The 56299-nt window shown below is 65.5% G+C and carries 53 protein-coding genes and 1 tRNA gene (2 of these 54 running past the window's edge); 25 read left to right on the top strand and 29 right to left on the bottom strand.

What is annotated here, in order from left to right:
• The 3 genes from ACSU04_RS11455 to ACSU04_RS11445 all read right to left on the bottom strand — a co-directional run.
• Positions 1-1158: the 5' portion of a purine-cytosine permease family protein gene (locus ACSU04_RS11455; protein ID WP_439289590.1), read on the bottom strand. Its footprint begins 294 nt before the window's first position; only the first 1158 of its 1452 coding nucleotides appear in the window; it begins with the start codon at positions 1156-1158; the stop codon falls past the left edge of the window.
• Positions 1159-1271: 113 nt separating this feature from the next.
• Positions 1272-2552 (bottom strand): M18 family aminopeptidase, encoded by a 1281-nt coding sequence (locus ACSU04_RS11450; RefSeq protein WP_439289589.1) that lies wholly within the window; start codon positions 2550-2552, stop codon positions 1272-1274.
• Between the two features lie 63 nt (positions 2553-2615).
• Positions 2616-3275: a response regulator gene (locus ACSU04_RS11445; protein ID WP_439289588.1), complete on the bottom strand. Its 660-nt coding sequence runs from the start codon at positions 3273-3275 to the stop codon at positions 2616-2618.
• 228 nt (positions 3276-3503) lie between these two features.
• On the opposite strand from ACSU04_RS11445, the gene ACSU04_RS11440 reads away from it, so the two are divergent.
• From ACSU04_RS11440 to ACSU04_RS11420, 5 genes are all read left to right on the top strand, one after another.
• Positions 3504-4646: a sensor histidine kinase gene (locus tag ACSU04_RS11440; RefSeq protein ID WP_439284953.1), complete on the top strand. Its 1143-nt coding sequence runs from the start codon at positions 3504-3506 to the stop codon at positions 4644-4646.
• A 419-nt stretch (positions 4647-5065) separates the two neighbouring features.
• Entirely contained in the window at positions 5066-6220 is a 1155-nt protein-coding gene (locus tag ACSU04_RS11435; RefSeq protein ID WP_439284951.1) for a TIGR03364 family FAD-dependent oxidoreductase, read from the top strand.
• The gene (locus ACSU04_RS11430; protein WP_439289587.1) at positions 6217-6942 is read left to right on the top strand and encodes a phosphonatase-like hydrolase; all 726 of its coding nucleotides are present in this window, start codon (positions 6217-6219) and stop codon (positions 6940-6942) included. The genes ACSU04_RS11435 and ACSU04_RS11430 overlap by 4 nt, the downstream gene beginning before the upstream one ends.
• A gap of 1 nt (position 6943) precedes the next feature.
• Positions 6944-8032, top strand: a complete 1089-nt coding sequence (locus ACSU04_RS11425; RefSeq protein ID WP_439284947.1) for an alcohol dehydrogenase catalytic domain-containing protein — start codon at positions 6944-6946, stop codon at positions 8030-8032.
• 53 nt (positions 8033-8085) lie between these two features.
• Positions 8086-8988: an EamA family transporter gene (locus ACSU04_RS11420; protein WP_439289586.1), complete on the top strand. Its 903-nt coding sequence runs from the start codon at positions 8086-8088 to the stop codon at positions 8986-8988.
• Here ACSU04_RS11420 and ACSU04_RS11415 read toward each other — a convergent pair.
• Positions 8966-9730: a YidC/Oxa1 family membrane protein insertase gene (locus ACSU04_RS11415; protein ID WP_439289585.1), complete on the bottom strand. Its 765-nt coding sequence runs from the start codon at positions 9728-9730 to the stop codon at positions 8966-8968. The two genes, ACSU04_RS11420 and ACSU04_RS11415, sit on opposite strands and share 23 nt — an antisense overlap.
• Positions 9731-9791: 61 nt before the next feature.
• Positions 9792-10079 carry a DUF6412 domain-containing protein gene (locus tag ACSU04_RS11410; RefSeq protein ID WP_439289584.1) on the bottom strand — a complete coding sequence of 96 codons (288 nt, stop codon included), beginning with the start codon at positions 10077-10079 and terminating at the stop codon, positions 9792-9794.
• A gap of 45 nt (positions 10080-10124) precedes the next feature.
• Between ACSU04_RS11410 and ACSU04_RS11405 the strand changes: the two genes are divergently transcribed.
• The 3 genes from ACSU04_RS11405 (at position 10125) to ACSU04_RS11395 (ending at position 11959) form a co-directional block, all read left to right on the top strand.
• Positions 10125-11159, top strand: a complete 1035-nt coding sequence (locus ACSU04_RS11405; protein WP_439289583.1) for an NAD(P)H-dependent flavin oxidoreductase — start codon at positions 10125-10127, stop codon at positions 11157-11159.
• Positions 11160-11315: 156 nt separating this feature from the next.
• Complete coding sequence (locus ACSU04_RS11400) at positions 11316-11573, top strand: type II toxin-antitoxin system Phd/YefM family antitoxin (protein ID WP_439289582.1); 258 nt, start codon at positions 11316-11318, stop codon at positions 11571-11573.
• Positions 11564-11959: a type II toxin-antitoxin system VapC family toxin gene (locus ACSU04_RS11395; RefSeq protein WP_439289581.1), complete on the top strand. Its 396-nt coding sequence runs from the start codon at positions 11564-11566 to the stop codon at positions 11957-11959. The genes ACSU04_RS11400 and ACSU04_RS11395 overlap by 10 nt, the downstream gene beginning before the upstream one ends.
• Before the next feature lie 123 nt (positions 11960-12082).
• Here the strand turns inward: ACSU04_RS11395 and purU are convergent, their stop codons facing one another.
• On the bottom strand, positions 12083-12934 hold the full coding sequence (gene purU / locus ACSU04_RS11390) for a formyltetrahydrofolate deformylase (protein ID WP_439284934.1): 852 nt from the start codon (positions 12932-12934) through the stop codon (positions 12083-12085).
• 96 nt (positions 12935-13030) lie between these two features.
• Between purU and ACSU04_RS11385 the strand changes: the two genes are divergently transcribed.
• The 3 genes from ACSU04_RS11385 to ACSU04_RS11375 all read left to right on the top strand — a co-directional run bounded on the left by ACSU04_RS11385 (position 13031) and on the right by ACSU04_RS11375 (position 17323).
• Positions 13031-14239: a cation:proton antiporter gene (locus tag ACSU04_RS11385; RefSeq protein WP_439289580.1), complete on the top strand. Its 1209-nt coding sequence runs from the start codon at positions 13031-13033 to the stop codon at positions 14237-14239.
• Positions 14236-14694, top strand: a complete 459-nt coding sequence (locus ACSU04_RS11380; protein WP_439289579.1) for a glutaminase — start codon at positions 14236-14238, stop codon at positions 14692-14694. The genes ACSU04_RS11385 and ACSU04_RS11380 overlap by 4 nt, the downstream gene beginning before the upstream one ends.
• 73 nt (positions 14695-14767) lie before the next feature.
• Positions 14768-17323, top strand: coding sequence for an ATP-dependent Clp protease ATP-binding subunit (locus ACSU04_RS11375; protein WP_439289578.1), 2556 nt, complete (start codon positions 14768-14770; stop codon positions 17321-17323).
• Positions 17324-17340: 17 nt separating this feature from the next.
• On the opposite strand, the gene ACSU04_RS11370 is transcribed toward ACSU04_RS11375, so the two are convergent.
• Genes ACSU04_RS11370 through ACSU04_RS11360 form a run of 3 tightly spaced genes read right to left on the bottom strand, consistent with a single transcriptional unit; the run spans position 17341 to position 20553 of the window.
• Positions 17341-18057 (bottom strand): glutamine amidotransferase-related protein, encoded by a 717-nt coding sequence (locus ACSU04_RS11370; protein WP_439289577.1) that lies wholly within the window; start codon positions 18055-18057, stop codon positions 17341-17343.
• Positions 18057-19805, bottom strand: coding sequence for an alkaline phosphatase family protein (locus ACSU04_RS11365; RefSeq protein ID WP_439289576.1), 1749 nt, complete (start codon positions 19803-19805; stop codon positions 18057-18059). The genes ACSU04_RS11370 and ACSU04_RS11365 overlap by 1 nt, the downstream gene beginning before the upstream one ends.
• 19 nt (positions 19806-19824) lie before the next feature.
• Positions 19825-20553, bottom strand: a complete 729-nt coding sequence (locus ACSU04_RS11360) for a LysR substrate-binding domain-containing protein (RefSeq protein ID WP_439284922.1) — start codon at positions 20551-20553, stop codon at positions 19825-19827.
• Between the two features lie 153 nt (positions 20554-20706).
• Here ACSU04_RS11360 and phnD point away from each other — a divergent pair, with 153 nt between their 5' ends.
• The 3 genes from phnD to ACSU04_RS11345 are packed head-to-tail and all read left to right on the top strand — an operon-like array spanning position 20707 to position 24424.
• Positions 20707-21663, top strand: a complete 957-nt coding sequence (gene phnD, locus ACSU04_RS11355) for a phosphate/phosphite/phosphonate ABC transporter substrate-binding protein (RefSeq protein ID WP_439289575.1) — start codon at positions 20707-20709, stop codon at positions 21661-21663.
• A 41-nt stretch (positions 21664-21704) separates the two neighbouring features.
• Positions 21705-22589, top strand: a complete 885-nt coding sequence (phnC, locus tag ACSU04_RS11350; RefSeq protein ID WP_439289574.1) for a phosphonate ABC transporter ATP-binding protein — start codon at positions 21705-21707, stop codon at positions 22587-22589.
• On the top strand, positions 22586-24424 hold the full coding sequence (locus ACSU04_RS11345) for a PhnE/PtxC family ABC transporter permease (RefSeq protein WP_439289573.1): 1839 nt from the start codon (positions 22586-22588) through the stop codon (positions 24422-24424). Before phnC ends, ACSU04_RS11345 begins: the two co-directional genes overlap by 4 nt.
• Before the next feature lie 96 nt (positions 24425-24520).
• Here ACSU04_RS11345 and ACSU04_RS11340 read toward each other — a convergent pair whose 3' ends face one another.
• The 6 genes from ACSU04_RS11340 to ACSU04_RS11315 form a co-directional block, all read right to left on the bottom strand.
• Positions 24521-24928, bottom strand: a complete 408-nt coding sequence (locus tag ACSU04_RS11340) for a DapH/DapD/GlmU-related protein (protein ID WP_439284915.1) — start codon at positions 24926-24928, stop codon at positions 24521-24523.
• Between the two features lie 80 nt (positions 24929-25008).
• Entirely contained in the window at positions 25009-25782 is a 774-nt protein-coding gene (locus ACSU04_RS11335; protein WP_439289572.1) for a DNA-formamidopyrimidine glycosylase family protein, read from the bottom strand.
• Entirely contained in the window at positions 25775-26542 is a 768-nt protein-coding gene (locus ACSU04_RS11330; RefSeq protein WP_439289571.1) for an EI24 domain-containing protein, read from the bottom strand. The genes ACSU04_RS11335 and ACSU04_RS11330 overlap by 8 nt, the downstream gene beginning before the upstream one ends.
• Positions 26539-26805: a Txe/YoeB family addiction module toxin gene (locus ACSU04_RS11325; protein WP_439289570.1), complete on the bottom strand. Its 267-nt coding sequence runs from the start codon at positions 26803-26805 to the stop codon at positions 26539-26541. The genes ACSU04_RS11330 and ACSU04_RS11325 overlap by 4 nt, the downstream gene beginning before the upstream one ends.
• Entirely contained in the window at positions 26802-27050 is a 249-nt protein-coding gene (locus ACSU04_RS11320; RefSeq protein WP_439284908.1) for a type II toxin-antitoxin system Phd/YefM family antitoxin, read from the bottom strand. Before ACSU04_RS11320 ends, ACSU04_RS11325 begins: the two co-directional genes overlap by 4 nt.
• Before the next feature lie 32 nt (positions 27051-27082).
• On the bottom strand, positions 27083-31783 hold the full coding sequence (locus ACSU04_RS11315; RefSeq protein ID WP_439289569.1) for an Lhr family ATP-dependent helicase: 4701 nt from the start codon (positions 31781-31783) through the stop codon (positions 27083-27085).
• A 145-nt stretch (positions 31784-31928) separates the two neighbouring features.
• On the opposite strand from ACSU04_RS11315, the gene ACSU04_RS11310 reads away from it, so the two are divergent.
• Together ACSU04_RS11310 and ACSU04_RS11305 are read left to right on the top strand one after the other, a co-directional pair.
• Positions 31929-33260, top strand: a complete 1332-nt coding sequence (locus tag ACSU04_RS11310) for a DUF222 domain-containing protein (RefSeq protein ID WP_439289568.1) — start codon at positions 31929-31931, stop codon at positions 33258-33260.
• Between the two features lie 163 nt (positions 33261-33423).
• Positions 33424-36012, top strand: a complete 2589-nt coding sequence (locus ACSU04_RS11305) for a hypothetical protein (RefSeq protein ID WP_439289567.1) — start codon at positions 33424-33426, stop codon at positions 36010-36012.
• Positions 36013-36236: 224 nt separating this feature from the next.
• Here the strand turns inward: ACSU04_RS11305 and ACSU04_RS11300 are convergent, their stop codons facing one another.
• The 3 genes from ACSU04_RS11300 to ACSU04_RS11290 all read right to left on the bottom strand — a co-directional run bounded on the left by ACSU04_RS11300 (position 36237) and on the right by ACSU04_RS11290 (position 40145).
• Positions 36237-38084 carry a hypothetical protein gene (locus tag ACSU04_RS11300; protein WP_439289566.1) on the bottom strand — a complete coding sequence of 616 codons (1848 nt, stop codon included), beginning with the start codon at positions 38082-38084 and terminating at the stop codon, positions 36237-36239.
• Positions 38085-38355: 271 nt separating this feature from the next.
• A complete protein-coding gene (locus ACSU04_RS11295; RefSeq protein ID WP_439284899.1) occupies positions 38356-38538 on the bottom strand; it encodes a PspC domain-containing protein in 183 nt (60 codons plus the stop codon).
• Positions 38535-40145 carry an ABC-F family ATP-binding cassette domain-containing protein gene (locus ACSU04_RS11290; RefSeq protein WP_439289565.1) on the bottom strand — a complete coding sequence of 537 codons (1611 nt, stop codon included), beginning with the start codon at positions 40143-40145 and terminating at the stop codon, positions 38535-38537. Before ACSU04_RS11290 ends, ACSU04_RS11295 begins: the two co-directional genes overlap by 4 nt.
• A gap of 251 nt (positions 40146-40396) precedes the next feature.
• Here ACSU04_RS11290 and ACSU04_RS11285 point away from each other — a divergent pair, with 251 nt between their 5' ends.
• On the top strand, positions 40397-40651 hold the full coding sequence (locus ACSU04_RS11285) for a hypothetical protein (RefSeq protein WP_439284895.1): 255 nt from the start codon (positions 40397-40399) through the stop codon (positions 40649-40651).
• On the opposite strand, the gene ACSU04_RS11280 is transcribed toward ACSU04_RS11285, so the two are convergent.
• Positions 40640-41317, bottom strand: a complete 678-nt coding sequence (locus ACSU04_RS11280; RefSeq protein ID WP_439289564.1) for an alpha/beta hydrolase — start codon at positions 41315-41317, stop codon at positions 40640-40642. The genes ACSU04_RS11285 and ACSU04_RS11280 overlap by 12 nt on opposite strands.
• A 45-nt stretch (positions 41318-41362) precedes the next feature.
• Here ACSU04_RS11280 and ACSU04_RS11275 point away from each other — a divergent pair, with 45 nt between their 5' ends.
• Positions 41363-41962 (top strand): DUF4916 domain-containing protein, encoded by a 600-nt coding sequence (locus ACSU04_RS11275; protein WP_439284891.1) that lies wholly within the window; start codon positions 41363-41365, stop codon positions 41960-41962.
• 59 nt (positions 41963-42021) lie between these two features.
• Here the strand turns inward: ACSU04_RS11275 and ACSU04_RS11270 are convergent, their stop codons facing one another.
• Positions 42022-42759: an SDR family NAD(P)-dependent oxidoreductase gene (locus tag ACSU04_RS11270; RefSeq protein WP_439289563.1), complete on the bottom strand. Its 738-nt coding sequence runs from the start codon at positions 42757-42759 to the stop codon at positions 42022-42024.
• Between the two features lie 98 nt (positions 42760-42857).
• Positions 42858-43925: a threonine aldolase family protein gene (locus tag ACSU04_RS11265; protein WP_439289562.1), complete on the bottom strand. Its 1068-nt coding sequence runs from the start codon at positions 43923-43925 to the stop codon at positions 42858-42860.
• A gap of 94 nt (positions 43926-44019) precedes the next feature.
• On the opposite strand from ACSU04_RS11265, the gene ACSU04_RS11260 reads away from it, so the two are divergent.
• Entirely contained in the window at positions 44020-45525 is a 1506-nt protein-coding gene (locus ACSU04_RS11260; protein WP_439289561.1) for an MFS transporter, read from the top strand.
• 15 nt (positions 45526-45540) lie between these two features.
• Here the strand turns inward: ACSU04_RS11260 and ACSU04_RS11255 are convergent, their stop codons facing one another.
• Together ACSU04_RS11255 and ACSU04_RS11250 are read right to left on the bottom strand one after the other, a co-directional pair.
• Complete coding sequence (locus ACSU04_RS11255) at positions 45541-46287, bottom strand: SDR family NAD(P)-dependent oxidoreductase (RefSeq protein ID WP_439289560.1); 747 nt, start codon at positions 46285-46287, stop codon at positions 45541-45543.
• Positions 46288-47700, bottom strand: a complete 1413-nt coding sequence (locus ACSU04_RS11250) for a DUF6421 family protein (RefSeq protein WP_439289559.1) — start codon at positions 47698-47700, stop codon at positions 46288-46290.
• A gap of 71 nt (positions 47701-47771) precedes the next feature.
• Between ACSU04_RS11250 and ACSU04_RS11245 the strand changes: the two genes are divergently transcribed.
• On the top strand, positions 47772-48221 hold the full coding sequence (locus ACSU04_RS11245; RefSeq protein WP_439284880.1) for an Lrp/AsnC family transcriptional regulator: 450 nt from the start codon (positions 47772-47774) through the stop codon (positions 48219-48221).
• Between the two features lie 27 nt (positions 48222-48248).
• Entirely contained in the window at positions 48249-49475 is a 1227-nt protein-coding gene (locus tag ACSU04_RS11240; RefSeq protein WP_439289558.1) for an MFS transporter, read from the top strand.
• On the opposite strand, the gene ACSU04_RS11235 is transcribed toward ACSU04_RS11240, so the two are convergent.
• On the bottom strand, positions 49476-50465 hold the full coding sequence (locus ACSU04_RS11235; protein WP_439289557.1) for a DUF5937 family protein: 990 nt from the start codon (positions 50463-50465) through the stop codon (positions 49476-49478).
• An 80-nt stretch (positions 50466-50545) separates the two neighbouring features.
• Between ACSU04_RS11235 and ACSU04_RS11230 the strand changes: the two genes are divergently transcribed.
• Together ACSU04_RS11230 and ACSU04_RS11225 are read left to right on the top strand one after the other, a co-directional pair.
• A complete protein-coding gene (locus ACSU04_RS11230) occupies positions 50546-50833 on the top strand; it encodes a DUF4287 domain-containing protein (protein WP_439284874.1) in 288 nt (95 codons plus the stop codon).
• 42 nt (positions 50834-50875) lie between these two features.
• A complete protein-coding gene (locus ACSU04_RS11225; protein ID WP_439289555.1) occupies positions 50876-51844 on the top strand; it encodes a 1,4-dihydroxy-2-naphthoate polyprenyltransferase in 969 nt (322 codons plus the stop codon).
• Between the two features lie 9 nt (positions 51845-51853).
• Here ACSU04_RS11225 and ACSU04_RS11220 read toward each other — a convergent pair whose 3' ends face one another.
• Complete coding sequence (locus ACSU04_RS11220) at positions 51854-52183, bottom strand: DUF4229 domain-containing protein (RefSeq protein WP_439289554.1); 330 nt, start codon at positions 52181-52183, stop codon at positions 51854-51856.
• A gap of 110 nt (positions 52184-52293) precedes the next feature.
• Here ACSU04_RS11220 and ACSU04_RS11215 point away from each other — a divergent pair.
• Positions 52294-52366: transfer RNA gene (locus ACSU04_RS11215), tRNA-Met, on the top strand.
• A 183-nt stretch (positions 52367-52549) separates the two neighbouring features.
• On the opposite strand, the gene ACSU04_RS11210 is transcribed toward ACSU04_RS11215, so the two are convergent.
• From ACSU04_RS11210 to ACSU04_RS11195, 4 genes are all read right to left on the bottom strand, one after another.
• Positions 52550-52978, bottom strand: coding sequence for a hypothetical protein (locus tag ACSU04_RS11210; protein ID WP_439289553.1), 429 nt, complete (start codon positions 52976-52978; stop codon positions 52550-52552).
• A gap of 5 nt (positions 52979-52983) precedes the next feature.
• The gene (locus tag ACSU04_RS11205; RefSeq protein ID WP_439289552.1) at positions 52984-53286 is read right to left on the bottom strand and encodes a hypothetical protein; all 303 of its coding nucleotides are present in this window, start codon (positions 53284-53286) and stop codon (positions 52984-52986) included.
• A gap of 259 nt (positions 53287-53545) precedes the next feature.
• A complete protein-coding gene (locus ACSU04_RS11200; RefSeq protein ID WP_439289551.1) occupies positions 53546-54721 on the bottom strand; it encodes an MFS transporter in 1176 nt (391 codons plus the stop codon).
• A complete protein-coding gene (locus ACSU04_RS11195) occupies positions 54718-55059 on the bottom strand; it encodes an ArsR/SmtB family transcription factor (RefSeq protein ID WP_439289550.1) in 342 nt (113 codons plus the stop codon). Before ACSU04_RS11195 ends, ACSU04_RS11200 begins: the two co-directional genes overlap by 4 nt.
• Positions 55060-55139: 80 nt before the next feature.
• Here ACSU04_RS11195 and ACSU04_RS11190 point away from each other — a divergent pair, with 80 nt between their 5' ends.
• A protein-coding gene (locus ACSU04_RS11190; protein WP_439289549.1) for an FAD-dependent oxidoreductase crosses the window boundary here: on the top strand, positions 55140-56299 show its 5' portion. It continues 166 nt past the right edge of the window; the window shows 1160 of its 1326 coding nt (coding positions 1-1160); the start codon lies at positions 55140-55142; the stop codon falls past the right edge of the window.

Below are 56299 nucleotides of genomic sequence, written 5' to 3'. Positions count from 1 at the left end.
CTTGCGGCGAAGAATGTCGGCGATCAGGATGCCGGCCCACGAGGCGAGCGGCACACCGAGCGTGATGAGGAAGCTCTGGAACGGCCCGAGGAAGTCGGTTGCGAAGAACACCACGAAGATCGTGCCGATGGTGAGGATGACGCCGTCGATCGCGGCCGCCGACGGGCGAGGAATGCGGATGCCGAGGCTGAGCAGCGTGAGACCGGAGGAATAGATGCCGAGCACCGCACCGGAAACGAGCGCGAGCACGGCTGTCAGGAGGAACGGGATGAGCACCCAGATCGGAAGGATCGTAGCGAGCGCACCGACCGGGTCTCCGGCGATCGCGTTCAGCAGGTCCTCGTCGGATGCGCCCAGCAGCAGCCCGAAGATGACGAGGATGATCGGTGCGATGGAGCCGCCGATCGTGTTCCACGCGACGATCGCACCATCAGAGGCTGTGCGCTTCTGGTAGCGCGACCAGTCGGCGGCGATGTTGATCCAGCCAAGCCCGAAACCGGTCATCACCATCACGAGCGCGCCGATGGTGTGCGCGAGGCTGCCGTTGGGCAGAGCCATGACGGCAGTGAAGTCGATGTGCGAGAAGGCGAGGATCACGTAGAGGATCGTGACGGCACCCGTGATCCAGGTGAGCACCGACTGCATCTTCATGATCGTGTGATATCCGAGAACGGATGCCGCGACGATGAGTGTCGCGACGATGATCGTGGCGGTGATTTTCAGTGCGATGCTCTCGCCGTCGCCGCCCAGCTGTGTGATGACGGTCGCGGTGGCGAGCACCGCCAAGATCGCCAGGAACGTCTCCCAGCCGATCGAGGTCAGCCACGACACGATGCCAGGCACCTTTTGTCCGTGCACGCCGAACGCCGCGCGGGAGAGCACCATCGTCGGCGCTGAGCCGCGCTTGCCGGCGATCGCGATGAGCCCGCAGAGCAGGAACGAGACGACGATGCCGATGATCGACACGATCGTCGCCTGCCAGAACGAGATGCCGAAGCCCAACACGAACGAGCCGTAGGACATACCGAACACCGACACGTTTGCCGCGAACCACGGCCAGAACAGGTCGCGGGGCTTGGCCGTGCGCTCAGATTCCGGAATGACTTCGATGCCCGCACGCTCGATCAGGCCGGGCCCCGCTGCGATCTTCTCTGACATGCCCCCATACTGGCACCAGTACGGTGTCGATGGGCTTCAGATGCGGTGACCCGCTCGGCATCGGATGCGTGCCGTACAGGTGTCGCGGGACCGCGCCGCGCCGGTACCAGGGCTCAGGCGGTGAAGAACGCCTCGGCGACCTGGGTCAGCGCATACAGGTCAGAGACACCGGCGAGCTCACGCGCGGAGTGCATCGAGAGGATCGGGATGCCGACATCCACCGTTCGGATGCCGAGGCGGGTCGCGGTGATCGGGCCGATCGTCGATCCGCACGGCACCGCGTTGTTCGAGACGAACTCCTGCGAGGCCACCCCTGCCGTCTCACACCACTGTGCCCAGGCTGCGGCGCCGGTGGCATCGGTGGCGTAGCGCTGGTTGGCGTTGACCTTCAGGATCGGTCCCGACCCCAGCAGAGGCTGGACGACCGGGTCGTGCTTGTGCGCGTAGTTGGGATGCACGGAGTGTCCGACATCGCTGGAGAGGTGCCAGGATGCCGCGAATGCTCGACGCTGCTCGGTGGCATCCGCCCCGAGGCCTGCGTAGACACGGGCCAGGATATCTTCGAGGAAAGGGCCCGCCGCGCCGGAGCGCGAGTTGGAGCCCAGCTCCTCATGGTCGAATGCCGCGAGGATGGCGATCCCAGGGGTATCAGCGGCGAGACCTGCGAGTGCGACAACTCCCGCGTGCACGGATGCCAGGTCATCGAGGCGTCCACTGGCGAAGAAGGCACTGTCCTTGCCGAAGACCGCACCGCGCGCGGAGTCGGCAACGACCGCGTCGAAGCCGCGGATGTCGGCGGCGTTGACTCCGGCCGAGGCCGCAAGCTCGCCGAGCAGGTCCTCTTCGGTCGGGTCGCCGAGGCCCCACACCGGCTGAGTGTGCAGCTGCTTGTCGAGCGCCAGCCCGCTGTTCGCCTCGCGGTCTAAATGTACGGCCAGCTGCGGCAGGCGCAGCAGAGGGCCGGTATCGGCGAGCACGACGCGCCCATCGGCCAGAGCGAGGCGTCCGGCGAGGCGGAGCTCACGGTCGAGCCACGAATTCAGCAGCGGCCCGCCATAGACCTCGACGCCGGCCTGCAGCCAGCCGCGTGAGCCGGTGGTCGGCTTCGGCTTGAGCTTGAAACCTGGGGAGTCCGTGTGCGCACCGAAGATCTGTGCGGGAGTTGTCACCGCGGCATCCGCCGGCACCGTCCATGCGATTGCGGCTCCGTCACGTACGACGACGAACCGGCCGCCGGCCTGTGTCGGCCAGGCTGCGGTTTCCTCGAGACGGGTGAAGCCCACCGATTCCAAGCGCCGCGCGACCTCTTCGGCGGCGTGGTAGCTGGAGGGGGAAGCCGCGACGAAATCGGCAAGATCCTCGGCGTGAGACAGGGCGTGCGAAGTGACGGGCATGCTTCGATCGTAATCGGCGGCCCGGTTTCCGCTGGCACGCGAGGCCGAGCCCCAGCGCGGAGATCAGCGGAACGTGACGAGTCCCGCGTGCGCGGCCGCCACGAGGATCTGCACTCGGTCGCGCACCTGCCATTTCGACATGATGTGACCGAGATGGGCCTTCACTGTGCCCTCGGACACGATGAGTGCAAGCGCGATTTCGGCATTGGACATGCCGTCGGCGAGACGATGCAGCACCTCCGTCTCGCGTTCGGTGAGGGGCTCGAGGCCACCGGCAGGAGTGCCGCCCGCAGGTTCGGTGGCGCGCACATGTTTGATGAGCAGGGACGCGATCCGGGGTGAGAGGGAGCTCGCGCCCTCGTGGACTTCCCTTATCCCGGTGACGATGTCCTCGGCGCTGGAGTCTTTGAGCAGATATCCGGATGCGCCGGCGCTCAGCATCGGAAGGACCGTGTCTCGACCAGCGAGTGTGGTCACAGCGAGGATGCGCACATCCGGCCAGCGTCCGGCGATCGCGGCGGTTGCCTCGATGCCGTTCATCACCGGCATCTGTACGTCCATCATGACGACGTCAGGGCGCTCCTGCTCCACGGAGGCGATCGCCTCGATGCCGTTCTCGGCTTCGCCGAGGACGCGGATGCCCGCGGCGCGGGACACGAAGTGCGAGAGCGCCGCGCGGACCAGGGGATCGTCATCGACGATGAGAACGCGAATTTCCGGCATGAGGGAAGCCTAATGGCGCTGGCGATACAGGCAGCTTGATATAGACCTTTAGCCAGTGAAGTGTGACTGCTAGTCAGATGTGCCCAGTCTGGCTTACCGAGAGGATGAATTCAGTACCCCAACAAAAGATCACCAGCGGAGGTGAACCACTATGTCTTTCTGGCAGCAGATTTGCAACCTTCTGGGTCTCTCTCGCTAGAGTATCTGGCGAATAGGAGATACTGAACCATGGCGTTCGACCGGTCGGCCACGGGTGACTCCCGCATTCTCCGACTAGCTCGGGAGAGACTTAGTGCTCTCGAGCGGATTGCCTTGCTGGTGATCGTCGTCGGCATCATCGTGCTTGACGTCTTCGGTCTGGTATTCGGACCTGTGCTCGATCTCGGTGGATCTGTGTTCAGCATCGCGTCCACCGCCGTATTCGCCCTCTATCTTTGGTCGCCACTCATCGGCACGTGCTCACTCGGGCTCGTGTTCGCACTCTCGTTCCTCGTCGGCAGCGAAGGCCAAGTGCTGGCAGCTGCCGCCGTCGCCGCAGGTCTCGTGCTCCGGCTGGGATGGACCGCGCTGATCCTCTCGTACACCGGGGCGTTCCTCCTCGCGACCGCGATCACCGCGTATACCGATGACCGGCTTCCTGCGGACGTGGGCATCTACCTCATTCTCGCCACCGTCGCCGGGGCAATCGGCTTCGCGCTGCGGATGGCATCGGCCCGTGGTCAACGACTGGAACTGCAGCTCGCGATCCAGGCAGAGCAGGAGCATGAAGCAGTGCTCGCTGAACGGCGATGGATCGCCGGTGAATTGCACGACAGCATTGCGCACCATCTCACGGTGGTGGCACTGCACGTTCAGATGCTCGACGATGCAGAAGCGAGCAAGAACTCACAAGAAGCGATCCGGCAGGCCGCGGCAAAGGCGATGACCGATCTGCGTTTCGTGATCGAACTCGCCGATGATGGGCCGCGTTCGCCCGGCATGCAGACCGAAGGGCTCGCCGTCGCAATCAACGAAGCGCGCCATGAGTTCGAGTCCGCGGGGTATTCAGTGGTCTGCGAAGGAGACCCGCGTGACGAGCGCATCTCTCGGGCGGGCGATCTCATTCTCGCCCGGATAATGCGCGAGTCTGCGACGAACATCCTCAAGTACGCCGGCGGTGGCGAAGTGCGGATCGGACTGGACATCGACTCCGAGTCGGCGCTACTCACGATCTGCAGTCCACTTCCCGCGACGCCCCGACAAGACCTGTCCTCCAGCCGCACTGGATTGAACAGGATGGCTGAGCGGGTGCTCGGCGCCAGCGGCGAGTTCAGCGCCGGCGCAGTCGATGACAGTTGGTGCGTGTCGGCTCGCCTGCCGACGTGTGAGTGACGTCCCCGCACGCGCACGGCATGGACGAAAGTCCAATACATTGTCGACCTTCGTCCCTTCTCGGCGCGGTCGGGCATCGGTACCGTGAAGAACACCCCAGAATAAAAGCGTCCCCAGCGCTTCGATCGCGGGCGCGGCATTTCAGCATTTGAGTGCCAAGTGCGCTCGCGGTCGACTTCTGGCCTGGTTTGAGTCACGTAGATTCGCCACGGATTCGCCGTTGCCCCGCCACATCGTGGCGGCAGTCGAACGGGCATCCCGTTCCTGCATAAATCGCCGTCAGCCTGGCAAGTTTCACTTGTGTTCACCCGAGCGAAGGTCGGGTTAACGGCGGGCAAACTCTTCCCAGATCGGCGCAGTGGCCGCTCCGCCGGGTGTCACAGTGGTCTCGGAACAGTTCGTCTGCAGGAGAGGCCGTCGTGAAGATCCACCCCATCGCGGCAGACACCGCAGACCTGGTCGTCGTCGGCTCTGGCATCGTCGGGCTCGGCGCAGCCTATGCGGGCATCCGCCGTGGACTCAGCGTCATCGTCGTCGATCGCACCGAGACGCCGATCGGCGCCACGATCCGCAACTTCGGTCACATCTGCATCGGCGCGCAGAGCGGACTTGCCCGCGAGTTCGCCGACACGTCGCGTGACGTGTGGTTGAGGCTCGCGAAGGATGCCGGCTTCTGGCTGCGCGAGTCCGGGACCCTCATCGCCGCGCGAGCGGACGACGAACTCGCCGTGCTCGAGCGGGCATCAGCCGACGGCGACGTGCGGATGCTCTCGCAGAGTGAGCTGCTGAACCGTGCGCCGTTGCGTCGCGACGCGGTGCGCGGTGGCGCTCTGGTCGAACCCGACCTGCAGGCCAACCCGCGCGAAGCGGCGGGCGCGATCGTGAGGCATCTCACATCCCTCGGTGTGGATTTCCGGTTCCGCACAGCGGTAACCTCCGTGAGCGCAGGACGCGTCGCGACTACCCGCGGTTCCATTACTGCCGGTCTCGTCGTCGTGGCAGTGAACCACGACATCGACCAGTTGCTGCCGGAGCTGGCCGAACGGGCCGGTGTCATCCGCTGCACGCTCGACATGATGCGCGTCACCGCAGACGCGCCGCGCGCACTGGATGCTCCGTTGTTGACCGCATGGTCGCTGCTGCGCTACGGACGCTTCACCGCATTCGCGGAAACCACCGCGCTCCGCGAGCGACTGCACGCAGAGCGCCCTGATCTTGCCGCGCTCGACCTGAATCAGATGTACACCCAGCTGCCGGACGGTTCGTTCATCATCGGCGACTCGCATGCCAGGGCGATTCAGCCGGCACCGTTCCAGCCGGAGGCAGCGTTCACCGCATTCCTCGATGAGGCTCAGCTGCTCTTCGACGTCGACCGATTCCGCGTGCTCGAGCGGTGGCAGGGTGTGTACGCATCCGGGCCGAACGAGTTCCTCATCGAGGAGCCGGAACAGGGCCTGCACGTGATCGCCGCGACGACGGGGATCGGCATGACAACGGGTCTGGGGCTCGCCGAGCGCACGCTTCAGACCGCATACGACCGGGCATTGCAGCCCGTACAGGGAGGAACCCCATGACCGCCATCGAACTCATCGTGTTAGACATGGCAGGAACGACGGTCCGTGATGACGGCGTCGTCGAGCAGGCTTTCCAGCGTGCCGCCGAGCGTACCGGCGTCGCCGATCGGATGCCGTGGGACGAGGCCCTGGGCTACGTTCGCGACACCATGGGGATGTCGAAGATCGACGTCTTCACGCACCTTTCCGGTGGCGATATCGCCGCGGCGACTGCGGCTACTGCTGCGTTCGAGGGGGCGTACTCCGAGATCGTCGCCGAGCAGGGCGTGGCAGAGATCGCCGGCGCGGCCGACGCCATCTCGAACCTGCGTGACGCCGGCCTCAAGGTTGCGCTCACGACGGGCTTCGCGCCGGTGACTCGCGACGCGCTTCTCGACGGCCTCGGTTGGCGTGATCTGGTCGATCTCGCGCTGTCGCCGGTGGATGCCGGTCGTGGCCGCCCCGCGCCCGACCTCGTACTCACCGCGCTGCTGCGCACCGGCACCTCTTCGGTCGAGGCCGTGGCTGTCGCCGGCGACACGAGCAGTGATGTGCAGTCCGGTCTCAGGGCTGGCGCGGGTTTCGTCGCCGGGGTGCTCAGCGGTGCACATGATCGCGCGACGCTGATGGAAGCCGGTGCGGATGCCGTGCTCGATGACGTCACCAGCCTGCAGGCGACCTTGATCGAGCGGGACCTGCTGGGTACCGTCCTCGCTCGGACCGCTCTCTCGCCGGCATCCTGACATGCGTGTTCTCCTGCCGCACGATGAGCGGCAAGACGTCGCGTTGAGACCCGCGGCGACTGCCATGGTCTGGATCGGCGTGGGTCAGGAGCATGAGACCGTCGCCGTCCCAGGCGTCGCTCTCGGCCGCGGCGACGTGCTGGTCGCGATCGAGCTTTCGACGGTGTGCGGTTCTGACGTGCACACGGTCCAGGGGCACCGCTCCGCTCCGGCGCCGCTGGTGCTGGGACATGAGAGCGTCGGTCGGGTGATCGCGCTCGGAGAAGACGGCGCGATCGCGGCAGATGACAGCGCACTGCGCATCGGTGATCGTGTGGTGTGGTCGGTGACCGTGTCGTGCGGCACCTGTGATCGCTGCGCGGGCGGCTTCACTCAGAAATGCCGGACCCTGGCGAAGTACGGGCACGAGCGCATCGGGCCGCGCTGGGAGCTGACCGGAGGATTCGCCAGTCACGCTCATCTGCGTGCAGGCACCACGATCGTTCGCGTTCCGGAAGCCTTGCCGGCGTCGATCCTCGCACCCGCATCCTGCGCTACCGCCACAGCCTGGGCTGCGGTCGCGCGCGGCGCAGCCGGACGCAGTCTGGAGGGCACGCGCGTACTCATCTATGGCGCGGGTCTCGTCGGACTGTCCGCGGTGGCGATCGCCGCGGATGCCGGCGCAGAGGTCACTGTCGTTGATCCGTCTGCCTCTCGGCGGACCTTCGCCGAACGATTCGGGGGAGTGGGCGCGGCAGCGGCAACCGGCCCGGCGGACATCGTCATCGAGGCATCCGGTCACGCCGTCTCTGACGCGATCGCCGCTGCTGATATCGGTGGCACCGTCGTGCTCGTGGGCAGTGTGTTTCCGGCCGATCCGGTTCCTCTCGATGCCGAAAGCATCGTGCGGCGGCTGGTGAGCGTGACGGGAGTGCACAACTACACGGCGTCCGATCTGGCCGCAGCGGTCGGCTTCCTCGGCGGCCGGGGGCGCGCCTACCCATTCAGCGAGGTGGTCGGCGCGGTGCATACGCTCGATGATGTGGATGCCGCGCTCGCCGCGGCATCCGCGCCAGGAGCGCCGTTGCGTGTGGCGCTGAACCCGCGCTGAACCCGCGCGTCATTCCGGTACTGGCGCGACCGAACATCGGGCAGGCTGTAGTGGTGAACGCGCGCATTTCTCAACACCCGACCTTCGGTGCTGCGCTCGTGTTCGGGTCCTGCGTTTCGCTGTCTTTCGGGGCAGCGATCGCCGCTCAGCTGTTCCCCGCCCTCGGCGCGTGGGGTGTGACGGCGCTGCGGCTGGGGATCTCCGCGATCGTCATGCTCGCTTTCGTGCGCCCGGCCGTGCGCCGATGGAGCAGGAAGCAGTGGCGCGCGGCGATCCTGTTCGGTATGAGCCTCGCCGCGATGAACGGCGCCTTCTATGCCGCGATCGAGCGCATTCCGCTCGGCCCTGCCGTGGCGATCGAGTTTCTCGGACCCCTCGTGCTCGCAGCTCTGCTCACCCGACGCCGCAGTGATGCCGGCTGGCTGGCGCTCGCCGTGGTCGGCATCGGTCTGCTGGGGCTGGAGGGGGTGCTCGGGCAGAGCCCACTCGACCCGATCGGTGTGATGTTCGCGTTGATCGCGGCGTTCTTCTGGGCGCTCTACATTCGGGCGAGTGCGCACGCAGGGTCGCTGATCCCCGGGAACAGCGGGCTTGCGGTCGCCCTCGTGGTGGCGGCCGTGCTGCTCACCCCATTCGGGGTTCCCGCCGCGATCACGATCTCCACTGCTCCGACTCTGCTGCTTCTGGCGGTACTCACCGCGCTGCTCGGCTCGATCATCCCGTACACGCTCGAGCTTGCCGCACTCCGGCGGGTGCCGCAGCGGGTATTCGGAATCCTGGTGAGCCTGGAACCCGCCACGGCGACCCTCGCCGGATGGCTGGTGCTCGGCCAGCACGCCGGCCCCTTGCGCCTGCTCGCGATCGTGTTCGTCGTCGCCGCCAGCGTCGGCGTCAGCCTGGTGGGTGTGCGCAAGCGACGCGGTGACCCACCGCTCAGTGAGCCTGCGACACCGTGACCACCAGCGGGTAGCGCCGCCGCAGAATCACACGCTGAACCAGCGTCCACACCACGGTGACTGTGAGATAAAGCCCCGCAGCCAGCGGCACGAACACGGCGAACACCGCGGTCAGATAGTGCAGCCCGCTCATCATGCGCAGCATCCCCGGTGACGACATCGGCGAGTCATCGACCGGTATCGGGCGGAACACCCGCCGCGTGACCTCGGCGACGGCGATCATGATCGCGATGAGCGCACCGTAGACGAGGAGCGTTGGCAGCGAGAACGGGCCTGAGGACAGCATGCTCACCAGGCTCGTGCCCAAGGTGGCGCCGAACAGGTCGTGCGTGAGCAGCTCGTTCGCGTGGCCCGCGATATCGGTGCGCAGGAACAGTGTGTAAAGGATGCCGATGACCGGCGCCTGCAGCAGCACGGGGAGGCAGCCCGCGAAGGGCGAGGTGTTCTCGTCTTTGTAGAGTTGCATCGTCTCGCGCTGCAGGCGCTCTGGGTTCTTCTTGTGGCGCTTCTGCAGTGCGCGCAGTTTCGGTGCCAGGCGCGCCCTGGTCTGTTCGGCCTTGGCTTGTGAGATGCCGACCGGGATCAGTAGAGCGCGTACGAGCAGGGTGACGAGGATGACGGCGGCCGCGGCCGCGGCGGAGGCGGTGCCGGTGAAGGGCTCGAGGAGGTGGGAGAGGGCGGTGAGAGCGCCATAGGCGGCGTCGAGGATCGCCGCGATGGGCCCGAAGGCATAGATGTCCAAAAGAGTGTCCGTTCGAAGTGTCGGGAGGGTCGGCCTGATGCCGTGTTCCCGACTCGATCGGTTACACGGCGAAGGCGACTCCCGGTGCTCGCGGACGCGGGTGGCCCGCAGCATCCGGATCACTCTGAGACAGCAGGACAGACAGATCTATGGCGCGCAGCGGATGCGGGGACGAACCCTGACCCGGCTGCACCAGCCCGAATGCGTAGGCGACGATGAGAGCCGTGACGGCCAGCAGGGCGACGGCGAGGCTCAGCGCGGCAAGATCGAGCGTGGCGAGATCGGGCATGTTGAACAGCCCGAGCGCAGACAGCATGAGCTGCATGAGCTGCTCGAATGTGTCCGCCATGTCATAGACGATATCAGCGGCCGGCTGAGGCGTAGCCTCGAGAGCATGAGCGATCTGCGTGAGCTTCTTGGCATCCGGCATCCGATTCTTCTCGGCGCTTTTGGCGGGCTTTCTTCCGTCGCGCTGACGGCTGCGGTGAGTGAGGCGGGCGGTCTCGGCGCGTATGGACTGTATGGCTACGACGGTGAGCGGATCCGCTCGACGGTCACCGCGCTGCGCGAAGCGACGTCTCGGCCCTTCGCACTGAACATCTGGCTGCCGACCGGCGATGAGGTCGTTCCTGGTGCGCAGCACACCGTGTTCGCGCAGGCGTTGGAGCCGTTCTACGAGGCGGTGGGTGTGGAGATCCCCTCACGCCCTGAGCGCTATCTGCCGTCGCTGGAGGAACAGCTCGACGCGATCTGGGATGCCGCACCCGCAGCTCTCAGCGTCGTATACGGGGTGCCGGCGGCAGAGGTCATCGAGGAGGCACATCGCCGTGGCATCCGTGTCGTCGGCACCGCGACGACGGTGGCGGAAGCCGTCGCCCTCGAAGCCGGGGGCGTCGATGTTGTGATCGCCAGTGGTGCAGAGGCAGCCGGGCACCGCGTGTCGTTTCTGCGGGCGCCGGAGGAGTCGCTCGTCGGCACGTTCGCGCTCGTACCGCAGGTGGTGGATGCGGTCTCGATCCCCGTGGTCGCGGCCGGAGGCGTGTCCGATCGGCGCGGTGTGGCCGCGGCCCTCGCTCTCGGGGCATCCGGAGTGCAGGTCGGCACCGCGTTCTTGGCAACGCGCGAGTCAGCGGCGAACGATGCCCACCGCGGCGCGATCCGTTCGACGGCCGCGGATGAGAGCGTGTTGACGAAGGCAATGAGTGGACGCCTGGCCAGGGGTGTTCGCAATCGCGCGGTGCGGGCGATCGAGGCGGGCGGAATGATTGCGGCGTTCCCGGTGCAGAACTGGCTGACCGCGCGCTTCCGTGTCGCTGCGGGGGAGCAGAACCTCGGAGAACTGCAGTCGCTGTGGCTCGGGCAGGCGGCCCCGCTGGCGCAGTGGGATGCGGCGGACGAGGTGTTCGCCGAGCTGGTGGCCGGGCTTTAGGTCGCCCCACGCCCGCTGTGCCGCCCTGCTAGACCCGCCCGAAATCAGGAACTCCGCCCGAGATCAGGAGGAATCTGCAGAAGTCTCCTGATCTGGGGACAGCCTCCTGATTTGGGAAGCATTGAAGATGGCTAGGAACCTGGCTATTATGGCTAAATGGTGCAGCACAACGTTCTCGATGCGAGGAACAACCTCTCGCGGTTGATCGCCGAGTCACAGTCCGGTCAGGAAGTGGTGATCACGAAGCGGGGCGCTCCCGTGGCACGCCTCGTTCCGATCGGTCCGGTTGACCTGATCACAAGCGGCGAAGCCTTGGTTGAATGGATCGAATCCAATCCAGTGCCGTCGAGACTGTCTCGAACGAGCGAAGAATTGGATGCCCAGATCGCTGAAGCACGGGATGCATGGGAATGATCTATCTGGATTCCTGCATCCTCATCTACGCGTTGGAAGACCAGAGTGCGCGAGGGGATGCCGTGCGAGCCGCCCTGCGCGGGACCCAGTCGCCGGTCGGATCGAGTGACCTCGCGCTGCATGAATGTCTGGTCGTCCCGTTGCGCGAGAAGAATGTCGAGCTCAGGGATCGCTACCTGGCGATGTTCGAGCGGCTGGAGCATATTCCTCTCGATGCCGCGGCATTCATCCGGGCCGCAGAGCTGCGGGCAGACTTCGGGCTGAAGACTCCGGACGCACTTCACCTGGCGGCAGCGCAATTGAGCGGATGCGACGAACTCTGGACCAACGACAAGCGACTTGCCGCGGCATCCCGTGGCCTCGCCGTGGATATCTCCCTCCCGTAATCAGGAGCATGTTCCGAGATCAGGAGGAATCTGCAGAAATCTCCTGATCTGGGGACATGCTCCTGATTTCGGCGAGGGAAACGGGACTGGATCGCGACCGACCCCTACCAGCCCCTACCGCCCCTAAAGAATGACGGTCGACCTGCCGTGCACGATCACGCGGTCCTCTGCGTGCCACTGCACCGCGCGAGCGAGCACCAGGCGTTCGACGTCGGCGCCGCGGCTCTGCAGCTCAGCTGCCGAATCGGCGTGCGTGGCGCGGGTGACGTCCTGCTCGATGATCGGACCCTCGTCAAGGTCGGCCGTCGCATAGTGCGCGGTCGCGCCGATTAGCTTCACGCCGCGATCCTTGGCCCGGGCGTAGGGGTTCGCGCCGACGAAGGCAGGCAGGAAGGAATGGTGGATGTTGATCACCGGTGCTCCGACCTTCTCGATGAAGCTGTCGGTGAGGATCTGCATGTATCGGGCGAGAACGACGAGGTCGACGTTGCCCTGCAGAAGCTCGAGCTGACGCTGCTCCATCGCGATCTTGTCGCCGGAGGGGATGTGCACGAACGGTACGCCGAACGTGCGTACCGATTCTGCGAGATCGGGGTGGTTCGAGACGACCATGGTGATGTCGACATCGAGCTGACCGCGCTGAGTGCGCCACAGCAGCTCCATCAGGCAGTGGTCGTACTTCGACACGAAGATCGCGACCCGCTTGCGGCGTGACGTGTCGTGCAGAGACCACTCCATGCCGAAGCTCTCGGCGACTGCGCCGAGCGAAGCTTCCAGTGCGGGGCGCGCAGCGGACAGACCGGGAAGGTGGATGACTGTGCGCTGGAAGAAGCGTCCGTCTTCGGCATCCGTCGAGTGCTGATCGAGCGAGATGATGTTCGCGCCGTGCTCGGCCAGGACGTTGGCGACGGCGGCGACGATTCCGGGCTGGTCATCGCAGGCGATGAGCAGGCGTGCGGTATCGGGCTGAGACATAGGGATGCTCCTTGCAAAGGTCTGTGTCGATTCTGCCCCGTTCGGGGGAGGGTGGCGAATCGAACGACCAGGCTGCGCTGCCGGTACTCTTGGCGGGTGAACGCGAGCGAGACCGGACTGGTACTGATACCACTGCTGGCGGTCGCCGCACCCCTGTTGGCCAAGGGCGTGCGCCCTGTGCTGCGCGTGCCCATCATCGTGTTCGAGTTGGTGCTCGGCATCCTGGTCGGTCCCGCTGTGCTCGGCTGGGTGGAACCTGGCGTCGTGCTTGACAAGCTCAGCGATTTCGGTCTCGCGATGCTGTTCTTCATGGCAGGCACCGAGATCGACTTCCGCGCGGTCGCAGGGCGCCCGCTGATGCGAGCCTCACTCGGATGGCTGCTCAGCCTCATGCTCGGCGTCGGAATCGGATTTCTGATCGCGCCGGATGAGGGCATGGTCGTGATCGGCATCGCGCTCAGTTCGACCGCGCTGGGCACGATCATGCCGATTCTTCGCGATGCACGTGAGCTCGGCACGCCCTTCGGTAAGGTCATCACCGCGATCGGCGCTGTGGGCGAGTTTCTGCCGCTGATCGCCATCTCGATCTTTCTCAGCACTCGCAAGGCTCCGATCGCCGCAGCAATCCTGTTGACGTTCGTCGTCCTCGCCGCCCTTGTGGTCTTCATCGCCCATCGCGCACCGCACGGGCGTCTGCACGAGTTCGTCAGGGCCACGCTGCACACCTCCGATCAGTTCGGCGTGCGGTTCGTGCTGATGCTGATCGCCGCGCTGGTAGCGCTCAGCGTCGTTCTCGATCTGGACATGCTGCTCGGTGCATTCGTCGCTGGTGCGGTCTGGCGCATCATCATGGCGCGGGCGCCGAAGCCGGATGCGGAAGCCATTGAAAGCAAGATCGAGGCGATCGCATTCGGCTTCCTCGTGCCGATCTTCTTCCTGTATACCGGCGTCACATTCGACCTCGCATCGCTCACTGCCTCGCCGCTCGCGCTCGTGCTGGTGCCGCTGTTCCTGATCGCGCTGCTGGTGATCAGGGGCTCCGCCGCGCAGATCTCGGCGCCCGCGGGCGCTGGTGCGAAGGAGCGCACATCGATCGCGATGTTGGCGGCGACCGGGCTGCCGATCATCGTGGCGGTGACGGCGATCGGCGTGAGCGAGAAGATTCTGGATCCGGCGATCGCTGCGGCACTTGTCGGTGCAGGGATGCTGTCGGTGCTGGTCTATCCGCTGATCGCGATGACACTGCGTGGCGATCGTGAACGACTGGATGCTGCCCGGCAGGACCAGCCGCAGGGAGAGCTGTGACCACCGCTGAGCTCCTGGCTGCCGCACGCGCGGCGCTCGTTGGTGTGCCCAAGGAAGGACTCGGCGAGGAGCGCTCTTCGCGGTGGCGCGGGGATCGGATCATCCGTGTCGGCGAGGCCTGGCACCTCGGAGTGCTGCTGCTCACTGACGATCAGGCACTGGCCACTGCCGAAGTCCTGCGCGCGGCCGACCCAGGACGTCGCGGCTACACGGCGGAGTCGGCGCGCGAGCGCGCCGCGCGCCGACAGATGGCGTTGCGCGGTGGCTTCGCCGAGGGCGAGGTCGCCCATGTCGGGTGGTCGGTCATCAACGTGGATGCGGTGGATGCCGGGGGCTCGTCTGGTCCGTTGGCATCGATCGACGGTATCCCACACGTGCGCTGGTCGAACACCGGCGCGTACATGCATCTGGACACGTATCTGAGCGAGCGAATCTCACTCATCCAGGGTTTCTGAGGGATTCCAGGAATACTCGTTCTCCGCATGCGTTGAAGTTGAGTGAACTGCACTCAACTTTCAGGAGGATGCAATGCCTAACGACTTCAGCGACTCTGCCTTCAATGACAATGGCGCGAACTCGTTCGATGAGTTCCTCGCGCGTTATCTCGCGGGCGATCGAGCCCGTCAGACGCGGTCGATCGACCTCAGTCGATTCCTCACCGCGCGCACGCAGCAGATTTTGCAGCGCGCGGGCCGTTTCGCGCTGGAGCGTGGACAGACCGAACTCGACGCGCTGCATGTTCTGCGGAAGATCGTCGAGGACGCGGCTGTCGCGCAGGCGATCGAGGGCATCGGCGTGACCCCGCAGCAGATCGTCGACGCCGTCGAGACTCGGTTGCCGATGCCTGCTGAACCGGCGGGAGCCGATGCCGCGACGGTCACCCCGAGCGCTTCTCGGGCGCTCTTTCACGCGTATCAGGTGGCCCGCTCCTCGGGGGCGACGTACATCGAACCCGTGCACCTGTTCTTCGCGCTCGTGCTGGGTCAGGACGTGCCCGCAGGTCAGGTCCTCGCGCAGATCGGCGTGACGGCGGATGCCCTTACCGAGGGCGCGCGTGAGCACGTGACCGCACCGGTCGGCGGCGATGCAGCAGATGCAGGAACCGAAGCATCCGCCTCGCCCATGCTCGACAAGTACGGGATCGACCTGACCGCGCGCGCCCGCGAAGGCGCGCTCGACCCGGTGATCGGCCGGGGTGAAGAGATCGAGCAGACCATCGAAATTCTCAGCCGCCGCACGAAGAACAACCCGGTGCTGATCGGCGAGGCCGGCGTCGGAAAGACGGCGATCGTCGACGGAATCGCGCAGGCGATCGTTGACGGCACGGTTCCCGCACAGCTCGAGGGGCGTCGCGTGATCACACTCGACCTACCGGGCATGCTCGCAGGCACCCGCTACCGAGGCGATTTCGAAGAGCGTCTGACCAAGACCATGGATGAGATCGCCGCGCACAAGGACACGGTGATCGTGTTCATCGACGAGGTGCATACCGTTGTCGGAGCCGGTGGATCTGGCGAGGGCGGCATGGACGCGGGAAACATCCTCAAGCCGCGTCTCGCCCGCGGAGACCTGCACATGATCGGCGCGACGACGCTCAAGGAGTATCGCCAGATCGAGAAGGACCCGGCGCTGGAGCGTCGCTTCCAGCCAGTGAAGGTGGACGAGCCTGGTATCGAAGACGCCGTACGCATTCTCGATGGGCTGAAGGATGCCTACCAAAGCCACCACCGGGTCACCTATACGGATGCCGCGCTGCGCGCCGCCGTCATCATGAGTGCCCGCTACCTGCCAGACCGGGTCCTGCCGGACAAGGCGATCGACCTGATCGATCAGGCTGGCGCTCGGCTGCGCCTGAAGCTGGGGCTCCCGGTCGACACCTCGGCGCTCGTGACGCAGCTCGCCGATCTCGACGTGCGCAAGAACGAGGCAGTGACCGCCGAGCGCTACGAGGAAGCATCGCAACTGCGCGATGAGATCGCCGCCGCCCAGTCCCAGATCGACGCGGCCGCCGCGGGAGCATCGGCTGTTGCTGAGGCGATCGTCGACGAACGCGAGATCGCCGAGGTGATCGCGCGGGCGACCGGGATTCCGGTCAGCCGCCTCACGGAGGGCGAGCGGGAGCGTCTCGCCGACCTGGAGAGCGAACTGCACGCGCGGGTCATCGGACAGGATGACGCGGTCGCGGCTGTCGCGCGCGCCGTGCGGCGCAGCCGTACTGGCATGGGCGACGCGCAACGTCCGGTCGGAACGTTCCTATTCCTCGGTCCGACTGGCGTCGGCAAGACCGAGCTGGCGAAGGCTCTCGCCGATCGGCTGTTCGACGATGAGACTGCGGTGATCCGCTTCGACATGAGTGAGTTCAGCGAACGACACACCGTGTCGCGCCTTGTCGGTGCTCCTCCCGGATACGTCGGCTACGACGAAGCAGGGCAGCTCACCGAGCGCGTTCGGCGCAACCCGTATTCGATCGTGCTGTTCGACGAGATCGAGAAGGCGCACCCGGACGTGTTCAACCTGTTGCTGCAGGTGCTCGACGACGGGCGTCTGACCGATGGTCAGGGTCGCACGGTCGACTTCCGCAACACGGTGATCGTGATGACCTCGAACATCGGGTCGGAATTCCTCGCGTCGCGCTCCGGTGCGCTCGGTTTCGTCTCTTCGCAGGATGCCGCAGCAAACGGCTTCGCGTCGATGAAGGACCTGCGTGATCGCGTCATGGGCAAGCTTCGCGAGGCGATGCGGCCCGAGTTCCTCAACCGCATTGACGAGATCGTGCTGTTCCAGAAACTGACTCAAGATGAGCTGGCTCCCATCGTGCATCTGCTGCTGGGGGCGACCTCAGCTCGTCTCGCCGCGCGCGACATGCGCCTGGACGTGACGGATGCTGCGGTGGCATGGCTGGGTGAGCACGGCTACGAGCCCGAGTTCGGTGCACGCCCGCTACGCCGGTTGATCCAGCGCGAGGTCGATGACCGCATCGCCGATCTGCTGGTCAGCGGTGCTCTCGACGATGGCGGCGTAGTACGGGTGGACGTAGATCAGGACGGTCTCGTCGTGAAGACGGACGTGCTCCAGGCGGCGTAAGCCGGCGCTACCTGGCGCTACCCGAAAGTCAGCGCGAATCTGCGCAGCAGATCCTCGCCGCCCACATCCTGGGCGGCGAGGATCTCTGCTTCCACGGCGCCAAACTCGGCAGCGTCGAAGTATCCGTTATTGCGGTAGAACGTCATCCGGTCAGCGAAGTCCTGCGGACTGGGTTCGGGGTGGAACTGCGTCGCGTACAGCCGCTCGCCCACGCGATACGCCTGCACAGGGCAGGCCTCGTTCGTCGCGAGCAGCGTCGCACCTGGCGGCACGGCCGCCGCACTCTCCTTGTGCGCGGTGAAGACGCTCAGCAGCGGAGCGCTCGGGCCGAAGACCGGGTCGGCGAACGCGGCATCCGTTGTGCGGATCTCGGTGGCTCTGGTGGATTCGGGGTGGGCGAGCGTCAGCGCGCCGCCAAGCATTCGCGTGACAATGCCGATGCCGAAGCAGGTGAAGAACGCGGCAGTCTCGCCGGCGAGGGAGCGTGCGGCGATGCGCTCGAGATCGCTCTCGACGCGCTGCTGCAACGGCGTCTTCACGGCATCCGTCACGTTGAACGGCGAACCTCCGATGACGAATCCGTCGTGCCTGTCGAGCACTTCATCGCTGAGGGGATCCGCGACAAGGTCGAGCTGATCGAGCTCAGCAACACCGAGCGCACGCTGGAATGATGCGTGCTCGGCCTCGGCGGCGCCGCGCTCAGGACGCACGCACACATAGAGGAGTGAGGCCATCACTCTGTCCCCATGATTCCGACGCCGTGCTTGTGCAGCTGTTCATAGGCGTCTGCGTACGTCTCGGGCTCGGGCTCATCCGAATCGAACTTCGCCTGCAGCAGTCCGAGGAGCCCGCGGGCGGGAGGGCTGAGCGGCTTGTCCTTGTGGACGTGTGCGGGATGCGGTGGCGCCTCCTGCGGATTGGCCGGCACCCATTGCGGCGTCGTTTCGGGCCAGTCATCCGGATGCCGGGGCTGGTCGAGATTCACGATCGAGAACAGGTCGTTCGCGCCCGCATCACGGTGGGTCAGCGGTTTCAGACCGTGCAGTTCGCTCAGCGTCTTGATGACCGCACCGTGGTGCATCTCGTCGTTGATGATTGTGCCGCTGCGCGTGTACGCCGAGACGGCGATGGCGGGAACCCGGCATCCGAGGCGATCGAAACCGAAACCCATCTCGCCCGGCTCCTGGCCATCGGTAGGCGGCTGTGCGGCAGGAGGCGCGGCATGGTCGTAGGTGCCGCCATGCTCGTCGAAGGTGATCAGCAGCATGGTGTTCACCGCGTTGGATCCCTGGGGTGTGCGGGAGCTCTTGATCGCCGTGTAGATGGCGTGGATAAGCGCTTCACCGGCACGCACATCTGAGATCGCACTGTCCACCACGTCGACGCCGTCCACATCGCTTTCTCGCAGCGCGCCGAACGGCGGGTGGAAATCGTTGTGGTTGAACGTCATGCGCGGTTCGATGAATGCGTATGCGGGCAGTTCGCCCTTCTCGGCATCCGCATAGAACTGATCCATCGTGGCGAAGTGGTCGGTCTTCCAGAACCTCTCCAGCGCCGATGTGTGCAGGAATCCGGTGTACGAGACGAGTTGGAGCTCGTCGTAGTAGATCTTCCAACTGAGCCCTGCGTCTTCAAGACGATTGAAGATCGTCGGCACCTCGGGAGCGTCGATCCATTTGTCGTAACCGCCGCCGTGCTTGTTGGTGACGAAACCGTGCGACGTCGACGCATGGAAGAAGGAGCGGTTGCAGAACGTCTGCGAGGGCACGGCCGCGAACCAATTGTCGAAGACGGCGAACTCCTTCGCCAGCGTCGAGAGCACCGGCAGCATCTGAGGGGAGAAGCCGCCCATGATGTGCTGCAGCTGATCTGTGCTCGGCTTCTTACCCTTCTGGAGCCGGCGATAGTTGATGAAGTAGTCCTGCACGAAACCGCCGTTGGTGGGAGTCGCACCGCTCGGTGGGGTGTTGTACGGGGAAGTCATCTCCTCGACCCAGAGATGCTCGTTCTCCGCCGGGGCGACATGCTCGAAGAGCTGGGTGTTGACGTGGGGGAACTCTTCGCCCGGATCAGGGTTCGGATATCCCATCACGTCATCCGTCGGGCCGTCGTACACGTGGGCGGCAATGACGGTGCCGTCCGGGGCGACGTTCGAGTATTCCCCGAACGCGATTCCGTCGAAGCTCTGCCCTGCGGGAAGATCGTCCGGCGTATACAGATGACCGAGCAGGTTGTCGAACGAGCGGTTCTCGCCCATCACGACGACCACGTGATCGAATCCCGGTGCGGAGCGCGGCTCGAGTGGGTCCAACTCGTCATCGCCCGCGGCGAAGCCTGAGCGGTACCCGGCTGCGCCGCCGATGGCCGCGCCGATCGCAGCGCCGGCCGCACCACCGGCAGCGGCACCGATCACAGCCGCACCGCTGAGCTTGAAGAACTGCCGTCTGGACGCCTCTTTGGATCGGTCGGATTCGCTGGCCATGCAGATAATCTATCGCCGGTCAGCGCGACGAGTTCGCGGTGCGTCCGCGCACGATCCCGACGAAGGTCTCGACGTCTTCTGTGGTGCGATCACGCGGCCAGGCGATCGCGACGGTCGAACTCGGCCCGCCGCGCAGCGGACGATAGTCGGCATCCTTGCGCTGGTGCATGCGGGCAAGTGACATCGGCACGATCACGATGCCAGCCCCGGATGCGGCCGTCGCGATTGCCTCTCCGGTGGTGTCAACAGCGGCAAACTTCGGCGTCTGGATGCCCGGGATATCCAGCGGTCCGAGCACGTCATCGAGCGGCGTGATCAGTACCTCGCCGGACAGATCGGACAGTTCGAGTTCATCGGCCACCAGCAGATGGGACTCGATGGATGCCACGACAACCGGTATCTCGTCATAGAGCGGGATCAGGTGCAGGCTCTCGTCGATGAGAGGCAGGCGGATGAGGGCGGCATCCATCTCATCGATAGCGGTGCGCTGGGTCGCCGCGTCAATCGGCACGAGTTCCAGCGTGACGTGTGGCATCCGCCGGTGCCAGGTGTCGATCCACTTGCCTGGTGTCGCCCCGGGGACGGCTCCGAGGCGGAACGTGCGCGGCTCGAGTTCCGGTGCCGGGGCGGGTTTTGGTTCGGGGGCACGCTTCTTCGGCGCCTGGGCGGGCTTCGCCGCCGCCCGCCTCTTCGATCGGGCAGGGCCACCCATCGATGCGCGGTGTCGGGAGTTGCCGGAATGTGCCATGGCTTCAGGGTACTCGCGCTACGGGAATTCACTTTTCGTTCACAGGGGCGTCAGGCGTTCGCCCCGCAGACGTCGCCCTGGCGGCCTTAGCTCTCATCGTCGGCTGTCCCGCCGATCAGATATCTGCACCAGCACCTTCGAAAGGCTCCTCCCATGCAGTCACCAGTGAAGCGCGGTCTCGCGATCGCCGCCGGTCTCACCCTCGCCTTCGGGCTCGCCGCCTGCGCCGCAGACCCTGCCGGTTCCGCTACCGGTGGAGACGCCGGTAGCGATGACACAGCGACCGCAGAGGGCACGTTCGCCTCGGGCAGCGCCGACAAGCTCATCTTCGCCGTCCTCCCCGACCACGAGGGCGCAGACCAGGACGCTCAGCCGATCGCCGATTGGATCTCCGCGATCACCGGCAAGGAGGTCGAGCTCTTCCAGGCGACCGACTACACCGCCGTCGTGCAGGGCCTTGCTGCCGACCAGATCGACATCGCGCAGATCTCGGCGTTCACGTACTACCAGTCGCAGAACGCGGGCGCGGAGATCGAGCCCATCGGCGCACAGATCACCCAGGAGGGTGCAGAGCCCGGCTACTACTCGGTCGCTGTGAAGAACCCGGCCTCCGACGTAACGTCGCTCGCGGACTTCGCTGACCAGCCGGTCTGCTTCGTCAACCCCACCTCGACCTCCGGATTCGCCGTGCCCATGGGCGGCCTGCTGGATGCGGGCGTCACCGTCGCCGAGAGCGACCGTTTCTTCGGCGAGGAGCACGACCTCAACGCCAAGAAGGTTGCTGAGGGTGTGGACTGCCAGGTCGGCTTCGCTCAGGACATCGACGCTGACCCGCTGATCGAGTCGGGTGAGCTCGAAGAGGTCGAGCGTGTACTCGTCCCGGCTGCTCCGATCGTTCTCCAGGCCGCACTGCCGCAGGAAGTCAAGGACCAGCTCTTCGAGGCCCTCGCCGACAGCACGCAGTCTGACCTGACCGACGCGGGCGTGGAGCTCAACGAGTTCCTCACCGACGGCTGGTTCGGCTTCGGTGCCGTCGATGACGCGTACTACGACCTCATCCGCACGCTGTGCGACGAGATCTCCGCTCAGGTTGAGGCCTGCCAGGTCTGATCCTCGTCCCCCTCACGCACGGATAATTCAGGAGTATTGAAATGACGACCAGCGACACCCCCGCCGTCCAGATCGCGGATCTGGGAAAGACATACCCCGGGTCCGCACAACCGGCACTTTCGGGGGTGTCGCTGGCCGTCAATCCGGGCGAGATCGTGGTCCTGCTCGGGCTCTCCGGCTCGGGAAAGTCGACGCTTCTGCGTCATGTGAACGGGCTGGAGAACCCCACCGAGGGTTCGGTCGTGTCCCTCGGGGAGGCGGTTCCCCAGCTGCGTGGGCCTGCCCTTCGCGCACTGCGCGGCCGGATCGGCTTCATCTTCCAGCAGTTCGAACTCGTCGGCGCGCTGAGCGTGTTGGAGAACGTGCTCACCGGTGGGCTCTCCTCATTGCGTGGCCCGCGCGTGGGCATCCTGACGTATCCGCGCGCTATGCGCGAGAAGGCGCTGGGTCATCTTGAGCGGGTGGGCCTCCTCGACCTCGCCTACCAGCGTGCCGACACTCTTTCCGGTGGTCAGCAGCAGCGCGTCGCGATCGCTCGCGCGCTGATGCAGGACCCCGAGATTCTGCTTGCCGACGAGCCTGTTGCCTCGCTCGATCCGGAGTCGAGCAGCCAGGTCATGGCGCTCATCCGCGAGATCGCCGCCGAACGCTCGCTGACCGTCATCTGCTCGCTTCACCAGGTCGATCTCGCGCTGAGCTGGGGCGACCGCATCATCGGGCTGCGCGGCGGCACGGTCGTGCTCGACACTCACACCGATGACCTGACACGCGAAGAGGTCATGGAGATCTACGGCCGGGTCGCCACCACGACGAGCGAGATGAATGCGCTCGACAATGAGCTCGCCGAAGCGCGCGAGCAGGTTCGCAAACGAGCAGCGGCTCGTGAGCGCCTTGTCGAGGACTTCGCGAATGAGGAACCTGCATGACCATCGTCGCCCCCTCCAAGCCCGTCGCCGAGCCGCTTGCCGAGCGCATCGCGCGGGTGCCGCACCCCGCTCCGCGGCTGTCGACGATCGTCTCTTATGGAACGATCATCGTGATCCTCGGCCTCGGCGTCTGGTCTTTCATCGGGCTCGACTACAGCATCAAGAGCATGGAGACCACCGGCAAGAACATCAGCCGGTTCCTGGGGATGGCCACACCCATGCAGTGGCCGGGCTGGGACGTTGTCGGTGAGCGCCAGGCGGACGGGACGGCCGTCTTCACGACCACTTGGGTCGGATTCGAGCCGATCTGGCAGATGTTCCTCACGATCGTCATCACTCTCGCTCTGGTCATCGCTGGTACTGCGCTCGCCGCGGTGCTTTCGATCCCGGTCGCATACGGTGCGGCGCGGAACACCACGCCACACACCGCGGTGCTGGCGCTGTGCCGCGGCATCGGTGTCGTCGCGCGCGCGATTCCAGACGTCGTGTTCGTCGTCATCTTCGCGTTTCTCTGGTTCAACTCGGGGACGCTCCCGGCGATCATCGCGATCGGACTGCACTCTGTCGGCATGATCTCGAAGATGTTCGCCGACGCGATCGAGCAGGTCGACGAGGGTCCGCGGCTCGCAATCCGCTCTGCCGGAGGATCGAAGTCGCAGGAGTTCTGGTCGGGAGTCGTGCCGCAGGTGCTGCCAGCCTGGGTCGCGGTGACACTGCACCGCGCTGATATCAACCTGCGTGGAACCGTGATCCTCGGCGTCGTGGGTGTCATCGGCATCGGCTACGAGTTGGATGGCGCCCTGCACGGTGGGCCAGCCGGCATGCGCCGCGTCATCCCCATCGTGGTCATCATCATTGCGCTGTGTGTGGTCTTCGAGATTGTCTCCTCGCTGCTGCGCACGCGCCTGTTGGGCGTTCGTCCGACGGGTAAGAGCATCGGCGACACGGTAGCCCGCGCCGTCTCTCGGAAGAGCTCAGGGGATGTCCGCTCGGCGACGGCCATCCAAGCCAAGACGCAGGACCGCAACGCGCGGATCGAAGCGGCGATGCACCGGCCCTGGAACCGTGAGCGGGTCGGCAACACGATGTGGGTGTGGATCGGCATCTTGGCCGTCGTCGGAGCTTTCCTCTATGCGGCGCCCGACGTGTCGAAGATGTTCACCCCCGCATGGGATGAGATTGTGAACCCGGAGCGCGATCGCGCCATCTGGCCACCGCACTTCGGTAGCAAGAGCTGGGCGGATGTGCTCGCCGCCGTCACAACGACGATTCAGATCGCGTTCGCAGCGACTCTGATGGCAACGATCATCTCGGCTGTCGTCGGCCCGCTGTCTGCGCGCAACGTCGCGCCGAACAGTTGGGTGCGCAACACGTTCCGCGGCATCACGCTCTTCATTCGCGCGATCCCCGACCTCGTCGTCGCGATCCTGTTCATCATCGCGGCCGGCATCGGCCCGCAGGCGGGTGCGCTGGCGCTCGGAATCGGCGGTATCGGTCTGCTGGCGAAGCTGATCGGCGATTCGATGGAGGAAGTGCCAAACGGTCCGGAGCGTGCGCTTGCGGCCGCCGGAGGCACGCGCGCTCAGGTGTTCTTCGCATCCACTGTTCCGATGTCTGTGCCCGCGCTGGTCAGTCACCTGATGTACCTGCTCGAGCAGAACATCCGCTCGGCGACGCTTCTCGGCATCGTTGGAGCCGGTGGTATCGGTTTCCTTCTGATGAACGCTCTGCAGGGGCGCCATTTCGACGAGGTGCTCGCGTACGTACTCGTCATCATCGGAATGGTGGTCATCGTCGAGAGTGCGTCGATTCTGATCCGGCGCGCGCTCAAGTAGCCCGAAACAACAACACCACGCCGAGACGCATGCGAATCGCTGTCGTCTCGGCGTGGTGTTGTTGGTTGGTGTTCGAGTTGGTGGGGCGGCGGCGGATCAGGCGGCTAGCCAGAGGCCCTTGCGGTCGGTGGTGATGCGGAGTCCGGCCGCGACGGTTTCGTCGTCTCCAATGCGTGCGCCGCGGGCGATGCGTGCGCCGGCGCCGATCTCGGTGCGGACGCCGATGTGCGCGCCGTCGCCGACTGCTGCGCCCTGTCCGATGTGGGCGTGCGCGTCGATGTAGGCGTTCTCGCCGATCGTGGCATCCGGTTCGATCCACGCCCCGCGTGCGAGGATGGCTCCCGCGCCGATGCGCGCTCCCGGCTCGACGTACGCGCCGGTTTCGACGACAGCCTTCGGATGCACCTTCGCGCCGTGCGCGACAAGTCCACGGCCGTTGACGTGTTTGCGGTACCGCAACGTCGTGCCCTGTTCGTCTTCGATGTCGATGTAGTTCTTACCCAAGATTCCTCCCGTGCCCGGACTCCTCCGGATATATGAACAACCACGAGAAGGACCGTTTCATTCCCGAACAGGGATGTTGATTACCGCTGACAGTTCGGACACCAGAAGGTGACGCGTTCCTTAGTCGGATCTGCGCCCTGTGCGCCGCGTCTGATCGGTGTGCTGCAGCGGCGGCAGGGACGATGCGCACGCCCGTACACCCAGGTGTTCTGACCGGGGCGATTGATGCCGGTGAATGTGCGTTCCGGCCGGTCGCGGTTGGCCCGGATCGTGCGCGCGCCTAGATCGACGAGTGCTGCCGCGTCGACCTCGACTGCGGGCGTCGTCGGCAGGATTCCGCGCAGGAAGAGGAGTTCGGCGGCGTACACATTGCCAAAGCCTGCGACATTGCGCTGGTCGAGGAGGGCGACATGGATGCTGCGTGCATCGGCGTGCACGCGACGTGCTGCTTCCTCGGCATCCCACTCTTCGGAGAGCGGATCCGGACCGAGATGGTCGACCAGTCGACCCTCGTCGCGGGTGGGGAGGAGCTCGATCTCGGCGATGTCGACGCCGACGGCGTCGTGTTCGGCGGTGCCAACGATCGCACGGACGGTGAACGCCGGATGCCGCCACTTTTCGCCAGGACGGTAGAGGTGCCAGGCGCCGTCCATGCGCAGATGAGAATGAAGCGTGTGATCGCCGATGCGCAGCAGTAGATGCTTGCCGTAGGGAGCGCATCCGCGGATGATGGCGCCGGTCAGATCGGCCGTCGCGAAGCCGGGGACGCGCAGATCGAAGCGCGTGACCTCATGCCCCGCGAGCGCGTCATCCAGGCGCCGCGCGGTGCGGTAGACGGTGTCACCCTCAGGCATGGGCGGTCGGAGGCGCTGTTGCTTCTGCCGCGGCCCTCTCGGTGAGTGCACGCGCGAGGATGGTCGATCCTGCGACGGCCGCCGGCATTGCCACGATCGCGCCGAGCGGGACCAGGAAGCACAGTTGGGTAGCGACGCCGAAACCGATGACCCTGGCGCGTCCGGCGCCGAGCAGTTCAGAGCGAGTGTAGGTCGTGATTCCGCGGGCGTCGAAGGCGCGACTGGTGAGCTCTCTGGCGAGCAGGCGGCCGCTGAGGACAATGCCGGTCGCCGATGCGAGCACGCCGCCGACGAGGGGGAAGAAGCCGATCACGAGGGTGAGCAGCGCCACCAGAATGCCGAGCACGACCAGACGGATGCCTTCGCCGACGGTCGTCCAGATCCCGGTCTTGCCGGTGGGCTCGTCGCCACCGAGCGAGCGCTCGACACCTTGCCAAATGCGCTGATAGAAGGGGTCGCCGATCGTGAGAGTGAGGGCGGTGAACACGGCCCCGGCAAGAGCGAGTGCGGCGATGAAGATGACGAAGCCGACACCGATGCGCAGTGTTTCACGCCAGGGGCTGACCCAGCCGTCAGCGAAAGGGGTGATCCAGTCGGTGATCGGTCCCAGGGTGAAGCCCAGCGGAATGAGTGCGGCCAGTAGCAATGCCCACGCGATGAAGGCGGGGATGAGCCCCAGCGACATGAGTTTGGTGTGGGTCTTCCACATTCGGAAGCCCTTCAGCAGGGTGCCGACGCCGGCGAAGAATTCAGCGATCAATAGTGGTACCTCGCTTGCAGAACTGTCACGTGATTCTCGTCTGCGATGTACACCAGGCGATTCGCCTCGTCGATACGCCTCGACCATGCGCCGGCGAGAGCGTGTCGCAGAGGCTCTGGTTTGCCGATGCCTTCGAACGGATCATCGCGGAGGATGTCCGCGATCAGCATGTTGATGCGCTTGAGGGTCTTTCGATCCTGAGTCTGCCAGTGAAGGTAATCCTCCCAGGCCTCGGCAGTCCACGCGAGAATGCGGGTGGTCATGCGCCCAGCAGGTCATGCTCCTCGGTGCTGCCGTCGCGCGCCGATTCCAACGCAGAGAGCAGACGGCGGGCATTCTTCGGAGAGCGTAGAAGATAGCTCGTCTCTACGAGAGAGTCGTATTCGTCCTTCGACATGAGCACGGCAGAGCCCCGCCGTGAAGTGATCTCCACCTCGGTATGGTCGAGGTTGACGCGCTCGATCAGTCCGAACAGGTCGCGTCGAGCTTCGCTCGTGGTGATGGCCATGTCGCCTCCTACTTGTACCAGAAACGGTACCACTAAATGATCTTGCGCAGGGTGAACCCGCGCGGAGTCGGTACGAAACCTGCTTCCTGCAGTGCGGTGGCGAAGAGGGTGCCGTAGATCGGCTCGCCGTTGACCTTCTCCACGGTGAGCGTCTCGAGCCTGCGAGCACGGGAGGTGCCGGCAAGGTCGGATGCCGCGGCACGCAGCACCTGCGGATCGTCGTCGAATGCCAAAACAGTGCGGCCGCCGCGTTCGAGGTAGAGCACGAGTGCGCCGTCGACGAGTACGACGAGCCCACCGGCTTTGCGACCGGGGCGATGCGAGACTCCGTCGCGGTGTGGCCAGCCGAGGGCGGCGCCGTAGGGGTTCGCGGGGTCGGTCGCGGCGAGCGTGATGGCACGCAGCGGTGCCGGATCGGCAAGGTTCGCGAAGGTGCGAAGGCGATCGACAGTGGCGGATGCCGCGAACTGCGCAGCTCCCAGCTTCTCGATCACGTAACCACGACGGCAGTGACCGGCCTGTTCGAAGCCGGCGAGGATCCGGTACGCCTGAGCGAAGCCGCCCGGTACGCCCTCTGCCTGCACGGCGCCACGTGTGACGACGCCGTAGCGATCCAGCAGCAGACCTGCCGTGACAGTTGCGCGCCGCGCGGCATCCGCCGGGTCGCTCGCGGAGCCCGTCTGCGGCAGAACAGACCACCGTCCACCGGTGATCGTCGGACGTGGTGGCGTCTGCCCGGTGAATGACACCCCACGGAACGTGCGGGTGCGCGGCGCCCGCCGCACGGACTTGTGCGCCTGCGATCCTCCGGCGAGCAGCTGGCGCACCGGTGAGAACGTGTCGTTCGTGACGCGCCCAGACCAGGTGAGCGTCCACAGGGCGTCGAGCACGGACTGTTCGTTCTCGGCACCCACACGCTCGCGTAGGTGAGCGGCGAACGAGGCTCCACCTGTGCTGAGCGCCTCCAACAGACGTCCCTCGAGTGAGTCGGCGGCGATCGCATCACCGAGAATGCTCGGCTCTGGCAGAGTGAACGGCGCCAGATCCACCGGATGCAGTGACACCCATCCGTCGCGGCCGGGCAGTGTCCCTTGACCCGCCCACACCACCTCGCCGCTTGCGGTGAGTTCGTCCAACAGCGCGGGCGAGTAGTCGCGTACGCGAGAGGGCAGCACCAGCGATTCCCAGGCACTCGCCGGGATCGGCACGCCGGCGAACTGCTCGATCACGGCGAGCACGCCGTCCACGCCCTCCAGCGGACGCGTCAGGTGCTGCCAGTCCGGCAGGAACCGGGCGTACGCCTCGGGGGCGACGGGCTCGACGCTGCCGCGGATCGCGGCGAGCGACCGCATCCGCAGACGGCGCAGAACCTCGGTGTCGCACCACTCGTTCTCTGAGCCGCTTCCGGATGCTTCCGGCAGGAAGAACCCGCTCGTTACGCGGCCCGCGTGCTCCAACCGCTGCAGAGTGTGGCGCGCGACGGCAGCGCCGATCCCGAATCGGGTGGCGACAGCATCCGTCGTGAACGGGCCGTGCGTGCGGGCATGGCGAGCGGCCAGGTCGCCGAGCGGATCGGCGAAGGGCTCCAGGAACGCAACCGGAATGCCGGTGGGCAGCGCGACACCGAGGGCATCGCGCAGGCGTCCGGCGTCTTCGATCGCCGCGACACGTGCGACGCCGGCGATCGTCACCGGAATCGCCCGGCGTGCGGAGATCAGTGCGTCCAGGTGGGCGGCGGCGGTCCCGAATCCCGGACGCTCAGCGTTCGCGACGGCGAGTTGCCCAGTCGGCTCGCCGTGAGCGGGCGTGTCCGTCTGGGGGTCGGGACGCGAATCATCCAGCCGCGCAGCGACTTCGTCCGCATCCATCGGCCCCAGCATCCGGAGCAGATCGGCGACGCCTTCGAGACCGCGCACGCGGCGCTCCGGATCGAGGCGTTGTGCCTCACGCTCGAACTGCGCCAGCACATCGGGGTCGAGCAGCTCGCGCAGCTCCACGGTGCCCAGCAGCTCGCCGAGCAGTGCCGGATCCACCGACAGCGCCGCGGCCCGGCGTTCGGCCAGCGGCGAGTCGCCCTCGTACATGAAGGCGCCGACATATCCGAAGAGCAGATCGCGCGCGTACGGCGAGGGCTGTGCTGGCTCCGTCTCGACGAGTCTGACCTTGCGCTCGGCGATGGCGGTGGTGAGGCGGCGCAGCGACGGGAGATCGTACACATCCTGCAGCACTTCGCGCAGCGTCTCGAGGATCACGGGGAAGGTCGGGTGCCTGCGCGCCACTTCCAGCAGCTGCGCCGAGCGCTGCCGCTGCTGCCAGAGCGGTGTGCGCTTGTTCGGATTCATTCGCGGCATCAGCAGTGCGCGTGCTGCGCACTCGCGGAAGCGGGAGGCGAACAATGCCGACCCACCGACCTCCTCCGTGACGAGATGTTCGATCTCGTCAGCGTCGAAGACGAACAGCTCCGCTCCGGGTGGTTCGGCGTCAGCATCCGGAATCCGAACGATGATGCCGTCGTCGCTGGCCACCGCCGAGCCTTCGACGCCGAGGCGCTCACGAACGCGCGCGTTGACCGCCAGCGCCCAGGGCGCGTGCACCTTCATGCCGTATGGGGAATGCAAGATGACTCGCCAGTCGCCGACCTCGTCTCGACCACGCTCGACGGTGAGGGCGCGGTCGGTGGGGAGGGTGCCAGTGGCTTCTCTCTGCTCGTGCAGATGCGCGAGCAGGTTCATGCGAGCCTGTGCGTCGAGCCCGGCCTCGATCAGGCGCTGCGCGGCCTTCTCCGGAGTGGCGGCAGCCACCTCTCGAGAGAACGCACCGAGCGCCTCACCGAGTTCGTAGGGTCGGCCGATGCCGTCACCGTGCCAGAACGGCACTTTTCCGGGCTGCCCGTACGCGGGGAGCACGTTGACGCGGTCGTGTGTGATCTCGGCGATGCGCCAACTCGTTGTGCCGAGCGTGAAGACGTCGCCGACGCGTGACTCGTAGACCATCTCCTCATCGAGCTCGCCGACGCGCCTTCCTGCGCCCTCGCCGGCGACGAAGACGGCGAACAGTCCGCGGTCGGGGATCGTGCCGCCACTTGTGACGGCGATGCGTTGAGCACCTGGTCTGCCGGTCAGCGTTCCGGCATCCCGATCCCAGACGAGGCGTGGGCGCAGTTCGGCGAACTCGTCAGAGGGGAATCGACCGGCCAAGAGATCGAGTGTGGCTTCATATGCTGAGCGGGGCAGCGCCTGGAAAGGCGCCGATCGCCTGACGGTCTCGAACCATTCCTCGACACTGATCGGCGCGAGCGCGCAGGCCGCGACGGTCTGCTGCGCGAGGATATCGAGCGGGTTGCGCGGCACGGCGATTGCCTCGATCTTGCCTGCCAGCATCCGCTCGGTCACGATCGCGGTGTGCAGCACATCTCCGCGGTGCTTCGGGAAGAGTGCCGCGCGACTGATTTCGCCGACCTGGTGCCCTGCTCGGCCGACGCGTTGCAGACCGGATGCCGCGGACGGCGGCGCCTCGACCTGGATGACGAGGTCAACCGCTCCCATATCGATGCCGAGTTCGAGACTGCTGGTCGCGACGACGCAGCGGAGGATGCCGGATTTCAGCTCTTCTTCGACGAGCGCGCGCTGTTCCTTGGAGACCGAGCCGTGGTGCGCCTTCGCGAGCACCGGATCTGCGCCGGCGGTCGCACCAGCCTGCGCCATCATCTGAGCGGGTGGGGCGGTTGACGCCGGGAGTGGGGCGCCGATGCGCTCCGAGTAGATCTCATTGAGCCTGCCGGTGAGTCGTTCGGCAAGACGCCGCGAGTTCGCGAACACGATCGTGGAGTTGTTCTCGAGGACGCGGTCGACGATTGCCTCTTCGACGTGTGGCCAGACGGATCCGGTCACCTCGGTGTATTCGGCCGGGTCATCGTTCGTGGACGCGGCACCCGGTGGAGGCGGCGGGTTGGACATGTCGTCCATCGGTACGACCACGCTGAGTTCGAATGTCTTCGACGCGCGCGGTGCGACGATCTCGACCGGGGCCGAGCCGCCGAGGAAACGGGCAACTTCGTCTATAGGCCGTACGGTCGCTGACAGCCCGATGCGCTGCGCGGGCGCGGCATCCGGTCGTGCCGCGCGACGCAGGGCGTCGAGCCTCTCGAGGCTCACCGCGAGGTGCGCACCACGTTTGGTAGCGGCGACCGCGTGCACCTCGTCGATGATCACGGTGTGCACGTCGCGCAATGTCTCGCCGGCGCGGCTGGTGAGCATCAGATAGAGCGATTCCGGCGTCGTGATGAGAATGTCGGGCGGGTTCGTGACGAGCTTGCGTCGGTCGCTGGATGTGGTGTCTCCGGAGCGCACGCCGACGGTCACGGTCGGCGCCGCGATTCCGAGTCGGCGCGCGGACTGGCCGATACCGACGAGCGGCGAACGAAGGTTGCGTTCGACGTCGACGCCGAGCGCCTTCAGGGGTGAGATATAGAGGATGCGTGTGCGCGCAGCGCCGGGCTTGACAGGGCCAGGCTCGGCGAGGCCGCTGGCATCCGCTTTCTCCCGAAACACGCTGTCGATGGCCCAGAGGAACGCCGACAGGGTCTTGCCTGATCCGGTCGGCGCGACGACGAGCGCGTGCTTGCCTGCCGAAATCGCCTCCCAGGCGCCAACCTGAGCGTTCGTCGGCGCAGCGAACGCACCCCGGAACCAGTCTTGGGTCGCCGGGGTGAATCGGTCGAGCACATCGCTCATCTCTCCATCATCGCGGGTGGGGCTGACAACGGTGACTTATGCGACCGACGGGCGCAGAATGGGTCCGCCGCGTCGATTGCAGCAGCTCTGACGCTCAGGCCTGGAGAAATGTTCGAATGTCTGTGGCCCGGTGTTCAATGGAACCATGACCAACTCGACGATGACGAACCCAGCGCTGAACGTGCTGCTGGATGATGTCGTGTCTATGGTGACGACGGTGGATCAGACCATCAATCAGCTGATGGCAGTGAAATCAGCGCTCTTGGCGACGGCGTCGCGAATCGCAGATGATGAGCCGTTCGAGTCGGTCGATTCGCGTGAGATGGCACAGCGGGCAGTGGCGACCGAGCTCGGCGCGGCGCTACGGGTGAGTGATCGGACGATCGAGGCCCACATGGGTGCGGCGGCTCGCCTTGTGGAACTGTTCCCCGCGACAGCGGTGTCATTCGGCGCCGGCCAGATTTCGCAGGCGCATGTGCGGGTGACTATGGATGCCGGGGAGCAGATCGAGGATGCGGAGAAGAGGGCCCGATTCGAAGCGATTGTCGTCGCTCGTGCTGAGACAGAATCTCCCAACCGTTTACGGCCGTTTGCCAAGCAGGTGGCGGAGAAATTCCGAGCGCGCTCGTTCACCGAGCGGCATCGCGAGGCACGCGAGCGCCGTGCGACCTGGGTGAAAGGGTGCGACGACGGGATGGCAGAGCTGGTGGTCTACGGTCCGAGCGTGATCATCCACGGAATGCATGACCGGGCAACGCAGATGGCCTTCGCGGTGAAGCGGGCCAATGCGAAAGCGGCGAAGGCTGCTGGTGGTTCGGCGCCGGAAGAGACCGCCGACGACTTCGCGGATGAGCGGACGCTGAACCAGCTCCGCGTGGATCTGCTTGCCGATCTCGTACTCACTGGAGTGCCGACCGGCCATGAGACTGAAGACGGGCTGCTCGGTGAGATCCGGGCGCATGTCGACATCACGGTGCCGGTGCTGACACTGACTGACGCCGACGAGCTCGCATCGCCCGCGCATCTGGAAGGTGTGGGGCCGGTCGATCCGGCCACCGCGCGCATTCTGACCGGAAACGTAGCCGGGTTCGACCGAATCTTGACGGATCCGGTGTCGGGAATGGTGCTCGGGGCGGACAGGTATCGTCCCTCCGCGGAAATGCGTCGGTATCTGCGAGCGAGGGACCGGCGGTGCCGATTCCCGGGGTGCAGGTTGTTGGCGAGGCTGTGCGACGACGATCACACGATCGATCATGCGCTCGGAGGCGCGACAACGCTCACGAACCTGGCCGATTTCTGTCGCCGACATCATGTGACCAAGCACAATACGCCGTGGCAGGTTCGACAACTCGGCGGTGGAGTTCTGGAATGGACCAGTCCCACCGGCAGGAACTACATCGATCGCCCTCCTGGCATCGCGACACACGTCACCTTCGACGACGTCGAAGATCGGATGCCCGTGAATGCTCCGTTCTGACCGTCCACGATGGCCGATTGAGTTCGCGCTAGCGCGCTGCGATGGATGATCCGAATGTGTAGTCTGGCGCGGCGCGCATTGGTGGATGCCACTCCCAGGTGGTACACAGAAAGGGCACAGGTTCCACCGGAGGGGAGGAGCCTGCTTTTTATTGAGGGGACGCATGAGCGATTCGAATATTGACAACGAGGGCACGGTGCCGGAGGCCGCGGTTCCAGAGGTGACCGTTCCAGAGGTGACCGTGCCAGCACCGCCGGCACCCGTTTTTCCGTCGGCGCCGGTCACACCGGTCACACCGGCTGAGCCTGCCATTGCTGGACTTGCCGTCGCCGGGCCTGCCGCGCCTGCCGCGCCAGCCGTCGCCGCACCCACGCTCACGCCAGAGGTGAAGGGACATCTGCTCCGCGGGCTGTCCACGGCAGGTATCGCTGTCGGAGGCGCGTTCGTTGCCGGACTCATCCTGGCAATCGCCGTGGTCCTTACTGCGGGCAGCTCCTTGGGAGATCTTGGTCTGCCTATCTCGGTCGATGCCTTCAGCGGTATCGGCGGCTTCGTGCTCATCGCGTTCACGCTCGCCGGCTTCGTGTTCGGTGGGGAGATCAGTCTGCAGGTCTCCACAGGCATTGGCGGATTCGGTGCCAACGCGGGCGGTGCGCTGTGGGCGTTCCCGCTGACTCTCACGGTCGCGGTCCTCGTACTGCTTCTCTGGTGGAGCATCCGTCAGGAGCGCACTGCGCCGCTGCGCGGCATCCGCAATCGACTGCTCTTCAGCGGTGGAGTGGGGCTCGCCACGAGCCTCGTGCTGGTCATCCTCACGTTGATCTTCACCATCCGGCAGGGCGGCAGCGGCGTCGAGATCGCGATCAGCAGCGCCGGCTTCCGGATCGTGTTGTTCGGCACGATCCTGGTCGGCGGCACGGTCTTCCTCGGCCGCGTCATCAGTGCACGGGCTCGTGCAGGCGTGAACTGGTTGCGCGCCATCGGCGACAGCATCACTGTGCTGCCCAGGTTCGTCCGCGAGGCGCTGTTCTACACGGCCGGCCTCACGTTCGTGTTCGGCGTGATCACCGTGATCTTCGGCACGATCCTCCTGTGGGATCAGATCGGAGCCGGTGCGCTTCCTGTGGTGATCTTCGGTCTGCTTAATCTCATCGGCATCCCGATCATCATCGGACACCTGGGCGGTTTCACCCTGCACTCGGGGCTCGGATCCTTCGGGGGCGTCGAGACGATGACCGTCTTCAGCACCAGCGGCTGGTCATGGCTGCTCGTCGTGGTCGCGCTGCTGTTCTCGGTGGTCGCCGCGGTATGGATCGGAACGCGGCGTCCACGCAAGGTCGGGCTGAACCTCGTCGATGCGTGGAAGTTCCCGGTGGTCATCTTCGGCGCCTGGGTTCTGCACGGACTGTTCACCTTTGGCCTCACGGTCCAGGGTGGAGGCTCATTCGGCAGCGTCGGCGGGAGCGGCACGGCGGGTCTCGCGCTGGCTGTATGGACTCCGGTGGTGTTCCTCATCTGGGCGGCGGCGATCGAGTTTGGCGCGCAGTACCTGCCCGCGATCCTGTACGGTCTCTCGCCGCAGGTGCACGCATTTGTCGCAGGTCGCGCAACGGTCGGCACCTGGGTGGCTGCTCCCGCAGCCGCTGCCGTCGCCGGTGTCGCTGGCGTTCCCGGCAGTCACGACCTGATTCTCGGTGGTGCGCCGCAGGCTGAGGGTGCGCCACAGGCTGGGGGCGAGGCGGCTATGCAGGCGGTCCCGCCGATTGCACCGCCCAAGCCGCTCAGCCCTGCAGCGAAGAAGGGTCTGCTGTGGAGCGGCATCGGTGTCGGCGCAGTGATCGTGCTGGGCATCGTGGGTGCGGTGGGCGTATCCGTCCTCAACAGCACACGCACGGCGGATGCGGTCGCACTCACCTACCTGGGGCACATTGCCAGCGGAAATGCCTCGGCGGCGAACGCGCTCGTCGACCCGGATGTCTCAAACGCGGCACGCGCACACCTGACAGATGAAGTGTTGAAGTCGGCGACCGAGCGGATCTCCGACGTCTCCGTCCGATCGATCGGGATCGACGGGAGCGACCAGGCTTACCTGGAAGTTTCATTCAAGCTCGACGGAGTGACGCAGGACGGCACCCTCACGGCGGAGAAGGGCGAACCTGAGTGGCTCGTCCTCAACACGTGGAAGATCTCCACGCCCCTCGTCCAGAATGTGCGTATCGACGTCGACGGACCTGGCGTGCTGGCGATCGGGGATGTGCCACTCGACATCGATGAAAGCTCCTCATATCGCAGCACCGAGGTCGCGCTCTACCCGGCCATCTACGAGGTCACGTCTGACGGTGATGGGTTGTTCGAGCTCGAGTCCTCGCAGCTGCAAGTCGGTGCAGGCCTGGTGGCGAGCACGTATTTCGTGTTCGCTCCGACCGAGAAGCTCGTCGAAGAGGTGCAGCAGCAGGTGAACACGCTGCTGGACACGTGCGCCGAATCAACCGCGGCTCGGTCCGACGGATGCCCGCTTCGCACGTACGTCTACCCGTCCGACACTCCGGTCGCCTGGACCATCATCAGCTATCCGACGATCGAGCTCACGAGCGACGGGCTGCGTTTCTCCGCGGAAGGCGGCGAGGCGACAGCTGCGTACACCGAAACGAGTTTCGGTTCGTCTGAGGATGTCACGGATGAAGTGTCCATCTCGTTCTACGGTGAAGTCGAGATCTCTGGCGGCGACGTGAAGGTGACGTACAGCTACTAGCGACACGTGTGCTGCGCCGGCCGCCCGGATGGTGTCCGGCGCAGCACATACACGCGATGAGAGCAGGTCGGGGAGGCATCCACCGGCAATGGGTTTGATGAATCGATGCCAGCCCGCATCCGTTCTCAAACGACACGGCGCGGTCGGCTTCCCGGAAGGGAAGCCGGCCGCGCCGCGTGCATGTACAGATTCAGCTCTGCACAGATTCAGCTCTTATCCGGATATCAGCTCCGCGCGCGCACGCGACGAACCGCCGCAATCCCGACGCCGGCGAGAAGCAGAACCGCGCCCGCCCCGAGAATGCCAGCAGGCACAGCGCCTCCGGTCGTGGCGAGGGACGAGTCGTCAGCGTCAGCATCGGTAGCGTCAGCGTCCGTAGCGTCAGCGTCCGTAGCGTCCGTAGCGTCCGTGTCCGTGGCGTCGGTGGCGTCTGCATCCGTTGCGTCAGCGTCAGTTACGTCAGCGTCCGTAGCGTCAGCGTCAGTTGCGTCGGTGGCGTCTGCATCCGTTGCGTCAGCGTCAGTTACGTCAGCGTCCGTAGCGTCAGCGTCAGTTGCGTCGGTGGCGTCTGCATCCGTCGCGTCAGCGTCAGTTGCGTCAGCATCGGTAGCGTCCGTAGCGTCAGCGTCCGTAGCGTCAGCGTCGGTTGCGTCGGTGGCGTCTGCATCCGTCGCGTCAGCGTCAGTCACGTCAGCATCGGTTGCATCGGGTGCATCGGTTGCGTCAGCCGCGTCGGCATCGGTTGCGTCTGCATCCGTCGCGTCAGCATCGGTAGCGTCAGCATCGGTTGCGTCTGCATCCGTTGCGTCAGCGTCGGTTGCGTCGGTTGCGTCGGTTGCGTCGGTTGCGTCAGCCGCGTCAGCGTCGGTTGCGTCGGTTGCGTCGGTTGCGTCGGTTGCGTCGGCGTCCGTCGCGTCAGCGTCAGCCGCGTCAGCATCCGTCGCGTTAGCGGTGACATCGATGATCGCCGCGGCGTCGAAGCCCTCCGTCTCCCGGAGAGCGAAGACCTGGCAATCGCGGTCGAGCAGATCAGCCGTGTTGCTCTGCACGAACCGGTTTCCGTTGCCGATACGACTCAGCGCCAGCTCGTAGCCGCCCTCCTCCGGAGCAGGACCGCCACAAAGAGAGATTGTGACCGACGAGCCAGCGTCACCATTCACGGTGAGCATTCCATCGGTGATGGTGGCGTCTCCCGCGCACACTGTGACAACGGCGTCTGCGTCGATGGCGATGGGGGTATTCACGACGTTGGTCGTGACGTCCCAACGCAACGTGTCGCCGATCTCGATCTGGGAAGACTCCGGCGTGACTGCCATGGCCGGGCGCAGAGCGGCACCGGCCGCGACGAGTTCGGCTCGCTCTTCATCCTCAATCCCCGTGAGGAAGCAATAGGTGCCCTCGCCGTAGTCGGGGTTTGTGATGCACCAAACCATACTCTGCAGATTTCCCCGCTCGAAGCTGGTCATGTCGGTGGCGCCGACCAGGTCGTTACCGAAGAAATCAGTGCTGGTGTACCCGTACTCGATGAGCGCGCTGACCGCGTCGATCTGGTCCTGGCTCAGCCGGGTGGTCTCGATGTCTTCGGGAAACGGAATGGTCACGGCGGTGACGGTGTCATCCCGCTCCTGCACGAGCTCGCCGCCGGAGCCGACGCCGCCGCACGTGTGCAGATCGGCATCGGTGCAGAACATCCACGTGGTGACGGGGCCATCGACGGTGGCGTCGTAGTACACGGCGCACACGGCCGGGGTGGAATCGATCCCGGCGCGACCGTTCACGTCGTACAGCGGCACAACCTGGCCGGCGTTGTACGCCGCCAGACGGGCACCGTTGACGGTGGCGAGGTTGGTGTAGCCGTTGACGGTTCCGCTCGTCGCTGGCTCGAACGTTGTATCACCCGCGCACTCCTGCGCCGTGAATGCAGAAGCGGGAATGGTCGGTCCCTCGGCTGCATGGGCCGGGGCGGGGTTCGCCACAGTGAGGACGAGCGCGCCAGCGATGAGGAACATCGCCGTCAGCGCGGCGCTCATCTTCTGGCGTAGGGGACGGGTGGGGTTCAGGCGCGTGGGCACGCGGATCTCCTTCGTGGGGATGCGAGATTTATCTCTGAGGACCCGACGCGCTCGGGTCGGCGAGGCGCGTCAAAGGTCGTGCGTCGGGGTGCGCACAGATATAGAGGCGCGACGCACATAAAATGTTACGCCAATAAATATTGCTTCTTTAGTAAAAGCCTGTGAGCCCTTCTGATCACGAGTCCGAACGCTCGACTGACGGCGGCTCCGGCTCCCAGGTCGTGGCGAGCGTGCCCAGATGATCGGCGAGTGCCGCGGATCGCCCGACGGATCAGGATTCGTTCGGAACGATGATCCAGAGCAGGATGTACGCCCAAAGCGACAGCCCGGCGAACAGCACGGCAAGCACAGTGATCACGCGAACCGTCGTCGGGCTGACACCGAACCGGGTGGCGAGCGCGGAGCACACGCCTGCGATGACGCGACCCTTGCGGGGCCGTACGAGAGGATTCATGCACCTATCCTGCCTCCCGCGACCGTTCGGCAAAACCCCTGCTCGTCGATTTCCAGCGTGAGGTCGAGCTCCAGCCGTGCGAGGAAAGCGTCGTCGTGACTGACAACCAGCACGGCACCGCGATACGCGCGCAGAGCATCGACGAGTTGATCGACCGTGTCTAGATCGAGATTGTTTGTCGGTTCATCCAGCACCACGAGGTGTGGTGCGGGGTCAGCCAACAGCAGCTTCGCCAGCGCAACCCGGAAGCGCTCACCGCCAGACAATGTGGCTACTGGACGGTCGCTCGTGTCGCCGCGGATCAGGAATCGCGCCAGACGATTGCGCAGTTCTTTCTCGGGAATGCTCGGCGCAGCCTCGGCGATGTTCTCGACTACCGAACGGGATTCGTCGAGCCCGTCGATGCGCTGCGGCAGGTACCCGATCCGGTCGGTGTGGGCTTCAGCGATGAGGGCGCCGTTTTGGCCGCCGTCCACCAGACGCTGCAAGAGCGTCGTCTTGCCGACGCCGTTGCGGCCGATCAGCGCCACTCGCTCGGGACCTTGGATCACCCAGGACCGCTCTCCATCGCTGATCGTGGCGATGCGTCGAGAGCTCGACACACCCGGATCGGGCAACTCGATCTTCATCGACGCGTCGCCGCGCACCCGTCGACCGGCCTCGTCGAGCGCAGCGCGCGCGTCATGCTCCTTCTCCGCGACCTCGGTGCGCAGCTTTCCCGCCGACACCTGGGCAGTCATCTTCCTGCCGTTCGCGATGATCTTCGGCACTCGCTTCTCAACGAATGCCTTGTTGGCCATGCGCGCGCGGCCCGCGAGTTTCGTCTCGGCCTCGATGCGCTGGCGCTTCTCCTTCTTCAGGCTCTGCTTCGCATCGCGTTCGGCCTGACGCGCAGCATCCTGCTCGGCATCCAGCCAGGCGCGCCATGCGGAGTATGGCCCGCCGAACACGCTCAAGTTGTGCGCGTACAGCTCGGCCGTGTCATCCATCAGCTCGAGGAGTGACACATCATGGCTGACGACGATCAGCGTTCCCTTCCAGGAGCGCACCATGTCGGCGAGCTTTGCGCGAGCATCGCGGTCGAGATTGTTGGTCGGCTCGTCCAGCAGCGTGATCGGCGCGTGCCGAAGGCGGATGCCTGCGATCGCGACGAGCACCGCCTCACCGCCGGAGAGTTCACCGACGTTGCGGTCGAGGAACGACGGATCGAGGCCCGCCTCGGCCAATGACACCTCGGCGCGTGCCTCGATGTCCCAGTCGTCGCCGACCGCGTCGAAATGCTCGGATGCGACGTCGCCGGCGGCGATGGCGCGGACGGCGTCGAGGGCATCCGCGACGCCGAGCAGCTCGGCGACTCGTCGATCGGTGTCGAGAGTGAGGCGCTGCGGCAGGTACGCGACGTCACCGGTGGTGGCGATGTATCCCGTTGTGGGGGTCAGATCGCGGGCGATCAGGCGCAGCAGCGTGGACTTGCCTGAGCCGTTGCGGCCGACCAGGCCGGTGCGTCCGTCGCCGAACGATCCGGTGAGCCGGTCGAGCGCAGTGGCGCCGTCCGGCCAGGTGAAGGTGAGGCGGTCGAGGGTGACCGATGCGTGAGGGGTGTGCAATGACAATGGGTGTCTCCCGAAGATGTGCGGATGCACTGACACGGGTCGCCGCTCGACGCCGAGAAGGCGGAGGCGAAACCGGTGGGAAGGATCGTCGTGTCAGCGCGCGGAAAGAGGAGCGCGGAGGCGACAGATCAGATCAATGAACTTCCAAACACGGCGGACAGGACTCGTCGATGCTACCCGGGCGTGTCGCGAATGTCCACCGTCCGGAGGATGCCGCGGCGTCTGAGACCTCGTACGGTGGAGTCATGGCTGACAACGAGATGAGCGGCAGCGAGATGCGCCAGCGACTGAGTTGGGGTGCCGGCATCGCCATTGGCATGGGTGTCGGCGTCGCCACGGGGTCGGCGTTGGACAACATGGGCGTCGGAATCGGGATCGGCATTGCGATCGGCGTGGCCTTCGCGATTGCGATCGGCTCAATCGGGCGGCGCCGCAGGCCGAAGGCCGATGACGCCGTTGAAGACTTTCCCGACGAGGATGCTCCGGGCTCAGCCCGCTGAGTCGTCCCGCCACTTCTCCAGAAAGATCTTTACGTCGAGCAGTTCGGCCTCGGAGATGCTGTGGGTGAGGCCGGGGTAAACGCGTCCGGTGAGCTCTGAGTGGCTGGGTAGCCACTGCGATGTGTGTGCGATCAGGGGCGCCGGAATCACGTCATCGTTCGTGCCTCGGCCCCAGAACACCGACGGGCGTGATTCTTGCAGTGCCTCATCATCTGGCAGATCACCGGGTGAGGCGTAGCCACTGAGGGCGACGACAGCGCCGAAGCGCGCAGCATCCAACCGCAACGCCTGCAGCGACACCGCGGCCCCCTGCGAGAAACCGAGCAGCGCGATCCTCGGCGACTCGCCGGCCTGGGCAGTCGGCACGTCGCCGGCATGAGCATCCAGCCAGTCGAGCACGGCGCGCGCGGCGTGGGTTACCGCATCCGGATCTCGACCATTCAGACCGTCGATCGGATACCACGAGCGGCCAGGCGCCGGCCACGGCGGCGTCAGAGGGGCGGCGATCGACGCCACGGCGATGCCCTCAGGAAGATAGGGAACGAGCCCGAACAGGTCATGCTCGTCGGCGCCATAGCCATGCAGCAGCACGAGTAACGGCAGTCCGTTGCGGGTGTCGGGAGCCCAGCGCGTAGCATCCGCGTCGAGTGTCAGGTTGTCGCTCACAGACACCATCCTGCCAGCGAGCGCGGACACTGGTAGAAATGAGACATGGCGGTGCGCACACCAGATCCGGATCCCGAGGGCTCCGATGACGATCTCTCTCAGTTCAGCGAGTTGCCTTCAGACGCGACTAATCCCGGATGGCTGAGCGAGGTCGAACTCGCCGAGGCGCGACGACATATACCCATGCTGTACGTCGAGGCGATTCCCGTGCGCACCGACGGGGCAGGCGTGGTTACCGAGATCGGCATCCTGTTGCGCTCCACGCCGATGGGCGAGATGACCCGCACGATCGTCTCTGGACGCGTGCGTTACGGCGAGCCGGTGCGCGATGCGCTCTTCCGGCACATCGAGAACGATCTGGGGCCGATGGCTTTCCCGCTGCTGCCGCCGCAGCCGCTGCCGTTCACCGTGGCCGAGTACTTCCCGATTCCTGGGGTCAGCGCCTACCACGACGACCGTCAGCATGCGGTGTCACTTGCGTTCGTCGTGCCGGTTACCGGCACCTGCGAGCCGCGTCAGGATGCGCTCGAGGTGACCTGGTTCTCTCCGGAGGCGGCGGCATCCGATGCAGTCTCTGCCGAGATGGAAGGAGGGCGCGGCACGCTCATCCGCCACGCCCTCGCGAGTCTCGGCTTGCTCCGCTGACTCGGCCGCCTCCAGCCCGCCCGCCGCGCTGCGGGCGCGCCGGAGTTGCGGGCGGGAACCTAGCCGGCGGTCACGCCACCATCGGCGACGAATTCCGCACCGGTGGCGAAGCTGGCGTCGTCACTGGCGACGAAAGCGATCATCGCCGCCATCTCCTCCGGCTTGCCCAGGCGTCCCATCGGCGTGCCAGCGATCAGCATGTCGCGGTCGGTGTCGCCGAGGATCGGGGTGTCAATGAATCCGGGGTGCACGGAGTTCACGCGCACACCCTCCTTGGCCCAGCCCAGAGCGGTGGTCTTGGTGAGCAGACGTACGGCACCCTTAGCTGCGTGGTAGGCCGGGCTCACGCCCGACCCGACAATTCCGTACATCGAGCTGATGTTTACGACCGAGCCGTTGCCGCTCTTCTTGAGTGCCTCGCCTGCGGCCTTCATGCCGAGGAACACGCTGGTCTGGGTGACGGCGACGACCTTGTCCCAGGTGGCGAGCGAGGTGACCTCGATCGGCTCGGTGTCGCCGATGCCGGCATTGTTCACGAGGACGTGCAGCCCGCCGAACGTGTCGACGGTCTTTGCCACGGCGTCGATCCAGCCGTCTTCGCTGGTGACGTCGAGATGGATGAAGAGGCCCTTGCCGCCGGACTTCTCGATCTCAGCGACGACCTGAGCGCCCAGGTCATCCTGCACGTCGGCGATCACGACCGTCCCGCCCTCGGATGCCAGGCGCAGCGCTGTCGCCTTACCGATTCCGCTGGCGCCACCGGTAACCAGTGCAACGCGGCCTTCGAAACGAGTCATGATCTCCTCTTTCCTCAGTGAACGACCGCCAGCAAGGTGCTGCGGCCATGTATTGAGTACAACGAAAAGACCCTAGTTTCTATTCCAATGAATGGATACTAGGACGTCGTGAGCCGGCCGATCTCGGCGATAAAAGCATCCACATCGCTCTCCTGTGTGTCGAAGCTGCACATCCAGCGCACCTCGTTCTTCGCGGCATCCCAGTCGTAGAAACGGAACGATTCGCGCAGCGTGTCGGCGACGCCCTCGGGCAGCGTCGCGAAGACGCCGTTCACTCGCGTCTCCTGGGTGAACTCGACACCCCGGATCGTTCCCCCGAGAAGCCCCGCTTCGATGCCGGCGCGCAGACGTGCGGCCATCGCGTTGGAGTGGCGCGCGTTGCGCAGCCACAGATCGCCCTCGAGCAGGGCGATCAGCTGTGCGGAGATGAAGCGCATCTTCGAGGACAACTGCATGTTGTACTTGCGCCCGTAGATCAGACCGGCGGATGCGTCGGGATCCAGCACGACGACCGCCTCGCCGAGCATGGCGCCGTTCTTCGTGCCGCCGAAGCTGAGCACATCAACGCCGGCATCGCGCGTGAAGGCGCGAAGCGGCAGGTCGAGGGCCGCCGCGGCGTTGGAGAGTCGGGCACCGTCCATGTGCAGGCGCATGCCGTGGCCGTGCGCGTGATCGGCCAGCGTGCGAATCTCCTCGGCCGTGTAGAGCGTGCCGAGCTCAGTGGACTGTGTGATCGAGACGACCAGCGGCTGCGCGCGGTGCTCATCGCCCCAGCCCCAGGCCTCGCGGTCGACGAGTTCAGGGGTGAGCTTGCCGTTCTCCGTCGGCACCGTGAGCAGCTTCATCCCGCCGATCCGCTCCGGGGCACCGCCCTCGTCGACGTTGATATGCGCGGTGGATGCCGTGATCACCGCACCCCAGCGAGGAAGCATCGACTGCAGGCCGACGACGTTCGCACCGGTGCCGTTGAACACCGGAAAGACCTGGATGCCGTCGCCGAGGTGGCCGCGGAAGACCTCCTGCAGGCGCTCGGTGTACTCGTCCTCGCCGTACGCGACCTGGTGTCCGTCGTTCGCCGCGGCGATCGCCGCGAGGACCTCGGGGTGGATGCCGGAGTAGTTGTCCGACGCGAATCCCCGGATCGCGGGGTCATGCAGTGTGCTCACCGAACCAGCCTATGTCGGATGCTCGAACGAGTGTCGAGAATGCTCTGTCGAAGTTGCTCTGTCGAATGTCCGCGGTGGTGATTATTCTCTCCCTATGGAGCCGAAGACGGCAGCAGCCGACCAAGCGAAGATGATCGCGCACCGCGCGTTCGTGAACGTCCTGGTCAACACGCTCATCGCCAATGTGACGACGAGCTTCCTGTGGTTCGCTCTGACGTTCTGGGTGTACATCGAGACGCAGTCAGTGCTCGCGACGGGCATCATCGGCGGCGCCTACATGCTGTTCGTGGCGTTCTTCGCGATGGTGTTCGGCACGATCGTTGACCGACATCGAAAACATGCGGTGATGGTGCTCTCGAGCGTGGTCTCGGCCGCGGCCTTCGCGGTGGCGGGCGTGCTCTACCTGTGGCGGCCGGAGTCTGATCTGCTGAACCTCGGCGGACCGTGGTTCTGGCTGTTCGCCGGCATCATCTTGTTCGGCGGTGTGATCGAGCAGTTGCGCAACATCGCGCTATCGACGACGGTCACGCTTCTCGTCGAGGAGGAGAAACGCGCGAACGCCAACGGTCTGGTCGGCACGGTGCAGGGCATCGCGTTCATGGTGACGAGCGTGTTCTCGGGGCTGTCGATCGGTCTGCTGGGCATGGGCTGGACGCTCGTGATCGCGATCGTCGCGATGGGTGTGACATTCGTGCACCTGTGGTTCATCCACATCCCCGAGAGCAAGCCGCATCCCGATCCGGATGCATCGAGCGCCTTGGACTTCCGCGGCAGCGTCACGGCGATCCGGCTCGCTCCTGGGCTCTTCGCGCTGATCATCTTCTCGACGTTCAACAACCTCATCGGTGGCGCGTACATGGCGCTCATGGACCCCTATGGGCTGACGCTGTTCTCTGTGGAAATGTGGGGGATCGTGCTGGGCGTGACCTCGACCGGTTTCCTGATCGGCGGGGCCATGGTGGCCAAATTCGGCCTCGGCAAGAAGCCGATGCGGACCATGCTCCTCGTGGTGATCGCGATGGGGCTGCTGGGCGCAGTCTTCATGATCCGCGAGTGGTGGCCGTTGTACGCGATCGGCATCTGGCTGTACATGGCGCTGGTGCCGCCGGTGGAAGCGGCAGAGCAGACCGTGATCCAGAAGGTCGTGCCGTTCGAGCGGCAGGGCAGGGTGTTCGGGGTCGCGGCGGCGATGGAAGCCGGTGCCGCGCCGATCACGGCGTTCATGATCGCGCCGATCGCGGAGTTCCTGATCATCCCGTATATGAAGACTCCGGCTGGTCAGCAGCGGTGGGGCTGGCTGCTGGGCGAGGGGGAGGCCCGCGGCATCGCACTGGTCTGCTTCTTCGCCGGAATGATCATGGTCGTCGTCGGCATCCTCGCCTTCTTCACGCGCTCGTACCGCAGGCTCACCGAGCTGTACGCACACGCGCCTGTTCAGCAGATGGGCGAGGCAGATGCAGGCTCGGACGGTGGGGGTACGGGTACGGGTACGGGGGCGGGTGCGGGTACCTCTGGTGCGGATGCGGGTGACCAGGTTGCACCTGATGTCGGGCCGCCGGTGCGCGGGTTCCCGCCGTCGATCCCCGAGCCGCGTCAGTGAGCGCGTCCGCGCGGCTCAGGCCAGGTCGATCACCCGGTCGTTGAGCTCGGCGGCATCCGCTGCCCAGAGACTCACGACGGCACGCGCGAGCGACTCCGGATCGAGCGCCTTTGCGCGGAAGATGACGGATGCTGCGCGCAGCGGCTCGCCCGCATCGCGCGCTTGCTTCGCGAACCCGTGCGCAACCGCGCGGGTCCAGGCTTCACTCGCAGCCTTCACCGCGGCGTAGTTCGCTCCTCCTGCGAGCGGCCGCGCGACGGCTACGGAGGACACGATCGCGAAGCGGCCTGACTCCGAGGCACACAGCGCCGAATCGAACGCACGACTCGTCGCCCGCACAGCCTGGAGTGCAGGGAGCAGTGCATCGAAGTCCTCATCGGACTGCCCGGCAAGACCTCCGCCTCCGCGCCAGCCGCCGACGAGCGAGATGACGCCGTCGATCGGGCCGAGCCGCGCGGCAAGCTCGGTCATTGAGGCAAGTGACGTGGCATCGGCCACCTCAACCTCCGCGCCAGCATCCCGAAGTGCGGCAAGCCGCTCCGCCGAACGCCCAGTCGCGACCACTCGGGCGCCCGCTGCGAGCAGAGCTTGTGCGACTGCGAGTCCCGCCGCACTTGTCGCGCCGGCGAGCAAGACTGTGCGCCCTGACGCACTCACCGCGCACCCCCGAGCGCGAACCTCGGAGATGTACGCATTCTTCGGACGAACTGATCCGAAACGTCCGAAGAAGCTGAACTTCTCCGAAGATGCCGCACGCCGCATTCAGCCATCAGAGCCACGAATCCCCGCCGTCGACTCGATCACCGGTCGCATCTTCTTCTCCAGCGCCTCGAAGAACATCGACAGCGGAAACTCATCGTCCAGCACTTCGTCGGTGTAGCCCTTCGGCATCCCGGCGAGTACGTCATCCGACAGCCCACGCGCCCAGACCGAGGCGGGATTCGGCGCCAGCACACCGCGAACTAGCTCGTACGCCGCGAGCCAGTGCGCCTTCTTCGGCCGATCGATCGAGTGCCAGTACAACTCGTCGATCGCATCGCCGAGCGCAATTACGGCATCCGGCACCTCGGGCCAGTCGAACGTGAGCTGCGTGTCGGTCCAGTGCAGCACTCCGCGCTGATGCAGCCATGCGAACAGCAGCTGCCCGCCGAGCCCGTCGTAGTTGCGCACGCGCGAGCCGGTGATCGCGAAGCGGAAGATCCGGTCGAAGATCACGGCGTACTGCACGAGGGAAGCATGCTCGAGCATCTGCTGCTCGATGGACGACAGGTCATCCCGCGCAGCAAGCCGCTTCTGAATCGCCACCGACTCCCGAAACGCGGTCAGGTCGCAGCGCAGCTCTTCCAACGAGTACAGGAAGTACGGCATCCGCTGCTTGATCATGAACGGGTCGAACGGCAGATCGCCGCGCATGTGCGTGCGGTCGTGAATGATGTCCCACATCACGAACGTCTTCTCCGTGAGGTCCTGGTCATCCAGCATCCGCGCCGCATCCGCAGGCAGATCGAGCTTGGTGATCTCGGATGCCGCGCGCACCACACGCCGGTAACGCGCAGCCTCGCGGTCCTGGAAGATCGCACCCCAGGTGAAGGTCGGTATCTCGCGCATCGCGACGGTCTCGGGGAACAGCACGGCCGAGTTCGTGTCGTAGCCGGGGGTGAAGTCGATCAGCCGCAGCGAGACGAACAGCTTGTTTCCGTAGTCTCCGGCCTCGAGTTCGGCAATGAACTCGGGCCAGATCGCCTCGACGATCAGCGCCTCGACCAGCCGGTCCGGCGAGCCGTTCTGCGTGTACATCGGAAAGATGACGAGATGGCGGATGCCGTCAACCCGGTGCTGCTGCGGCTGGAACGCGACGAGTGAGTCGAGGAAGTCCGGCACGCCGAATCCCCCCGCAGCCCACCGCTCGAAGTCTGTGATGGATGCCGCGAGGTACTCCGCATCGTGTGGGAAAGCAGGCGCCAGCGCCCGAATCGCAGTGGTGATCGCCGCGACGTGCGCGTGCGCGGTTTCGTGAGCGCCAGGGATCGACCCGTCCTTCACCTGCAGCTCGCGCAGCGCGATTGTGGCATCCTTCATCTGCAGCCACGCCGCAGAGGTTTCGGCAGCGCGGGCATCCTCGACGACCTCGGGTTCGCCGATGATGGCATTGAGCTGGGCGGGAGTTGTAGACATCGGGACCTCCGATCGCGAGTATGGCGGAATGTTTACGGTTGAATCGACGATTCACCGATATTCTTCCACTTATGGAAGATGCTGTCGACCGTCGGATCATCACCGAGATCTCGCATGATGCGCGGGCCACGCTGGCGCAGCTCTCGGAGGCCGTCGGGCTTTCGAGTTCCGCCGTGCAGTCACGGCTGCGCAGGCTCGAATCCCGTGGCGTCATCACCGGCTACCGGCCGATCCTCGACCCGGAGGCGCTGGGCAAACCGCTGGCGGCGTTCATCGAGATCACGCCTCTGGACCCCGCCCAGCCGGACAATGCGCCCGAACTGCTGGAGCCCATCGCCGAGATCGAGGCGTGCCATTCGATCGCGGGCAATGCGAGCTACATGCTGTTCGTCCGAGTGGCTTCGCCGCGGGCGCTGGAGCAGCTCGTGAGTGATGTGCGCCTCACAGCGAACGTCAGCACGCGGACCACAGTCGTGCTGCAGACGTACTACGAGCACCGGCCGATCGCCGTCGAGGAATGAAGGTCCGGTCCCCAGTACGATTCTCTTGTGTGCTCTCGCACGCGCTCTGAGGGGACCACGATCATCACCATCCGTCTGCGGCGGCTCGCTCTCGCTGCACTCTTCCTCGTTCCCGGTATCGGAATCGCTTCCTGGGTCACCCGCACCCCGGACATTCGCGACCTGCTCGGCGCATCGACGCTGGAGATGGGGCTCGTGCTGTTCGGGCTTTCGCTCGGCTCGATGCTGGGCATTCTCGTGTCGGGGCTGCTCGTCGCACGCTTCGGAGCGCGTCCCGTCATCGCGGCGGGCGCGAGCACGATCGTCATCAGCATGCCGACGATCGGCGTGGGTGCGGGGCTCGGCGAGCCGTTTCTTGTCGCAGCGGGGCTCTTCCTCTTCGGCGCGGGCATGGGCGGCGGAGAAGTCGCGCTCAATGTCGAGGGCGCCGACGTCGAACGGCTGACGGGTCGATCATTCCTGCCTCAGATGCACGGATTCTTCAGCCTTGGCACCGTCATCGGCGCGTTGATCGGAATGTTCGCCACTGCATCCGCCTTCCCTGTCCAACTGCACCTGATTCTGGTGGGCGTCGTCGCACTTCTCGCGGTGATCTTCTCGGTGCCGCGGATCCCCGCGGGAACGGGGCGCGTCGAGCGCACCGCATCCGGAGCCGTGCGCCGTTCGAACACACACCTGTGGCGTGATCCGACCCTGCTGCTGATCGGTGTCATCATCCTGGCGATGGCACTGGCGGAGGGTACGGCGAATGACTGGCTGCCGCTGGTGATGGTCGACGGGCACGGGTTCGATGCGGCATCTGGATCAGCGATCTACGCGGTGTTCGCAGCCGCGATGACGACCGGTCGGTTCATCGGAGCATGGTTCATCGACCGTTTCGGCCGGGCTGTGGTGCTCTGCGCCAGCGGAGTATTCGCGACGATCGGCCTGGCGATCATCATCTTCGTAGACGGTCAGGCGGCGGCAACGGCGGCTGTGATTCTCTGGGGGCTGGGGGCGTCCCTCGGATTCCCGGTGGCGATCTCAGCGGCGGGAGATTCCGAGGTCGATTCCGCTGCCCGGGTGTCGCTGGTTGCCACGCTGGGGTATGTTGCGTTCCTCGTCGGTCCGCCTGCGCTCGGCTTCGCCGGTGACGAGTTCGGACTGCGTGCGGCGCTGATCATTCCACTGGTGCTTGTTGCGCTAGCCGCGGTTGCTGCGGTCGCGTACGGGCGACGGATGCGCGGCGCGGTCGAGGTCGAGCGCGTGGCGTAGTCATAGACGGGCCCCGATCATCGCCTCGCCGAGCGGCGTGCGGGTGTGCAGCATCCGATTGCCGTCGCGTTCGCTGGCGATGAGCCCGCACTCGCGCAGCACCGTGAGGTGATGGGATGCCGTCGACATTGCGACACCGGTATCCACAGCGACCTGTGACGTGGTGCGTGCAGCGTGAGCGGCGAGCAGAATGTCGGCGCGGGCAGGGCCGATCAGCGCGCTGAGCGCTTCTGCTGTGGATGCCGGATCGCGCGCCCATTCGGCGGTGACACCGCGTGCGGGGTAGAAGAGTGTGGGCTGCGCCGGCGGCTCGGTCAGCACCATGCATCCCCATGACGACATCACCGATGGCACCAGTACGAGTCCGCTTCCGCGGCAGTCGACCTGCTCGCTGTGCACGCGCATCTCGACGCGCACCGCGCCGTCGCCCCAGCTCACCTTCGGATCCAGTCCCGCCGCCATCGAGGCAAGTCCATCAGTGGCGATCGTGCGGGAGCGGACCGCGATGTCTGCGCGCAGCATCCGCTCCAGCTGCGTCCATACTGGCTCGAGCGACGCTGCCCATACTTCTTCCCAAGCGTCCGCGATCTGCGCACGCGCACGCCGTGGGTCGGAGCGCATCGCACGCAAAAGCTGCTGCCGATCGCCAGACGAACGCAGGATCATCTTGTCGAGGTCGACGCGCATCGGGCCGAGGTCTGCCACGCGCAGGGCGGCCACCTCGTCTGTCGGAGTTAGGTCCCACCTCGGCGTCGTGGTGAGGAAATCCGGGAGATAGCCGTCGCTGCCGATCACCTGGCTGAGCAGGGCGAAGGCATCGCGGGGGAGTCGCCCACGCGCATCGCGTAGCCATCCCCACATCAGCGGATGCTGCGCTGGCCGCAGCAGGATACGCACCGCATGCGCAAGTTCGTGGCCGGGAGAGACGCCAAAGCGCACAGCCTGGATATCGCCGGGGCTGAGGTGGAAATCCACGAAGTTTCGACTCACATCGAAACTCTAGGAGACCCGGCAGGATCCGTCGAGAGTGGAGACATGAACAGCAACATTCAATCTCTGAAGGAGTAACCATGTCTTTCCAGGCATATCTCGACAACATCGAGACCAAGACCGGACTCACCCCTCGCCAATTCATCGCACTCGCCCGCGAGAAGGGTTTCGACGAAACCACCAAGGCGACGCCGATCATCGCCTGGCTTAAAGAGGACTACGCGCTCGGCCAGGGTCATGCGATGTCGCTTGTGCACGTGATCACCAAGGGGCCGCAGATCAGCGTCAAACATGTCGGGTCCGGTGGCACGCATGCGGATGCGACAGACACGTTGTGGCTGGACGGCAAGGACAGCAACCCGAACTGATCGGGTTCGGCAGCCATCGGCAGGCGGACTAAGATCCGTACCGTGGCAGCATCCTCGAAGCGCAAGACGTCGGCACCCAACCGGAAGCCGGTTCGCACCAGCGGCAACCCCGCCAGACGGCCCATCGTCGAGGCCCCGCCGATTACTGCGCGTGACTGGATCGGCGCTGCGCGCCTGCGCACGCTTCCCCTCGCGATCGCTCCGGTCATCATCGGCACCGGCGCTGCCCAGATCATCGATCACGAACTGCACTGGGTCATCGCGCTGGCCTGCCTCGCCGTTGCGGTGCTGCTGCAGATCGGCGTGAACTTCACGAATGACTACAGCGACGGCATCCGCGGCACCGATGCGCACCGCGTGGGGCCCGCCCGCCTGACCGCCTCCGGTCGCGTGAATCCGCGCTCCGTGCTCAAAATCGGTTTCGTTTTCTTCGCGCTCGCCGCGATCGTGGGGCTCACGATCGTGATTCGCACCGGTCAGTGGTGGATGCTGGCGGTCGGCGCCGCGTGCATCATCGCCGCGTGGTTCTACACCGGCGGCAAACGCCCATACGGATACTTCGGTCTCGGCGAGGTCTTCGTCTTCATCTTCTTCGGGCTCGTCGCCACACTCGGAACCACGTGGGTGCAGGCGTTCTACCTGCCACAAGAAGCGTGGATCGGTGCGATCGCCGTCGGGCTCTTCGCCTGCGGTGTACTGCTCGCCAACAACCTGCGCGACATCGACCAGGACCGTGCGGTCGGAAAGCGCACGCTGACGGTGCTGATCGGCCGCCGGGCGACGCAGGTCGTCTACACCGTGTTCATGGTGGTGCCGTTCCTGCTGTCGAGCTTCATCGCGCTGCTGTACCCGATCGCGTGGCTCGCACTGATGGCTCTGCTGGCCGGCATCCCGGCGATCATCATCGTGTGGTCGTACCGCCAGGCGCGCGAACTGGTCGTCGCGCTCGGCCTCACATCGCTCACCGCGCTGGTCTACGCCGGCGCGCTGTACTGGGCCTTCGTCGGCTGAGCCCGGACCCTAGTTCGAGTTCGGCGTCTGATTCTGGGGCGGTGCGGTGTCCCCGGCGTTGTCGATCACCGCATCCTCAGCGTCAGCATCCCGCGCAGCCGCGTTGCGCTTGCCAGCCGCATCGCGCGCCTCGCTGCGCTCGTGCATCTTCGAGGATGCACCGGAAAGTGGCGTGCGCAGGAACAGGATCGAGATGCTCATGCCGATCAGTGCGGCAAAGATGGCCGTCAGCCACCAGAGCTCGCGCATGATCGGGAAGAAGAACCACATGATCGCCAGCGGCACGAGGAACGCGAGCAGTCGCAGCACGGAGTACACGAGAATGGGCGGCAACTTCATGCTTCCAGTCTAAGTCGCCCTGAAACAAGTAGTCATCGGGTGACACATAGGTAAATCTCAGAGGTCGGCCCTGGCCAGAAGTGGTCGCCGCCGGGTAACGTCGATGTCATCGCGACGATCCGGGTGGTCCCGGGCTCCAGTTCATACCTGAGGGCGCTGCGGGTTCGACTCCCGCCGTCGCGTCTAAACAAGAAGCCCCGCTAGCCCTTGAAATATCAGGGCTAGCGGGGCTTTCTGTCGGTGTGAGATGCGCCCAGTGGTAGCCGGTATCACCACGGACGATGTGTGCAAAAACTCAACGCAGGGTCTGCGCAGACTCGTGAGGATCTCGCGATGGTGTCGCGAAGGCTCAGACGACTGCGCTGGCTATAACAGCTCTAGGCCATCAAGCTCGCTAATAACAGCATCGGCGAGTTCGCGCGTTTCTTCGACCGTCACACCGATCAAGCCTGTGCCGTAGCGAACCTCAACGCTCTTGGCATGTAGGAGTTCGTACTTCGCCGCGATCGCCGGGTAGAGATAACGCACTACGTCATTCACTCCAGGGCCACGGTTCGGGTGTCCGTTGTGGAAGGCGACGTGCCTAGAACTCGCCGAGAGTTTCGAATCCACGGTGCGAGCCGCCGCATCGGAGTTGAGTCGTGCGTCGTTGTTGAATGCACATCGAACGGCCCTGTATGCGGCGTAGAAGAAGCAGACGGACGCCCACTCGTTACCACTCCGAGCCAGAAGGGCTGCCGTCGCATAAGCCTTCAGCTGCTCCGACTTGTGCTGCGCGGCGACGGTAGTGCTCACAGTGGTTAGCGGGTGAGTTCCGCAGCCTTCGACGTCGCGCGATCAGATGCCGCCTCGGTGGGCTCGCCGAAGCGAAGCTCTACCTCAAGCTCGTCTGAGTAGCACTCGCGAACCTCTGCGAAGGCGGCAACAGCGTTGAGCTGCGCATCGAGTGATGTATCCCGGAGGTTCGCCCACACGACCGCTCGCTGCTCGGCCGGGTACACGACCACGTTGAGTGAGCGAAGCGTCTCTGCGCCTCCAAGGTAACCTGCGGAGGTAACTCCAACAGATTCGGCCATCACAGAACCATCAATGATTTCGGCCATGACTCAACCTTAGAGGCAGACGTTGTGAGATTCCTAACAGCCGTGATCCTTTCGTAATGCGCGGACACGCCGAACCAGGCAGGTCCTGTTGCGGTGGCGAAGACGCCGTTGATGGCGCTCAATTCGGGAACCGCGTCCTAGAGAACAGGAAGAGGGGATGTCCGCAAGAGACGCCCCTCCGGTTCCAGTACATAGAAATGTACTCCGCACGTCCATTTCTATGTAATGCGAATGCGTCGCGCGACCCAGGCATCCGCCGTCAGGAGAATCTCGCGAAGGCGAGTGAGATCGCGGCCAGCGCGACGGCGATCAGGGCCATGGTCGAGTAGGAGCCTGTCGCGGCGGCCAGGATTGGACCGAGGGCAGGGCCAAAAGCGCCGATGAGAGTGATCGGGGCTGCGAAAACGCCGTTGATGGCGCCGTAGTTTCGGGTGCCCCAACGGTCTGCAACAGCGGAGCCTTGCACGAGCGTTTGTGCGCCTCGCACGGCTCCTGCGGCGATGCCGATGGTGATGAGTAGCCAAGGAGGACCGGGGACGAGTGCGAGCAGGGCGAGAGATGCGACGCTCAGTGCGGCGGTGGCGGCCAACGGTATCCAGGGTGCCGCGGTGTGCGGGATCGCGACGTAGAGCAATCGCCCGATGACCTGTCCGGCACCGAGCAGCCCGAGCGCCCAGGCGGCGAGCTCGTAGGTCATGCCCTTCTCCGTGAACAGCGGGATGAGTGCCAGCGTGACGCTGAAGAGGGCTGCCGCCAGCGTGAACATCGACAGTTCCAGCATCCAGAACTGCCGGGTGCGGATGACGGTGCTCACCGTGTGTGGTTGTGCAGCATCGTCGTCATGCGGAACCGACACCCAGGTACGCTCGAGGCTGAACCAGTGCAGGGGTGCGGTGGTGACGAGCAGGAATCCGGCGAGGATCAGGAACATGGAGCGCCAGTCCGTGATGCTCAGCAGGCCGGCGACAACGGGCGCGAACACGGTGGACGCGAGTCCGCCGGCCAAAGTCAGGATCGTCATGGCTCCCCGTCGGCGCGCACGGTATCGACGGGCGATCACCGTGAACGCGGCCTGATAGAGCACCGCCGCCTGGGCTGCGCCGGCGATCAGCCACCCCACTGTGAAGATGAGCAGGTTCGGGGCGAGCGCGACGACGACGAGGCCCGCCGGGCCGATGATGCTTCCGATAGTCATGATGAGGCGTGGGCCCCGCTCATCGAGCCATCGTCCGACGAACACCCCGGCAACGGCAGAGACGATGAGGCCTGCCGAGAACGACAGGGTGACGAAGATGATCGACCAGCCGGTGTCGTCTGCGATCGCGGGGGAGGCGACAATAAGCGCGTAGAACAGGATGCCCCAGCTGATGACCTGTCCCACGGAGAGCGCGGCCAATCGTCCACCCTGACGGGGTGGGGCGTCGATCACGGTCATACCGAGCGAAGTGCGTCGGCGGCCGCGTCGAGCGCGCCGTCGTTGAGTGCGAAGTACGCCCACTTGCCCCGTTGCTCCCGCGTGACCAGCCCGGCCTCGGTGAGCAGCTTCATGTGATGCGAGACGGTGCCCTGCGAAAGGCCGACCGGCTCGGTGAGGTCGCAGATGCACGCCTCGCCGCCAGTGCCAGCGGCAATGAGCGACAGCAGCCTGACGCGAGTGGGATCGCCGAGCGCCTTGAACACCCGCGCGATACGTTCCGCTTCCTCGGCAGTGAGCGAGGATGTGATGGGCGGCACGCAGCAGGAGGTCGCGTCGATCGTCGTTGGCAGGCTCACGGGAACATCCTGGCACGTATTGACAATCTTCGATAGATGATTGACGCTATTCGTATTGAAGTTTTTCAATTCGAGGAGAAATGATGTCCGAACTTCCTGTTGTCGTCATCGGTGCGGGCCCGCAGGGTCTTGCCGCAGCAGCGCACCTTGCCGAGCGAGGCATCGAGGTGGTCGTCGTTGAACGCGGAAGTGGGCCGGGGTCTGCGGTATCGGAGTGGGGCCACGTGCGCCTCTTCTCGGCATGGCCGGAGCTCACAGACGCGGCCGCGCGTCGCCTTCTCGAAACGACAGGCTGGAACGCTCCGACCTCGGGCTACCCGACCGGGGCGGAATGGGTGAGCGACTACCTCGCACCTCTAGCCGACGCGCTCGGTAAGCGAGTGGCGTACGCAACAACCGTGACCGGGGTTTCTCGTCAGGGCCGCGACAAAGTTGTCGATGGCGGGCGGAAGGATCAGCCCTTCGTCGTGCACACGGTGGATGAGGGTGGCAACGAATCCCGCATCATCGCACGGGCGGTTATCGATGCCAGCGGAACTTGGGGTTTGCCGAACCCGGCGGGCGCTGACGGCCTTCCTGCGATCGGCGAGGCTGAGGCTGCGGCTGTCATTTCCTACCGCATCCCTGACGACGTGTCTGAGTTCGCCGGTTCGCACGTCGCTGTCGTGGGCGCCGGTCACTCCGCCATCCATGCCGTGCTGCGGCTGAGCGAACTGGCGCGCCGTGCGCCCGGCACCCGCGTCACGTGGATGCTGCGCCGAGGGACAGCCGCGAACGTCTTCGGAGGGGGAATCGGGGATGAGCTCCCCGAACGCGCAGCTCTCGGATCGCGTGCGCGCAAGGTGATCGACGCGGGCCTCGTGGAGCTCGTGACCGGGTTCCGAGTGGCCGAACTTCAGCGAGATGGCGCGACGGTCACGGTCCTCTCCGAGGATGGGCGCGAGGTCGCCGGTGTCGCTCACGTCTTCGCTCTGACCGGGTTCCGGCCCGATGCGGAGATGCTGCGGGAGTTGCGCACCGATCTCGATCCTGTTCTGGATGCCGTCGCCGGTATCGCTGCGGAGATCGACCCGAACATCCATTCCTGCGGTTCCGTCTCGGCAACGGGCGCCAGACAGCTCGCTCAGCCGGAGCGCGGGCTGTTCATCGTCGGAGTGAAGTCCTACGGCCGCGCGCCGACCTTCCTCGCGTTGACGGGTTACGAGCAGGTGCGCAGCGTCACGGCCCACCTCGCCGGCGA

Origin of the sequence: Microbacterium sp. A84 (assembly GCF_051842815.1) — a bacterium.
GTDB lineage: Bacteria > Actinomycetota > Actinomycetes > Actinomycetales > Microbacteriaceae > Microbacterium.
Note: the sequence above shows the minus strand (reverse complement) of the source record. Positions and strands in the feature narration are given on the sequence as shown.

Coding starts and splice junctions, on each gene's coding strand:
- ACSU04_RS11360 (WP_439284922.1), bottom strand. CDS start 20,553: ATGGCACATTCCGGCAACTCCCGACACCGCGCATCGATGGGTGGCCCT.
- ACSU04_RS11230 (WP_439284874.1), top strand. CDS start 50,546: ATGTCTTTCCAGGCATATCTCGACAACATCGAGACCAAGACCGGACTC.
- ACSU04_RS11395 (WP_439289581.1), top strand. CDS start 11,564: ATGGGAATGATCTATCTGGATTCCTGCATCCTCATCTACGCGTTGGAA.
- ACSU04_RS11295 (WP_439284899.1), bottom strand. CDS start 38,538: ATGAATCCTCTCGTACGGCCCCGCAAGGGTCGCGTCATCGCAGGCGTG.
- ACSU04_RS11400 (WP_439289582.1), top strand. CDS start 11,316: ATGGTGCAGCACAACGTTCTCGATGCGAGGAACAACCTCTCGCGGTTG.
- ACSU04_RS11245 (WP_439284880.1), top strand. CDS start 47,772: ATGGAAGATGCTGTCGACCGTCGGATCATCACCGAGATCTCGCATGAT.
- ACSU04_RS11220 (WP_439289554.1), bottom strand. CDS start 52,183: ATGAAGTTGCCGCCCATTCTCGTGTACTCCGTGCTGCGACTGCTCGCG.
- ACSU04_RS11370 (WP_439289577.1), bottom strand. CDS start 18,057: ATGGCCTCACTCCTCTATGTGTGCGTGCGTCCTGAGCGCGGCGCCGCC.
- ACSU04_RS11375 (WP_439289578.1), top strand. CDS start 14,768: ATGCCTAACGACTTCAGCGACTCTGCCTTCAATGACAATGGCGCGAAC.
- ACSU04_RS11335 (WP_439289572.1), bottom strand. CDS start 25,782: ATGCCTGAGGGTGACACCGTCTACCGCACCGCGCGGCGCCTGGATGAC.
- purU (WP_439284934.1), bottom strand. CDS start 12,934: ATGTCTCAGCCCGATACCGCACGCCTGCTCATCGCCTGCGATGACCAG.
- ACSU04_RS11310 (WP_439289568.1), top strand. CDS start 31,929: ATGACCAACTCGACGATGACGAACCCAGCGCTGAACGTGCTGCTGGAT.
- ACSU04_RS11270 (WP_439289563.1), bottom strand. CDS start 42,759: ATGACTCGTTTCGAAGGCCGCGTTGCACTGGTTACCGGTGGCGCCAGC.
- ACSU04_RS11440 (WP_439284953.1), top strand. CDS start 3,504: ATGGCGTTCGACCGGTCGGCCACGGGTGACTCCCGCATTCTCCGACTA.
- ACSU04_RS11450 (WP_439289589.1), bottom strand. CDS start 2,552: ATGCCCGTCACTTCGCACGCCCTGTCTCACGCCGAGGATCTTGCCGAT.
- phnC (WP_439289574.1), top strand. CDS start 21,705: ATGACGACCAGCGACACCCCCGCCGTCCAGATCGCGGATCTGGGAAAG.
- ACSU04_RS11325 (WP_439289570.1), bottom strand. CDS start 26,805: ATGACCACCCGCATTCTCGCGTGGACTGCCGAGGCCTGGGAGGATTAC.
- ACSU04_RS11405 (WP_439289583.1), top strand. CDS start 10,125: ATGAGCGATCTGCGTGAGCTTCTTGGCATCCGGCATCCGATTCTTCTC.
- ACSU04_RS11315 (WP_439289569.1), bottom strand. CDS start 31,783: ATGAGCGATGTGCTCGACCGATTCACCCCGGCGACCCAAGACTGGTTC.
- ACSU04_RS11255 (WP_439289560.1), bottom strand. CDS start 46,287: ATGCGGCGTGCGGCATCTTCGGAGAAGTTCAGCTTCTTCGGACGTTTC.
- ACSU04_RS11260 (WP_439289561.1), top strand. CDS start 44,020: ATGGAGCCGAAGACGGCAGCAGCCGACCAAGCGAAGATGATCGCGCAC.
- ACSU04_RS11345 (WP_439289573.1), top strand. CDS start 22,586: ATGACCATCGTCGCCCCCTCCAAGCCCGTCGCCGAGCCGCTTGCCGAG.
- ACSU04_RS11410 (WP_439289584.1), bottom strand. CDS start 10,079: ATGGCGGACACATTCGAGCAGCTCATGCAGCTCATGCTGTCTGCGCTC.
- ACSU04_RS11430 (WP_439289587.1), top strand. CDS start 6,217: ATGACCGCCATCGAACTCATCGTGTTAGACATGGCAGGAACGACGGTC.
- ACSU04_RS11200 (WP_439289551.1), bottom strand. CDS start 54,721: ATGACCGTGATCGACGCCCCACCCCGTCAGGGTGGACGATTGGCCGCG.
- phnD (WP_439289575.1), top strand. CDS start 20,707: ATGCAGTCACCAGTGAAGCGCGGTCTCGCGATCGCCGCCGGTCTCACC.
- ACSU04_RS11445 (WP_439289588.1), bottom strand. CDS start 3,275: ATGCCGGAAATTCGCGTTCTCATCGTCGATGACGATCCCCTGGTCCGC.
- ACSU04_RS11205 (WP_439289552.1), bottom strand. CDS start 53,286: ATGGCCGAAATCATTGATGGTTCTGTGATGGCCGAATCTGTTGGAGTT.
- ACSU04_RS11250 (WP_439289559.1), bottom strand. CDS start 47,700: ATGTCTACAACTCCCGCCCAGCTCAATGCCATCATCGGCGAACCCGAG.
- ACSU04_RS11305 (WP_439289567.1), top strand. CDS start 33,424: ATGAGCGATTCGAATATTGACAACGAGGGCACGGTGCCGGAGGCCGCG.
- ACSU04_RS11320 (WP_439284908.1), bottom strand. CDS start 27,050: ATGGCCATCACCACGAGCGAAGCTCGACGCGACCTGTTCGGACTGATC.
- ACSU04_RS11285 (WP_439284895.1), top strand. CDS start 40,397: ATGGCTGACAACGAGATGAGCGGCAGCGAGATGCGCCAGCGACTGAGT.
- ACSU04_RS11365 (WP_439289576.1), bottom strand. CDS start 19,805: ATGGCCAGCGAATCCGACCGATCCAAAGAGGCGTCCAGACGGCAGTTC.
- ACSU04_RS11275 (WP_439284891.1), top strand. CDS start 41,363: ATGGCGGTGCGCACACCAGATCCGGATCCCGAGGGCTCCGATGACGAT.
- ACSU04_RS11425 (WP_439284947.1), top strand. CDS start 6,944: ATGCGTGTTCTCCTGCCGCACGATGAGCGGCAAGACGTCGCGTTGAGA.